The sequence below is a fragment of the Streptomyces sp. NPDC007264 genome (assembly GCF_042869095.1).
Lineage (GTDB): Bacteria > Actinomycetota > Actinomycetes > Streptomycetales > Streptomycetaceae > Streptomyces.
This window is the reverse complement of sequence record NZ_JBIAFD010000001.1, coordinates 113,170-170,840: the sequence shown is the minus strand read 5'-3', so window position 1 is coordinate 170,840 and position 57,671 is coordinate 113,170. Positions and strand designations below refer to the sequence as shown.

The 57,671-nt window shown below is 69.8% G+C and carries 51 protein-coding genes and 2 tRNA genes (2 of these 53 only partly in view); 22 read left to right on the top strand and 31 right to left on the bottom strand.

What is annotated here, in order from left to right:
• The 6 genes from ACFYMU_RS00795 to pknB form a co-directional block, all read left to right on the top strand.
• On the top strand, window positions 1-400 hold the final stretch of the coding sequence (locus ACFYMU_RS00795) for an FhaA domain-containing protein (RefSeq protein WP_388366288.1). It extends 446 nt beyond the left edge of the window; 400 of the gene's 846 nt are visible here — the last part of the coding sequence; the start codon falls outside the window, past its left edge; it ends in the stop codon at window positions 398-400.
• A gap of 10 nt (window positions 401-410) precedes the next feature.
• Window positions 411-926, top strand: coding sequence for an FHA domain-containing protein (locus ACFYMU_RS00790; RefSeq protein ID WP_388366287.1), 516 nt, complete (start codon window positions 411-413; stop codon window positions 924-926).
• Window positions 927-1,046: 120 nt separating this feature from the next.
• Window positions 1,047-2,582 (top strand): Stp1/IreP family PP2C-type Ser/Thr phosphatase, encoded by a 1,536-nt coding sequence (locus ACFYMU_RS00785; protein WP_388366285.1) that lies wholly within the window; start codon window positions 1,047-1,049, stop codon window positions 2,580-2,582.
• A 27-nt stretch (window positions 2,583-2,609) separates the two neighbouring features.
• The gene (locus ACFYMU_RS00780; RefSeq protein WP_388366283.1) at window positions 2,610-4,055 is read left to right on the top strand and encodes an FtsW/RodA/SpoVE family cell cycle protein; all 1,446 of its coding nucleotides are present in this window, start codon (window positions 2,610-2,612) and stop codon (window positions 4,053-4,055) included.
• Window positions 4,052-5,539, top strand: coding sequence for a peptidoglycan D,D-transpeptidase FtsI family protein (locus tag ACFYMU_RS00775; RefSeq protein WP_388366281.1), 1,488 nt, complete (start codon window positions 4,052-4,054; stop codon window positions 5,537-5,539). The genes ACFYMU_RS00780 and ACFYMU_RS00775 overlap by 4 nt, the downstream gene beginning before the upstream one ends.
• Before the next feature lie 170 nt (window positions 5,540-5,709).
• Window positions 5,710-7,707 carry a Stk1 family PASTA domain-containing Ser/Thr kinase gene (gene pknB, locus ACFYMU_RS00770; RefSeq protein ID WP_388366279.1) on the top strand — a complete coding sequence of 666 codons (1,998 nt, stop codon included), beginning with the start codon at window positions 5,710-5,712 and terminating at the stop codon, window positions 7,705-7,707.
• Between the two features lie 108 nt (window positions 7,708-7,815).
• Here pknB and ACFYMU_RS00765 read toward each other — a convergent pair whose 3' ends face one another.
• From ACFYMU_RS00765 to ACFYMU_RS00740, 6 genes are read right to left on the bottom strand one after another with little or no spacing between them, the layout of a single operon-like run.
• Window positions 7,816-8,577, bottom strand: a complete 762-nt coding sequence (locus ACFYMU_RS00765; protein WP_388366277.1) for a class E sortase — start codon at window positions 8,575-8,577, stop codon at window positions 7,816-7,818.
• A 45-nt stretch (window positions 8,578-8,622) separates the two neighbouring features.
• Complete coding sequence (locus tag ACFYMU_RS00760; RefSeq protein ID WP_388366275.1) at window positions 8,623-9,867, bottom strand: class E sortase; 1,245 nt, start codon at window positions 9,865-9,867, stop codon at window positions 8,623-8,625.
• Window positions 9,864-10,511 carry an aminodeoxychorismate/anthranilate synthase component II gene (locus ACFYMU_RS00755; protein ID WP_388366274.1) on the bottom strand — a complete coding sequence of 216 codons (648 nt, stop codon included), beginning with the start codon at window positions 10,509-10,511 and terminating at the stop codon, window positions 9,864-9,866. The genes ACFYMU_RS00760 and ACFYMU_RS00755 overlap by 4 nt, the downstream gene beginning before the upstream one ends.
• On the bottom strand, window positions 10,508-10,669 hold the full coding sequence (locus ACFYMU_RS00750) for a hypothetical protein (RefSeq protein WP_388366273.1): 162 nt from the start codon (window positions 10,667-10,669) through the stop codon (window positions 10,508-10,510). The genes ACFYMU_RS00755 and ACFYMU_RS00750 overlap by 4 nt, the downstream gene beginning before the upstream one ends.
• Before the next feature lie 52 nt (window positions 10,670-10,721).
• On the bottom strand, window positions 10,722-11,414 hold the full coding sequence (locus tag ACFYMU_RS00745) for a class E sortase (protein WP_388366271.1): 693 nt from the start codon (window positions 11,412-11,414) through the stop codon (window positions 10,722-10,724).
• Between the two features lie 31 nt (window positions 11,415-11,445).
• Window positions 11,446-12,249, bottom strand: a complete 804-nt coding sequence (locus ACFYMU_RS00740) for a DUF881 domain-containing protein (RefSeq protein WP_388366269.1) — start codon at window positions 12,247-12,249, stop codon at window positions 11,446-11,448.
• Between the two features lie 144 nt (window positions 12,250-12,393).
• Between ACFYMU_RS00740 and crgA the strand changes: the two genes are divergently transcribed.
• The gene (crgA, locus tag ACFYMU_RS00735) at window positions 12,394-12,648 is read left to right on the top strand and encodes a cell division protein CrgA (RefSeq protein WP_388366267.1); all 255 of its coding nucleotides are present in this window, start codon (window positions 12,394-12,396) and stop codon (window positions 12,646-12,648) included.
• Window positions 12,649-12,956: 308 nt separating this feature from the next.
• Here the strand turns inward: crgA and ACFYMU_RS00730 are convergent, their stop codons facing one another.
• On the bottom strand, window positions 12,957-13,871 hold the full coding sequence (locus ACFYMU_RS00730; RefSeq protein ID WP_388366265.1) for a rhomboid family intramembrane serine protease: 915 nt from the start codon (window positions 13,869-13,871) through the stop codon (window positions 12,957-12,959).
• 95 nt (window positions 13,872-13,966) lie between these two features.
• Entirely contained in the window at window positions 13,967-14,500 is a 534-nt protein-coding gene (locus ACFYMU_RS00725) for a peptidylprolyl isomerase (protein ID WP_388366264.1), read from the bottom strand.
• A gap of 285 nt (window positions 14,501-14,785) precedes the next feature.
• Here ACFYMU_RS00725 and ACFYMU_RS00720 point away from each other — a divergent pair, with 285 nt between their 5' ends.
• Complete coding sequence (locus ACFYMU_RS00720; RefSeq protein WP_388366262.1) at window positions 14,786-15,487, top strand: DUF5324 family protein; 702 nt, start codon at window positions 14,786-14,788, stop codon at window positions 15,485-15,487.
• A 431-nt stretch (window positions 15,488-15,918) separates the two neighbouring features.
• Here the strand turns inward: ACFYMU_RS00720 and ACFYMU_RS00715 are convergent.
• Window positions 15,919-15,991, bottom strand: a tRNA-Ala gene (locus tag ACFYMU_RS00715).
• Between the two features lie 180 nt (window positions 15,992-16,171).
• Between ACFYMU_RS00715 and ACFYMU_RS00710 the strand changes: the two genes are divergently transcribed.
• Both ACFYMU_RS00710 and ACFYMU_RS00705 read left to right on the top strand, forming a co-directional pair.
• On the top strand, window positions 16,172-16,720 hold the full coding sequence (locus ACFYMU_RS00710) for a helix-turn-helix domain-containing protein (protein WP_388366260.1): 549 nt from the start codon (window positions 16,172-16,174) through the stop codon (window positions 16,718-16,720).
• Between the two features lie 94 nt (window positions 16,721-16,814).
• Window positions 16,815-18,524 carry a protein kinase gene (locus ACFYMU_RS00705; RefSeq protein WP_388366258.1) on the top strand — a complete coding sequence of 570 codons (1,710 nt, stop codon included), beginning with the start codon at window positions 16,815-16,817 and terminating at the stop codon, window positions 18,522-18,524.
• An 85-nt stretch (window positions 18,525-18,609) separates the two neighbouring features.
• Here ACFYMU_RS00705 and ACFYMU_RS00700 read toward each other — a convergent pair whose 3' ends face one another.
• Window positions 18,610-20,052 carry a hypothetical protein gene (locus ACFYMU_RS00700; protein ID WP_388366256.1) on the bottom strand — a complete coding sequence of 481 codons (1,443 nt, stop codon included), beginning with the start codon at window positions 20,050-20,052 and terminating at the stop codon, window positions 18,610-18,612.
• 228 nt (window positions 20,053-20,280) lie between these two features.
• Window positions 20,281-20,409 (bottom strand): DLW-39 family protein, encoded by a 129-nt coding sequence (locus tag ACFYMU_RS00695; protein ID WP_003999697.1) that lies wholly within the window; start codon window positions 20,407-20,409, stop codon window positions 20,281-20,283.
• Between the two features lie 347 nt (window positions 20,410-20,756).
• On the opposite strand from ACFYMU_RS00695, the gene ACFYMU_RS00690 reads away from it, so the two are divergent.
• Window positions 20,757-21,119 carry a DUF6344 domain-containing protein gene (locus ACFYMU_RS00690; RefSeq protein ID WP_388366255.1) on the top strand — a complete coding sequence of 121 codons (363 nt, stop codon included), beginning with the start codon at window positions 20,757-20,759 and terminating at the stop codon, window positions 21,117-21,119.
• Window positions 21,120-21,258: 139 nt separating this feature from the next.
• Here the strand turns inward: ACFYMU_RS00690 and ACFYMU_RS00685 are convergent.
• The 9 genes from ACFYMU_RS00685 to dnaA all read right to left on the bottom strand — a co-directional run bounded on the left by ACFYMU_RS00685 (window position 21,259) and on the right by dnaA (window position 34,000).
• Window positions 21,259-21,332: transfer RNA gene (locus ACFYMU_RS00685), tRNA-Ile, on the bottom strand.
• A 127-nt stretch (window positions 21,333-21,459) separates the two neighbouring features.
• Window positions 21,460-22,188, bottom strand: coding sequence for a DUF3566 domain-containing protein (locus ACFYMU_RS00680; RefSeq protein ID WP_388366253.1), 729 nt, complete (start codon window positions 22,186-22,188; stop codon window positions 21,460-21,462).
• A gap of 18 nt (window positions 22,189-22,206) precedes the next feature.
• Window positions 22,207-24,801: a DNA gyrase subunit A gene (gyrA, locus tag ACFYMU_RS00675; protein ID WP_388366251.1), complete on the bottom strand. Its 2,595-nt coding sequence runs from the start codon at window positions 24,799-24,801 to the stop codon at window positions 22,207-22,209.
• Between the two features lie 42 nt (window positions 24,802-24,843).
• Window positions 24,844-26,928, bottom strand: a complete 2,085-nt coding sequence (gyrB, locus tag ACFYMU_RS00670; RefSeq protein ID WP_388366249.1) for a DNA topoisomerase (ATP-hydrolyzing) subunit B — start codon at window positions 26,926-26,928, stop codon at window positions 24,844-24,846.
• Between the two features lie 362 nt (window positions 26,929-27,290).
• Window positions 27,291-27,824 (bottom strand): DUF721 domain-containing protein, encoded by a 534-nt coding sequence (locus ACFYMU_RS00665; RefSeq protein ID WP_388366247.1) that lies wholly within the window; start codon window positions 27,822-27,824, stop codon window positions 27,291-27,293.
• Window positions 27,821-28,942, bottom strand: coding sequence for a DNA replication/repair protein RecF (gene recF / locus ACFYMU_RS00660; protein ID WP_388366245.1), 1,122 nt, complete (start codon window positions 28,940-28,942; stop codon window positions 27,821-27,823). The genes ACFYMU_RS00665 and recF overlap by 4 nt, the downstream gene beginning before the upstream one ends.
• Window positions 28,943-28,994: 52 nt before the next feature.
• The gene (gene gnd, locus ACFYMU_RS00655; protein ID WP_388366243.1) at window positions 28,995-29,870 is read right to left on the bottom strand and encodes a phosphogluconate dehydrogenase (NAD(+)-dependent, decarboxylating); all 876 of its coding nucleotides are present in this window, start codon (window positions 29,868-29,870) and stop codon (window positions 28,995-28,997) included.
• Window positions 29,871-30,060: 190 nt separating this feature from the next.
• Window positions 30,061-31,191 (bottom strand): DNA polymerase III subunit beta, encoded by a 1,131-nt coding sequence (gene dnaN / locus ACFYMU_RS00650; RefSeq protein ID WP_388366241.1) that lies wholly within the window; start codon window positions 31,189-31,191, stop codon window positions 30,061-30,063.
• An 892-nt stretch (window positions 31,192-32,083) separates the two neighbouring features.
• Window positions 32,084-34,000 (bottom strand): chromosomal replication initiator protein DnaA, encoded by a 1,917-nt coding sequence (gene dnaA, locus ACFYMU_RS00645; protein WP_388366239.1) that lies wholly within the window; start codon window positions 33,998-34,000, stop codon window positions 32,084-32,086.
• A gap of 423 nt (window positions 34,001-34,423) precedes the next feature.
• Between dnaA and rpmH the strand changes: the two genes are divergently transcribed.
• From rpmH to ACFYMU_RS00600, 9 genes are all read left to right on the top strand, one after another.
• The gene (gene rpmH, locus ACFYMU_RS00640) at window positions 34,424-34,561 is read left to right on the top strand and encodes a 50S ribosomal protein L34 (RefSeq protein WP_003956500.1); all 138 of its coding nucleotides are present in this window, start codon (window positions 34,424-34,426) and stop codon (window positions 34,559-34,561) included.
• Between the two features lie 18 nt (window positions 34,562-34,579).
• Window positions 34,580-34,954 carry a ribonuclease P protein component gene (gene rnpA / locus ACFYMU_RS00635; protein ID WP_388366237.1) on the top strand — a complete coding sequence of 125 codons (375 nt, stop codon included), beginning with the start codon at window positions 34,580-34,582 and terminating at the stop codon, window positions 34,952-34,954.
• Window positions 34,951-35,304, top strand: coding sequence for a membrane protein insertion efficiency factor YidD (gene yidD / locus ACFYMU_RS00630; protein WP_388366235.1), 354 nt, complete (start codon window positions 34,951-34,953; stop codon window positions 35,302-35,304). The genes rnpA and yidD overlap by 4 nt, the downstream gene beginning before the upstream one ends.
• Before the next feature lie 3 nt (window positions 35,305-35,307).
• The gene (yidC, locus tag ACFYMU_RS00625; protein WP_388366233.1) at window positions 35,308-36,627 is read left to right on the top strand and encodes a membrane protein insertase YidC; all 1,320 of its coding nucleotides are present in this window, start codon (window positions 35,308-35,310) and stop codon (window positions 36,625-36,627) included.
• Between the two features lie 15 nt (window positions 36,628-36,642).
• Complete coding sequence (locus tag ACFYMU_RS00620) at window positions 36,643-37,155, top strand: protein jag (RefSeq protein ID WP_388366231.1); 513 nt, start codon at window positions 36,643-36,645, stop codon at window positions 37,153-37,155.
• A gap of 161 nt (window positions 37,156-37,316) precedes the next feature.
• Window positions 37,317-38,033 carry a 16S rRNA (guanine(527)-N(7))-methyltransferase RsmG gene (gene rsmG, locus ACFYMU_RS00615; RefSeq protein ID WP_388366229.1) on the top strand — a complete coding sequence of 239 codons (717 nt, stop codon included), beginning with the start codon at window positions 37,317-37,319 and terminating at the stop codon, window positions 38,031-38,033.
• 337 nt (window positions 38,034-38,370) lie between these two features.
• Window positions 38,371-39,444 (top strand): ParA family protein, encoded by a 1,074-nt coding sequence (locus ACFYMU_RS00610; RefSeq protein ID WP_388366936.1) that lies wholly within the window; start codon window positions 38,371-38,373, stop codon window positions 39,442-39,444.
• Complete coding sequence (locus ACFYMU_RS00605; protein WP_388366227.1) at window positions 39,441-40,544, top strand: ParB/RepB/Spo0J family partition protein; 1,104 nt, start codon at window positions 39,441-39,443, stop codon at window positions 40,542-40,544. Before ACFYMU_RS00610 ends, ACFYMU_RS00605 begins: the two co-directional genes overlap by 4 nt.
• 327 nt (window positions 40,545-40,871) lie before the next feature.
• A complete protein-coding gene (locus tag ACFYMU_RS00600) occupies window positions 40,872-41,489 on the top strand; it encodes a GNAT family N-acetyltransferase (RefSeq protein WP_388366225.1) in 618 nt (205 codons plus the stop codon).
• Window positions 41,490-41,602: 113 nt separating this feature from the next.
• Here the strand turns inward: ACFYMU_RS00600 and trxA are convergent, their stop codons facing one another.
• The 7 genes from trxA to ACFYMU_RS00565 form a co-directional block, all read right to left on the bottom strand.
• The gene (trxA, locus tag ACFYMU_RS00595; RefSeq protein WP_030608088.1) at window positions 41,603-41,935 is read right to left on the bottom strand and encodes a thioredoxin; all 333 of its coding nucleotides are present in this window, start codon (window positions 41,933-41,935) and stop codon (window positions 41,603-41,605) included.
• 42 nt (window positions 41,936-41,977) lie between these two features.
• On the bottom strand, window positions 41,978-42,949 hold the full coding sequence (gene trxB / locus ACFYMU_RS00590; protein ID WP_388366223.1) for a thioredoxin-disulfide reductase: 972 nt from the start codon (window positions 42,947-42,949) through the stop codon (window positions 41,978-41,980).
• Window positions 42,950-43,132: 183 nt separating this feature from the next.
• Window positions 43,133-44,065 carry a hypothetical protein gene (locus ACFYMU_RS00585; protein WP_388366221.1) on the bottom strand — a complete coding sequence of 311 codons (933 nt, stop codon included), beginning with the start codon at window positions 44,063-44,065 and terminating at the stop codon, window positions 43,133-43,135.
• On the bottom strand, window positions 44,062-44,775 hold the full coding sequence (sigM, locus tag ACFYMU_RS00580; protein WP_388366220.1) for an RNA polymerase sigma factor SigM: 714 nt from the start codon (window positions 44,773-44,775) through the stop codon (window positions 44,062-44,064). Before sigM ends, ACFYMU_RS00585 begins: the two co-directional genes overlap by 4 nt.
• A 23-nt stretch (window positions 44,776-44,798) precedes the next feature.
• Complete coding sequence (locus tag ACFYMU_RS00575) at window positions 44,799-46,505, bottom strand: serine/threonine protein kinase (RefSeq protein ID WP_388366218.1); 1,707 nt, start codon at window positions 46,503-46,505, stop codon at window positions 44,799-44,801.
• A gap of 118 nt (window positions 46,506-46,623) precedes the next feature.
• On the bottom strand, window positions 46,624-48,933 hold the full coding sequence (gene murJ, locus ACFYMU_RS00570; protein ID WP_388366216.1) for a murein biosynthesis integral membrane protein MurJ: 2,310 nt from the start codon (window positions 48,931-48,933) through the stop codon (window positions 46,624-46,626).
• Between the two features lie 45 nt (window positions 48,934-48,978).
• Window positions 48,979-51,447, bottom strand: coding sequence for a DUF6049 family protein (locus ACFYMU_RS00565; RefSeq protein WP_388366214.1), 2,469 nt, complete (start codon window positions 51,445-51,447; stop codon window positions 48,979-48,981).
• A 243-nt stretch (window positions 51,448-51,690) separates the two neighbouring features.
• On the opposite strand from ACFYMU_RS00565, the gene ACFYMU_RS00560 reads away from it, so the two are divergent.
• Window positions 51,691-53,157: a CCA tRNA nucleotidyltransferase gene (locus ACFYMU_RS00560; protein ID WP_388366212.1), complete on the top strand. Its 1,467-nt coding sequence runs from the start codon at window positions 51,691-51,693 to the stop codon at window positions 53,155-53,157.
• A 103-nt stretch (window positions 53,158-53,260) separates the two neighbouring features.
• On the opposite strand, the gene ACFYMU_RS00555 is transcribed toward ACFYMU_RS00560, so the two are convergent.
• From ACFYMU_RS00555 to ACFYMU_RS00540, 4 genes are all read right to left on the bottom strand, one after another.
• Complete coding sequence (locus ACFYMU_RS00555; RefSeq protein WP_388366210.1) at window positions 53,261-53,758, bottom strand: hypothetical protein; 498 nt, start codon at window positions 53,756-53,758, stop codon at window positions 53,261-53,263.
• A 117-nt stretch (window positions 53,759-53,875) separates the two neighbouring features.
• Complete coding sequence (locus ACFYMU_RS00550) at window positions 53,876-55,138, bottom strand: MFS transporter (protein ID WP_388366209.1); 1,263 nt, start codon at window positions 55,136-55,138, stop codon at window positions 53,876-53,878.
• Window positions 55,139-55,270: 132 nt separating this feature from the next.
• Window positions 55,271-56,353 carry an inositol-3-phosphate synthase gene (locus ACFYMU_RS00545; RefSeq protein WP_388366207.1) on the bottom strand — a complete coding sequence of 361 codons (1,083 nt, stop codon included), beginning with the start codon at window positions 56,351-56,353 and terminating at the stop codon, window positions 55,271-55,273.
• Between the two features lie 44 nt (window positions 56,354-56,397).
• The gene (locus ACFYMU_RS00540; protein WP_388366205.1) at window positions 56,398-57,072 is read right to left on the bottom strand and encodes a PadR family transcriptional regulator; all 675 of its coding nucleotides are present in this window, start codon (window positions 57,070-57,072) and stop codon (window positions 56,398-56,400) included.
• Between the two features lie 374 nt (window positions 57,073-57,446).
• Between ACFYMU_RS00540 and ACFYMU_RS00535 the strand changes: the two genes are divergently transcribed.
• Window positions 57,447-57,671, top strand: the start of a protein-coding gene (locus ACFYMU_RS00535) for a transglycosylase domain-containing protein (RefSeq protein WP_388366203.1). The gene runs 2,481 nt beyond the window's last position; 225 of the gene's 2,706 nt are visible here — the first part of the coding sequence; its start codon is at window positions 57,447-57,449; the stop codon falls past the right edge of the window.

Below are 57,671 nucleotides of genomic sequence, written 5' to 3'. Positions count from 1 at the left end.
CGGACCCGGGGGGGCTCCTCCCATGCCGTCCGCGCCGCCGCCCGGCACGCGACCCGGCGGCTACGGCTACCCGCAGCCCGCCGCGCAGCGGCCCGGGGCCGCCCCGATGGGCGGCGGGCGCACACGCTACTGGATCGAGATCAACGGTACCCGCCATCAGATCTCCCGCCCGACGCTGGTGCTGGGCCGAAGCACCGACGCCGACGTGCGGATCGACGACCCCGGCGTCTCCCGCCGGCACTGTGAGATCCGGACCGGAACGCCCTCGACCATCCAGGATCTCGGGTCCACCAACGGCATCGTGGTGGACGGACAGCACACCACCCGCGCTACGCTCCGCGACGGCTCGCGGATCGTCGTGGGCAGCACCACCATCATTTACCGGCAAGCCGAAGGGTGAAGCGGGGGCAATGTCAGAGCTGACCCTCACGGTCATGCGGCTGGGTTTCCTGGCCGTACTGTGGCTGTTCGTGATCGTGGCCGTGCAGGTCATCCGCAGCGACCTGTTCGGCACGCGCGTCACACAGCGCGGCTCGCGCCGGGACGGCGGACGGCCGCAGCAGGCCGCCCGGCAGGCGACGCCCCCGCAGCAGCGCCAGCAGCCGGCGGCCGGCGGCCGCCAGCGCCGCGGCGCCCCCACCAAGCTGGTCGTCTCGGAAGGCTCCCTGACGGGCACCACGGTCGCACTGCAGGGCCAGACCATCACGCTCGGCCGCGCCCACGACAGCACGATCGTGCTGGACGACGACTACGCCTCCAGCCGGCACGCCAGGATCTACCCCGACCGGGACGGCCAGTGGATCGTCGAAGACCTCGGGTCCACCAACGGCACGTACCTCGACCGGACGCGGTTGACGACCCCCACGCCGATTCCGCTGGGCGCGCCGATCCGCATCGGCAAGACCGTCATCGAGCTGCGGAAGTAGTACGACAATGAGCGAGCGGAGCGAGCACGCAGCGGCGGCCCACACGAAGGGCCCCGGCGCGCTCCCGACCGGAGGGTGGGCACCGTGCGGATGTACCCGGAGCCGACGGGCGAGGTGCGCATGAGTCTGTCACTGCGCTTCGCCGCCGGATCGCACAAAGGCATGATCCGTGAGGGCAACGAGGACTCCGGTTACGCCGGGCCGCGTCTGCTCGCGATCGCCGACGGCATGGGCGGCCAGGCCGCCGGCGAGGTCGCCTCCTCCGAGGTGATCTCCACCATCGTCGCGCTCGACGACGACGTCCCCGGCTCCGACATCCTCACCTCGCTCGGTACCGCCGTGCAGCGCGCCAACGACCAGCTGCGCTCCATGGTCGAGGAGGACCCCCAGCTCGAGGGCATGGGGACCACCCTGACCGCCCTGCTGTGGACCGGTCAGCGGCTCGGCCTCGTGCACGTCGGCGACTCGCGCGCGTACCTGCTGCACGACGGCGTCCTGACGCAGATCACGCAGGACCACACCTGGGTGCAGCGGCTCGTCGACGAGGGCCGCATCACCGAGGAGGAGGCCACCACCCACCCGCAGCGCTCCCTCCTGATGCGCGCGCTCGGCAGCGGCGACCACGTCGAGCCCGACCTGTCCATCCGGGAGGTGCGCGCCGGCGACCGGTACCTGATCTGCTCCGACGGACTGTCCGGGGTCGTCTCCCACCAGACGATGGAGGAGACGCTCGCCAGCTACCAGGGCCCGCAGGAGACCGTGCAGGAGCTGATCCAGCTCGCGCTGCGCGGCGGCGGCCCGGACAACATCACGGTCATCGTGGCCGACGTCCTCGACCTGGACACCGGGGACACCCTCGCCGGGCAGCTGTCCGACACCCCGGTCGTGGTGGGCGCGGTCGCCGAGAACCAGCACCACCTGCACGACAACGGCATCATGCAGACGCCCGCGGGCCGCGCGGCCGGCCTCGGCCGCCAGGGCCACGGACAGGGCGGCGGGGGCGAGTTCGGCCCGCCCGGCAGCGGCGACACCACCGGCTACGCCCCGGAGGGCAGCTTCGGCTCCTACAGCGACGAGGACTTCGTCAAGCCGAAGAAGGGCCGCAGGTGGTTCAAGCGGTCCCTCTACACCGTCCTGGCGCTCGCCGTCGTCGGCGGGGGGTGCTACGGCGCCTACCGGTGGACGCAGACCCAGTACTACGTCGGCGCGAACGGCGAACACGTGGCGCTGTACCGCGGCATCAGCCAGGACCTGGCCTGGGTGTCGCTGTCGAAGGTGGAGAAGGACCACCCCGAGATCGAACTCAAGTACCTGCCGCCATACCAGCAGCAGCAGGTCAGGGCGACCATCACCGAGGGCGGTCTCCGGGCGGCCGAGTCGAAGGTCTCCGAGCTGGCCGTGCAGGCGTCCGCGTGCAAGAAGGACTCCCAGCGCCGCGCCGCCGAGAGCGAGAACAACAACGCCAAGACCGGCGAGGGGCAGGCCGGAGGCACCACGGGAACCACGTCGGCCTCCACCACGTCCAAGGCCACATCGACGCCGAAGCCGAGTTCGTCGGCGTCACCGAGCACGACACAGACCGCACCCACGCCCACGCCCGGCCCCACCCTCTCGGAGGAAGAGCAGAAGGTCGTCTCACTGTGCGGTAAGCAGTAAGCAAGCCGTGAGGGGCCCTGTCACACCATGAGCAGCAGTACGAACGCGACGACACATCACACCTCGACGATCGGCTCGATCGGCGCACCGAGCCGCCGCAACACCGAACTGGCGTTGCTGGTGTTCGCCGTCGTCATCCCGGTGTTCGCCTACGCCAACGTGGGTCTCGCCATCAACAAGACGGTGCCGCCCGGCCTGCTCGGCTACGGCGTCGGGCTCGGCCTGCTGGCCGGCGTGGGCCATCTCGTCGTACGGAAGTTCGCCCCGTACGCCGATCCCCTGCTGCTGCCGCTGGCCACCCTGCTGAACGGCCTGGGACTCGTCATCATCTGGCGGCTCGACCAGTCGAAGCTGCTGCAGTCCATCAACCAGGCCGGCGGAGCCGCACCCCGCCAGCTGATGTACACCGCGCTGGGCATCGCCCTGTTCGTCGTGGCGCTGATCTTCCTCAAGGACCACCGGACCCTGCAGCGTTACACGTACATCTCCATGGTCGGCGCGCTGCTCCTCCTGCTGCTGCCGCTGGTCCCCGGCCTGGGCGCCAACATCTACGGCGCGAAGATCTGGATCTCGGTCGCCGGATTCTCCATCCAGCCCGGCGAGTTCGCGAAGATCGTGCTGGCGATCTTCTTCGCCGGCTATCTGATGGTGAAGCGGGACGCGCTGGCGCTCGCCAGCCGCCGCTTCATGGGGCTGTACCTGCCGCGCGGCCGCGACCTCGGCCCGATCCTCGTCGTCTGGGCGATCTCGATCCTCATCCTGGTCTTCGAGACCGACCTCGGTACCTCCCTGCTGTTCTTCGGCATGTTCGTGATCATGCTGTACGTGGCCACCGAGCGCACCAGCTGGATCGTCTTCGGTCTGCTGATGTCCGCGGCGGGCGCCGTCGGCGTGGCCTCCTTCGAGCCGCACATCCAGACGCGCGTACAGGCATGGCTCGACCCGATGCGCGAATACCAGCTCAGCCGGGCCGGGACCAGCGACGGCATCGTCCACTCCGAGCAGGCGATGCAGGCGCTGTGGGCGTTCGGCTCCGGCGGCACTCTCGGCACCGGCCTGGGCCAGGGCCACTCCGACCTCATCCGGTTCGCCGCCAACTCCGACTTCATCCTCGCCACCTTCGGCGAGGAGCTGGGCCTGGCCGGCATCATGGCGATCCTGCTGATCTACGCCCTGGTCGTGGAGCGCGGCGTGCGCACCGCGCTCGCCGCCCGCGACCCGTTCGGCAAGCTGCTCGCCGTCGGCCTGTCCGGCGCCTTCGCGCTCCAGGTCTTCGTGGTGGCCGGCGGCGTCATGGGACTCATCCCGCTGACCGGTATGACGATGCCCTTCCTGGCATCCGGTGGCTCGTCGGTCATCGCCAACTGGGCCCTGATCGGCGTCCTGATCCGCGTCAGCGACACCGCGCGCCGCCCTGCCCCGTCACCCGCCCCGAACCCCGACGCCGAGATGACCCAGGTGGTCCGCCCGTGAACAAGCCCCTGCGCCGGATCGCGATCTTCTGCGGGCTCCTTGTCCTCGCGCTGCTCATCCGCGACAACTGGCTCCAGTACGTCAAGGCCGACAGCCTGCGCACCGACCCGAACAACCGCCGTGTGCTGATCGCGCGGTACTCCACGCCGCGCGGCAACATCATCGTCGGCGGCGACCCGATCACCGGGTCCAAGAAGACGGCCACCGACAGCCTCAACGACTTCGCGTACAAGCGGACCTACAAGGACGGCCCGATGTGGGCGCCGGTCACCGGCTTCGCCTCGCAGGCGTTCGGCGCGACCCAGCTGGAGTCCCTCGAGGACGGCATCCTCACCGGCACCGACGACCGGCTGTTCTTCCGCAACACCCTCGACATGCTGACCGGCAAGCCGAAGCAGGGCGGCAACGTCGTCACCACGCTCAACGCGGCCGCGCAGAAGGCCGCCTACGACGGTCTCAAGGGGGTCGGCGGCAAGGGCGCCGCGGTGGCGCTCGACCCGCAGACCGGGGCGATCCTGGCGCTGGCCTCCTACCCCTCGTACGACCCGTCGTCGTTCGCGGGCAACTCCACGTCGGTCGACTCCAAGGCGTGGACGAGCCTGCAGAAGAAGAACAACCCGAGCGACCCGATGCTGAACCGGGCGCTGCGCGAGACCTACCCGCCGGGCTCCACCTTCAAGGTGGTCACCGCGGCGGCGGCCCTGGAGAACGGGCTGTACACGAGCGCCGACCAGCCCACCAACTCGCCGGTGCCGTACATCCTCCCGGACAGCACGACCCCGTTGAAGAACGAGGGCAGCATCAACTGCAAGAACGTGAACATGCGTGAGGCGCTGCGGGTGTCCTGCAACTCCGTCTTCGGCAAGATGGGCGCCGACCTCGGCAAGGACAAGATGCTGGAGGAGGCGAAGAAGTTCGGCTTCAACTCCGAGCAGTTCACGCCCGTGCGCGCCGTCGCCTCCAACTTCCCCGAGGAGATGAACCGGCCGTCGACCGCGCTCAGCTCGATCGGGCAGTACGAGACCGCGGCGACGCCCCTGCAGATGGCCATGGTCGCCTCGGCGGTCGCCAACGACGGCAAGCTGATGAAGCCGTACATGGTGGACAAGCTGCAGGCGCCCAACCTGGACGTGGTCGCGCAGACCCAGCCGGAGGAGCTGAGCCGGCCGCTGTCGGAGCAGAACGCCCAGATCCTGCAGTCGATGATGGAGACGGTCGTCAAGCAGGGAACGGGTACCCGGGCGCAGATCGACGGTGCAACGGTGGGTGGCAAGACCGGTACCGCCCAGCACGGCCTGAACAACAGCGAGAAGCCGTACGCCTGGTTCATCTCGTACGCCAAGCTCGCCGACGGCAGCTCGCCGGTCGCCGTGGCCGTGGTGGTCGAGGACGAGAGCGCCAACCGCGACGACATCTCGGGTGGCGGTCTCGCCGCCCCCATCGCGAAGAACGTCATGGAGGCGGTCATCAAGAGCAAGAAGTGACCCCTGTCACGTCCCCTTCACATCAGTGCACGTTGTGATACCGGTCCTGTATCGGGTGGCGGATGTGGCCAGGTCACACAAGGCGAGCCGGGTACCGTATGCCCGGACAGCACACCGCCGGACCATACGCGGGTGTGGTCGGGACCGACGGAGAGGGCTGGTAGGAAGCTATGGAAGAGCCGCGTCGCCTCGGCGGCCGGTACGAGCTGGGCCAGGTGCTCGGCCGTGGTGGCATGGCCGAGGTCTATCTGGCACATGACACCCGGCTCGGCCGCACCGTGGCGGTGAAGACGCTGCGCGCGGACCTCGCACGCGACCCCACCTTCCAGGCCCGGTTCCGCCGGGAGGCCCAGTCGGCCGCCTCGCTGAACCACCCCACGATCGTCGCGGTGTACGACACCGGCGAGGACTACATCGACGGGGTCTCCATCCCGTACATCGTGATGGAGTACGTCGACGGCTCCACGCTCCGTGAGCTTCTTCACAGCGGTCGCAAGCTGCTGCCCGAACGGGCCATGGAGATGACCATCGGCATCCTCCAGGGCCTCGAGTACGCCCACCGCAACGGCATCGTCCACCGCGACATCAAGCCCGCGAACGTCATGCTGACGCGCAACGGCCAGGTCAAGGTGATGGACTTCGGCATCGCCCGCGCCATGGGCGACTCCGGCATGACCATGACGCAGACGGCGGCGGTCATCGGCACGGCCCAGTACCTCTCGCCGGAGCAGGCGAAGGGCGAGCAGGTCGACGCCCGGTCGGACCTGTATTCGACGGGTTGCCTGCTCTACGAGCTGCTGACGGTCCGGCCCCCGTTCGTCGGGGACTCCCCCGTGGCCGTCGCCTACCAGCACGTGCGTGAGGAGCCCCAGCCGCCGAGCGTCTTCGACCCCGAGATCACGCCCGAGATGGACGCGATCGTGCTGAGGGCGCTGGTCAAGGACCCGGACTACCGCTACCAGAGCGCCGACGAGATGCGCGCCGACATCGAGGCGTGCCTCGACGGCCAGCCCGTCGCGGCCACGGCGGCCATGGGCTCGGTCGGCTACGGCGCCTACCCCGACGACCAGCCGACGACGGCCCTGCGCTCGGGCGGCGGCCCCGCCGGCATGGGCGCCACCACCATGCTGCCGCCGATGAACCCCGACGACGGCGGCGGCTACGGCTACGACGAACGCCCCGACCGCCGCCGCCAGAAGAAGTCGAACACCTCGACGATCCTGCTGGTCGTCGCCGGTGCGCTGGTACTGGTCGGCGCGATCCTCATCGGCAAGTGGATGTTCAGCGGCGGTGGCGGGGTCGGCAACGACACGGTCGCCGTGCCCAACTTCGTCGGCCAGACGAAGAGCGACGCACAGCAGCTGGCGAGCAATGCCGAACTGGAGCTGTCCTTCTCCGGCAAGCCCTGCGACAACCAGAAGAAGGGCAACGTCTGCGCCCAGGACCCGGCGGCCAACAAGGAGGTCAAGAAGGGCAGCACGGTCAACCTGGTGGTGTCGACGGGCGCGCCGAAGGTCGCGGTGCCCAACGTGATCAACAAGGACATAGACACGGCCACGCAGCAGCTCGAGGACAAGGGCTTCAAGGTCGAGACCAAGCAGACGGAGTCGTCCCAGACCCCGGGCACGGTCCTCAGCCAGGACCCGGATCCCGGCACCGAGCTGGAAAAGGGATCGGCCGTGACGCTCGAGGTCGCCAAGGCGGCCGAGACGGCCACGGTCCCGGACGTCACGGGCCAGACCTGTGACGCCGCCAAGCAGCAGATGCAGGCGAACGGCCTGACCGGCACCTGCACCGAGGTGGACACCGGTGACCCGAACCAGTTCGGCAAGGTCGTGCAGACCTCGCCGTCGGCCAACAGCACGGTCAAGAAGGGCTCCACGGTCACCATCCAGATCGGCAAGCAGGCCCAGCCCACCCAGGTCCAGGTCCCGAACATCCAGGGCCAGCGGCTGAAGGACGCCAAGAAGCTGCTGCAGCAGCAGGGACTGCAGGTCGGCAACATCGCCGGCTCCCAGGACGACAACTCCTTCGTCATAGGGTCGGACCCGCCCCCGGGCACCACGGTCGACCAGGGCAGCGCGGTGAACCTGATCACCAGCGGAGGCGGTGGCGGCGGGAACGGCGGGACGAACTTCTTCGGCGGAGTGACCGGCACGAGGAACTGACCCGCCGGCGTCGACGGCGAACGGAAGAGGCCCACCCCGGGATCGGGGTGGGCCTCTTCCGTCGTCTCGGGGTGGGCTTCTTCCGTCGTCTCGGGTGGTTCCCCGTCCTCAGCGCAGTTCCTCCGGGGGAGTGCGCTCGCTGTCCACGCTGTCGACCCGTACGAGCTCGCCCCACACGACGTAGCGGTACTCCGAGGTGTAGACGGGGGTGCAGGTCGTCAGGGTGATGTAGTGGCCCGGCTTCTTCACACCGGCCTCCTTCGGGACCGCTGCGAGGACCTTCACGTTGTACTTCGACGTCTTCGGGAGGATCGCGAAGACCTTGTAGACGTACCAGTCGTCCTTCGTCTCGAAGACGACCGCGTCGCCCTTCTTCAGCTTGTCGATGTTGTGGAACTTCGCCCCGTGCCCGTCGCGGTGCGCGGCCAGCGCGAAGTTTCCGGCCTTGCCCGTCGTCGGCAGGGCCGCCTTGACGGGGTCCGTGTAGTAGCCGGCCACGCCGTCGTTGAGGACCTCCGTCGACGTGCCCTTCTCGACCAGGACCTCGCCGTTGTCCATCGCGGGCACGTGCAGGAAGCCGATGCCGTCCCTGGTGTCCAGCGCGCCCGGTCCGCTGTCCGAGCCGGCCGCCCAGTGGTCGCGCACCCGGTCGCCCTCCTGGTGCGCCTTGCGGTCCGCGAGGACGTTCGTCCACCACAGCGAGTAGACGACGAACAGGCCGAGCACCAGGCCAGCCGTGATGAGAAGTTCCCCGAAGACGCTGACGGCCAGCGCGATCCGGCCGCGCCCGCGGCGCCGCAGCCCGGACCGGGAGTCGGAGCCCGGCGACGGCGCGGCGGTCTGCTCGTCCTGGTCGGTCGTCACTCCCACTGCGTCTGCCCCGTCCGTTCCACGTGCCTCACGACTCCGCGTGCCCTATGAGATGAGCGCGTCCGGCTTTCCCTTGCTGCGCGGCCGTTCCTCGACCATCTTGCCCCAGACGATGAGCCGATACTTGCTGGTGAACTCCGGCGTGCAGGTGGTGAGGGTGATGTAGCGGCCCGGTGTGGTGAAGCCGGAGCCCTTCGGGACGGGGTCGAGGACACTCGTGTTCGACGGCGACGTCACCGGAAGGATGGACGCCATTCTGTAGACGTAGTACGCGTCCTGGGTCTCCACCACGATCGCGTCCCCCTTCTGGAGACGGTTGATGTAGCGGAACGGCTCCCCGTGCGTGTTCCGGTGCCCCGCGAGCCCGAAGTTGCCCGTCTTCGCGTCCGGCATCGCCGTCTTCAGGCCGCCCTCGCCGTAGTGCCCGACCATCCCCCTGTCGAGCACCTTCGTCTTGCTGGTGCCCTCGGCGATCGGGGCGACGACGTCGAGCCTCGGGATGTGGAGTATGGCGAAGCCCTGGCCGGGTGCGAACACCCCCGGTTCCCGTTTGCCGCTCGCCCAGTCCTGCTGGAGGTGCCGGGCGGCGCTGCCCGCCTCCTGGTGGGCCCGCACGTTCGACCACCACAGCTGGTACGTCACGAACAGCAGCATCAGCACACCGGTCGTGATGAACAGCTCGCCGACCAGACGGCTCGCGACGACCGCCGGACCGGGTTTCTGGGCCCGCGCGGCCCGCCGGGCCTCCACCCGGGACAGGGACGCCCCTCCGGCCGCCCTGGCGGGGCTCTCGGGCGTCCGCGGCCCCCCGCCGTGCCTCCCGTGCCCCCCGTGCCCCCCGTGCCGCTTGGCCGCCTTGCGCCGCGCGGCACGGCCGCCGGGCGCCGGCGTGGACTCCCGCGCGCGGTCCGCGGCCTGCCGGGCCTCCGCGATGTCCGCGGCACGCAGCGCGACGGTCTCACTGTCCGCGGGGGCCGCCGGGACCACCGGGGCGGGGCCGTCGGCGGGGGCCGCCACGCCGTACGGGACGGCGGCCGCGGGTCCGCCGTACGAGGGGGCGGTCGCGGCTTCCTGGTACGGGGGGAGCACCGTCGTGGCGTCGTACGCCGGCTGTGGCGCCTGTCGCCCGTACTCCCCGGGGGTGCCCGCCGCGTACGCGGGGTGGCCGGACCACCCCTGTCCCTGCCACGCGCCGGATCCCTCGTAGGGCTGCTGCCCGTACGCGGACCCGTGTTCCGCGGCGTCGCCGTAGGCGGCACCGCTCTCGCGCTCGGGACGCAGCGCGGTCACGCCGTGGCCCTGCCCACCACCGGGGCGAGCCCCGCCGACCTCGCCACGGCCTCCTGGTCACCGCACTCCGCCAGCCAGTTGGCCAGCATCCGGTGGCCGTGCTCCGTGAGCACCGACTCGGGGTGGAACTGCACGCCCTCGACCGGGAGCTCACGGTGCCTGAGCCCCATGACGATCCCGTCTCGCGTCCAGGCCGTGACCTCCAGCTCGGCGGGCACCGTGTCCGGCTCGGCGGCGAGCGAGTGGTAGCGGGTCGCGGTGAACGGGGAGGGCAGGTCCGCGAAGACGCCCCTGCCCTCGTGCTCGACCAGCGAGGTCTTGCCGTGCAGCAGCTCCGGCGCGCGGTCGACGACACCGCCGTAGGCCACCTGGATCGACTGCATGCCCAGGCAGACCCCGAAGACGGGCACGCCGGTCGCGGCGCAGTGGCGCACCATGTCGATGCAGACGCCGGCCTCCTCGGGGGTGCCGGGTCCGGGGGACAGCAGCACACCGTCGAAGCCGCCGGTGCCCCGGTGGGCGTGCTCCGGCGACACCTCGTCGTTGCGCAGCACCTCGCACTCGGCGCCCAGCTGGTACAGGTACTGGACCAGGTTGAAGACGAAGCTGTCGTAGTTGTCGACGACGAGAATGCGCGTGCTCACTGGTTGTCCACCGTCACATCGTTGAAGGGCAGCAGCGGTTCGGCCCACGGGAAGACGTACTGGAACAGGACATAGACCACGGCGAGCGCCAGCACGACGGAGATCAGCGCCTTCACCCATACGTTTCCCGGCAGATGCCGCCAGATCCAGCCGTACATGCCGTCCCTTCCGTCTCACCACGGCACCGGACCCACGCCGTGCGTCACCAGACTAACGGCGGAGGGCCACCGGTTTCCCTGCCTCCACAGGCTGTGTGGAATCGAGATGCGCCCAGACGATCAGCCGGTGACTGTGCCCCCACTCGGGATCGCACGTCGTCAGCGTCAGATAGCGGCCCGGGCGCGCATACCCGGACTTACGTGGCACAGGGTCGATCACCTCAACGTCCGCCGGAACGGTTTTGTAGGGCCCTTTGTCGATCCGATACGTGAACCAGGTGGTTCCGTCGGTGAGGACGACCGCGTCGCCGCGACGCAGCCTGGGGAAGTCCTTGAAGGGATCGCCGTACGTGCGCCGGTGCCCGGCGACCGCGAAGTTCCCCGCCTGGCCCAGTTGCGCGGTGCCCGAGTAGTGGCCCAGGCCCTTCTTGAGGGTGCCCACGGCGGTGTCCTCGAGCACGGGCTTGTTCCACGTGAAACCGAGCCGCGGGATGTACATCACGGCGAAGGGCCTGCCCGGCACGTACGGCGCCGGCCGCTTCGGCCTCGCCGAACTCCCGGGAGCGGCGGCCTGGCGCACCGTCCCCGCCGCCCACTGCCGCTGCAGCCGGTCGATCTGGTCGTTCATGGCGTTGTCCGCCTTCACGCCCGTCCAGAAGAGCACGTAGACGACGAACAGGACGATGAGGGCGCCCACGGTGATGCACAGTTCGCTGACGGTCCTGACGATCGCACGAACCGACACAGGTTCCCCCAGCGGCAGCCGTTCCCGGGCCCTACTCCACGGGCTTCGCGTAGTGCAGATCCACTGTGCCCGAGTAGCCGGGAAGAGTCACCGTCCCGTTCTCCGTGACTTTCCAGCCGAGGCCGTAGACGTTGACGTACACCATGTAGTTCTGGATCGCGGGCGAGTCGGCGAGCGCCTTCCGGAGCGCGTCCGGGTCACCTATCGCAGTGATCTTGTACGGGGGCGAGTAGACACGGCCCTGGAGGATCAGGGTGTTGCCGACGCAGCGCACGGCGCTGGTGGAGATCAGCCGCTGGTCCATCACCTTGATGCCCCGGGCGCCCCCCTGCCACAGGGCGTTCACCACGGCCTGCAGGTCCTGCTGGTGGATGACCAGGTAGTCGGGCTGCGGCTCCGGGTAGCCGGGGAGCTTGGCGGTGGCGTCGGGCGGGGCGTCGTTGAGGGTGACCGTGACGGCCTTGCCGGTGAGGGTCCGGGTACCGGCGTTGTTCTCCAGCGCCGTGAGCCGCGCCTGGTCGGCCTCGCTGCTGCCGCCTGCGGTGCGCTTGGCGAGAGCCTCCACATCGTCGCGCAGCGCGGCGTTGGACTCGTCGAGCCGGGCGTTCTTGTGGCTGCGGTCGTGGATGAGGTCCGAGAGCTTCAGCAGCGAGGAGTCCGTGCGGATGTTGGTGCCCTTGGCGGTGTTGAAGCTGGTGATGAAGAGGAGCCCGGCGAGCGCGAAGACGCCGACGGTGAGGATCCGCACGGGCCGCACACCGCGCGGGCGGGAGGTCGTGGACCCCGTCTCCGGGGGACGGGAGCCCTCCTGAGGGGAGCCGACCGTATTGCTCAACGTACCCTTATCTCCTTCGGCGCCGCGGAAGCACTACGCTAACGGACGCCCGGGGGAGCACTCAGTGTCCCCCTTGTACGCTCGCCCGGAGCCCGCCCCCAGATCCCTGCGCGGCCACGCAGCGCATCGACAGGAGAGACCCTCGTGCCGAAGTCACGTATCCGCAAGAAGGCCGACTACACGCCGCCGCCGTCCAAGCAGGCGACGAACCTCAAGCTGGAGAGCCGCGGCTGGGTGGCTCCGGTGATGCTGGCCATGTTCGTCATCGGTCTCGCCTGGATCGTCGTCTTCTACGTGACCGACGGCTCACTGCCGATCCACGCCCTGCGCAACTGGAACATCGTGGTGGGCTTCGGATTCATCGCGGCGGGGTTCGGCGTGTCCACTCAGTGGAAGTAGCGGCCGCGCCGCCCACCCGGCCCCACCCGGCCCCACCCGCGCCCCCGCACCTAGTTATCCACAGCTTTGTGCACAGGGCTGACGACCAGTGGAAAAAGAACGACGATCTGTGGATAACCCATCGAGCGTTGACGCCGGTATGACGGAATCATCTAGCTTCGCAAACCTGTTCGCCCCCTGCCTGACCTGGGGAAACTCCGGTCAGTGATAGGGGGCACACATGTTCCCCACGCCATGCACAAGATCCGGCACTGTCTGTGGACAACGCTGGGTACAACCTCGGGCTACGGCCTGTGCCCGCCCGCCGCTCAGGTGAGCTGGGCGGTTCTCAGCAGCGTCATCAACACCACCGCGGCCAGCACCAGGGCGCACGTCCCGTACTGCACGAGGGCCCGCCGCTTCCTCGGCGCGTGGACCATGGCGTACCCGACCACGACGCCGGCGACGAGACCGCCGATGTGGGCCTGCCAGGCGATGTTGAACGCCGGGTTGAAGGTGAAGATCAGGTTGATCGCCAGCAGCGCGACGACGGGGCGCATGTCGTAGTTGAGGCGCCGCAGGAGCACGGCGGTGGCGCCGAAGAGTCCGAAGATCGCGCCGGACGCGCCGAGCGAGGGCTGGTTGGGCGCGGCGATCAGATAGGTGAGCGCGCTGCCCGCCAGCCCGGAGGCGAAGTAGAGCGCGAGATAGCGGGCACGGCCGAGGGCGGCCTCCAGCGGGCCGCCGATCCACCACAGACTGAGCATGTTGAACAGGATGTGGATGTAGCTGCCGTGCAGGAACATCGCCGTCAGCATCCGGTACCACTGGCCCTGCGCGACGCCCTCGACCGAGCCGAGCAGCGGGACGTACGCCTGGCCGAGCAGGTCGAACCGGTCGGTGAACCGGTCGCCGACCGACATCTGGACCAGGAAGAGGGCCAGGTCGAGCCCGATCAGCACCTTGGTGATCAGGCGCGGGTCGTCGGTGACGGTGCCGCCCGCGAGCGTACGGGGACGGGAGGCACCCGGGGCGTGTCCGGTACCGGAACCTCCGCGGACGCACTCCGGGCACTGGAAGCCCACCGAGGCGCTGACCATGCACTCCGGGCAGATGGGGCGCTCGCAGCGGGTGCAGCGGATGCCGCTCTCCCGGTCCGGGTGCCGGTAGCACACCGGCAGCTCCCGGGCTGCGGGCGATTCTCGGTTCTGCGGGCCCTGCGGGCTGCCTGGCGCCTGGTCCATCGGGTCCCTCACCTTTCCGTACGACGGGGTGCCCCGCCCTTCCTTGGACGGACGGGCGGGGCGCTTTTGTTCCCTCGTGCGGTGTGCCCTCGGGCTCAGCCCTGACGGGTCTCGACGACGACCGACTCGATGACGACGTCGTTGACCGGGCGGTCCGTGCGCGGGTTGGCCTGGGTGGTCGCGATGGAGTCCACGACCTTCTGGCTGGCCGCGTCGGTGACCTCGCCGAAGATGGTGTGCTTGCGGTTCAGCCAGGCCGTGGGCGCGACCGTGATGAAGAACTGCGAGCCGTTGGTGCCCGGGCCGGCGTTGGCCATGGCCAGCAGGTACGGCTTGTCGAAGGCGAGGTCCGGGTGGAACTCGTCCTCGAACTGGTACCCCGGGCCACCGGTGCCGTTGCCCAGCGGGTCACCGCCCTGGATCATGAAACCGCTGATCACCCGGTGGAAGACCGTGCCGTCGTAGAGCTTCTTGGTGGACTTCTCACCGGTCGCCGGGTGCGTCCACTCGCGCTCGCCCTGGGCGAGCTCGACGAAGTTACGGACCGTCTTGGGCGCATGGTTCGGCAGCAGCCGGACCTGGATGTCGCCGTGGTTGGTCTTCAGGGTGGCGTAAAGCTGCTCAGCCACGATCTGCCTTCCGTTGTCCTCTGTGACTCCCCGATCCTCGCACGGTACGCCCTGCGGGTCGTCCGGCCGCCACCTCTGGCCCGACATGCACGCGCTGTTCCCTCGGTGGACCGGTGGCGCGGGCCGGCGGGCCGGGCGGCCGCCGTGGGCGTACGGGCCCGGAGTGCCCCTTTTCGACCGCATGACCCGGATGCCCTCCCTCGCATGCCCGGGAGGTGTCGGGGAGGCATGATCCGTAAAAGGCTGGAAAGTCGAATTACGTACGCCACCGAGGAGGAGGAACCCGTGACCCGCATCGACAGCGTGCGCGCCGCGACGGGCTCGGCGAAGGACAGCGTGCTGCACGCCGCGGAAGTGGTGGCGCCCTACGCCGACACGGCCAAGGACAAGGCAGCGCACTATGCGCACGAGGCACGCGTCCGTCTCGCGCCGAAGGTGACCCAGGCCGCCGGACAGGCCCGCGTCCAGTACGGCGTCCATCTCGCGCCGCGCCTGGAACAGGCCCGTGGTCATGTGCCGCCCAGGGTCGACCAGGCCGCCCACGAAGCCGCCGTCTACACCCGCAAGGCTGCCCGCCAGGCGGCCGACTACTCCCGTCCGAGGATCGAGCAGGCGGTCGCCGCGGCCGGACCGGTCCGCGAGGAGGCGGTGGCCCGCGGTGCCGCGGCGCTTGCCGCGCTGCGCGGCCAGGTCTCGCCGCAGCAGATCCGGAGGATCGTGCGCCGGCAGGAGCGCCGGGCCCGGTGTCGGCGCGGCGCCAAGGGGCTGGCCGTGATGGGCGCGCTCAGCGCCGGCGCCTTCGCCGCCTGGAAGTGGTGGGACAAGCAGGCCAACCCCGACTGGCTGGTGGAGCCGCCCGACGCCACGGAGATCCCGCAGGGCGACCGCCTCACGTCGGTGGACGGCAGCGGACCGAGCGATCTCGACCCCGAGGTGCAGGCGAAGCGGACCGAGGACGACTCCACCGAGCCCGACGACCGCCGCTGAACCCGACCGGACCCGCACCTGTTTCGCCGGGCCGCTCCCGGGGCGCCGTGGGGCGGGAGACCCGAAGGTCTCCCGCCCCACGGCGCTTGCCGTACGCGGAGCCGCCCGGGAGGCGCCGAAGCGTTCACGTCGCCCCTTCCCGATGACGTTTGCAACGCCCCACGTGTGCACGTTCCGTGGAGACTTTGGGCACGGAATGCGTCCGGTCGGCTACGCATCCACGGCCGCACGCGTGCACCCAAGCTCACTCACATCACCCCAGACCGCCCGGCCGCCCCACCGGCCGCCCGGCGACGACCCGCGGAGACCCGGCCCCCGACTGACGTTTGCGCAAAGGAATGCAATGCCTGCAAATCTTTTGTGTGACTCGGGTCACCGCACGACAAAGAACCGGTCAGCCGCCGCGAGGGGCACCTGACCGGTCCGGGATGTGGAGCCTAGGGGAGTCGAACCCCTGACATCTGCCATGCAAAGACAGCGCTCTACCAACTGAGCTAAGGCCCCGAGAGAGACGCGACCGGCCGGTGGAACACGGACCGGCGGGCGCTGCGCACAAGCGTAGCGGGTCACCCCCGGTATCTCGCAAAAAGTTGGGGGTCCCCGTGGACAACCACTCTCCGTAAGATGCTCGTCGTGGTTCGCTACAGCGAACCGCGGTACTTGGGGAAGCGATGGGGAGACGCAATGGACGCCGCACAGCAGGAAGCCACCGCAAGAGCGCGGGAGCTGCAGCGGAACTGGTACGGGGAGCCGTTGGGGGCGCTCTTCCGTAGGCTCATCGACGATCTGGGTCTCAACCAGGCTCGTCTGGCGGGGGTGCTGGGACTGTCGGCTCCCATGCTGTCGCAGCTGATGAGCGGTCAGCGTGCCAAGATCGGCAACCCCGCGGTGGTCCAGCGGGTGCAGCTGCTGCAGGATCTGGCGGGGCAGGTCGCCGACGGCAGCGTGAGCGCCGCGGAGGCCACCGACCGGATGGACGAGATCAGGAAGTCGCAGGGGGGCTCCGTGCTGAGCAACACCACGCAGTCGACGACCAGTTCGGGCGCGCCGACGGTCAGACGGGTGGTGCGCGAGATCCAGTCCCTGCTGCGTTCGGTGGCCGCGGCTGGCGACATCATCGAGGCGGCGGACACCCTCGCCCCGACCCACCCCGAGCTGGCAGAGTTCCTCCGGGTGTACGGCGCCGGCCGTACCTCCGACGCCGTCGCCCACTACCAGTCCCACCAGAGCTGAGCCGACGCCCCGGCCGTCGGGGACTCTCGCGCCGGGGGGTGCGCGGGGGTCCCCGGCGCTGTCCGGAGGCCGGAAGGGGGAGCGACGCACGACCATGGGTGAGGTCTTCGCCGGGCGGTACGAACTGGTCGATCCGATCGGGCGTGGGGGAGTCGGCGCGGTCTGGCGCGCCTGGGACCACCGGCGGCGGCGCTATGTGGCCGCCAAGGTCCTGCTGCAGAGCGACGCCCACTCGCTGCTGCGGTTCGTCCGCGAGCAGGCGCTGCGGATCGACCACCCTCATGTGCTCGCGCCCGCCAGCTGGGCCGCGGACGACGACAAGGTCCTGTTCACCATGGACCTGGTCGGCGGTGGCTCACTGGTGCATCTCGTCGGGGACTACGGTCCCCTGCCGCCGCCCTTCGTCTGCGTCCTGCTGGACCAGCTGCTGTCCGGGCTCGCCGCCGTGCACGCGGAGGGCGTCGTGCACCGCGACATCAAGCCCGCCAACGTGCTCCTCGAGGCCACCGGCACCGGCCGCCCCCGGCTGCGCCTGTCGGACTTCGGCGTCGCCATGCGCCTGGGCGAGCCGCGGCTGACCGAGACCGACTATGTGGTGGGGACGCCCGGTTATCTCGCCCCCGAGCAACTGATGGGCGCGGAACCGGACTTCACGGCGGACCTGTTCGCCGTGGGCCTGGTCGCGCTCTACCTCCTGCAGGGCGCCAAGCCGGACGCCAAGGCGCTCGTCGCCCACTTCACGGCGAGCGGGACGCCGGGACCGCCCCGCGGGCTTCCCGGGCCCCTGTGGGAGGTCGTGGCGACGCTGCTGCAGCCGGACCCGGCCGCGCGGTTCCGCACCGCCACGGGCGCGCGCAAGGCCCTCGCCGCGGCCGCGGAGCTGCTGCCCGAGACCGGCACCGACGACGAGCAGGTGGAGATCTTCGACCAACTCGGGCCGCTCCCGGCCGGATTCGGCCCCGAGGGACCGCTGCGTGCGGCATCGGGGGTGACGAACGGATCGGTTGCGGTCCCGCCCCGCGCGCCGGGCGGCGCATCCGGCCGGCAGCCGACGGCGTCCACCGGCGCGCGTTCCGCTCCGCGGCCGCCGCACACCGACGGCTCCGGGACGGGCGGCACACCGGCACCGCCCACGACCGGGCCGATACCGCCGCGGCCCACGACCGCCCCGGCCACCGGCGGCACCGGCGACAGCCCTGGCACCGGCACCGGCGGCACGCCTGCGGTACCGCCCGGCACCGGCGGCACATCCGCGGTACCGCCCGGCACCGGCGGCACGCCCGCGGTACCGCCCGGCACCGCGTCCGGCGCGGGGCGGCCGGACTCCACGCCTTCCGCCGTACCGCCCAGGCCCGCCGCCGATCCGGCACCGCCCCGGCAGCGGTCGACCATGTCGGACACGGGGAGCTTCCATCTGCCGCCGCCGCTGCCGCGTGAGGAGCTGGGTGGCGTGCCGGTCCCGCCCGGGCAGCCGCCCACCCCCTCCGCCGCAGTCCCGGCCCCCGTCCCCACGGCACAGGCGGCGCCCACGGTTCCCTCCCCCGCTCCGCGTCACGAACCGCCGCGGGCGGCCTGGTCCCCCTCCGGGCCACCCGCGGTCCTCGGCGCGGCGCTGCCGCAGCCCGTCCACGCCGCGTACGCCGTCCCGTCCCCGTACACCCCCACGCAGCCACAGCGGATCACACGGCACCGCAGGCGACCCGCCGCCCGGCGCCCGGGACCTCCGGCGAAGGTCGCCGTGCCGGTCCTGCTGGTCGCGCTTCTCTGCTTCGCGGTGGGATTCTGGGCCCTCACACGGCTCTGAGCGGCCCCTCGGCCCGCTCGCCCCTTCCGGCAACGGCCGCACTCCCGGCCCACGCCGCACTCCCGGCCCACGCCGCCCGCCCGGATCACCCGGGCCGACCGCCCCCCGCCCGCCGCCGGGCGGCCAGCGTCCACACCGCGAGTCCGAGGACCAGGAGGCTCCCGGTGCCGATGCCGCTCACGGCGACCAGCTTCATCGCGCGGCCGTCCCGGCCCCCGCCTTCGCTCCCGCCGCCACCGGTACCACCACCGCCGCCGTCGCCGTCGGCCCGCGGCACGTCACCTCCGGTGCCGGTGCCGGTGGGGCGGTCTCCCCCGCCGCCTTCCTCCTCCGTCCCGGCCGCCGCCTCCTGCCGGTCCGCCGCCGTCACCTCGAACACGTCCCGCGGTGCCGGCCGCCCCGCGTAGGCCGGAGCGGACGCCGGCGTCCCGCCCACCCGCACGCGCAGCGTCAGCCCGAACGGCCCCTGCCCGAACCGGTCCGCGACCGGTGCCCCGAGGTGCACCGCCAGGTAGTACCACCCCGCGAACCGCATCCCGCTCGCCCGGCTGCCCACGGCGTGGCGGTTGGCGTGGTCGACGGGCGGCAGCGGATCGAGCGCGGCCGACGCACGGGCGCCGCTGTAGCCGGCGTCGGCGTCGGCGACGTGCGCGCGGACGGGGTTGTACAGCGCCATCGCCAGGGCGGTGCCCACATAGCCGTCGCCGCCGGTGGAGCCACCCAGCTCGGCGGTGGCGGACAGCTGTTGGCCCCAGTCGACGGGCACCTTGTAGAACACGGTCTGCCCCGGTCGTATCGCGCCCTGCCAGACGCCCTGCCCGACGGCACCCGCCATGGCGAAGCCGGCCCCGCCCGCCCGCCGTTTCGCTTCACCCGCGAGGGGCTGCGGTGCCGCCGAGTTCCAGGCGCTCGGCGGGGCCGTCGAGCCCGGCCGGTTCAGTGCGGGCTCGGACACGTAGTCCAGTTCCAGGTCCCAGTCGCCGGACGCGGGGGTGGACAGGTCGCGTTGTTCGACGACCGCGTAGTACACCCCCGCCCGCCCGCACACATAGGTGCCGGGGCCGGTCTCCCGGGCCGCCGACGCGGCGATGGGGTGCGGGCTCTGGGTGGGGCCGACATGGGTGGTCCCGGAGGAGCACAGGGTGCCGTCGGCGTCCTGGACGGACACCTTGAGGCCGTCGGAGGAGGAGACCGCCGCGCCCTCCTGGGGGACGGCCGTCGCGGAGACGTAGGCGGTGGCGGTGGCGTCGAGGTCGAGGCGGTAGTAGCGCTTCCCTCCGGCGGGCAGGCTGCTCCTGTAGGTGCGTCCGGGGTCCAGGCGTACGGCGCCCGCGGTGCCGGTGGCGCCCTGGACCGTCCGGGCACCGGGATCGAACGCGTACGGGACCGGCGCGGCGGCCCCCGCGGCGGCCCGCGCGGGCAGCGCCACGCTCATGCCGAGCGCCGCCGTGCACAGGGCGACCGCCGCGCGCGCCGGCGTCCGACCGCACCCGAGCATCCCGCGAACCGCCTCCGTGCGCCGTCTCATCACCCGCCACCCCTGTCGTACGCGGCCCGGACCGTCGCCCATCCTGCACGGCACGCCACCACGGCACCCGCGCATTGCTCACGAGCGGCCGAAACGGTCTCCCCAGGACATCGGTGAGGAGCACACTCCCTTGCCGACGCTCCTTACACCCGCCCCGCCTCCGGGGCAACACAAGGCCCCGACCGCATCGACGGCCGGGGCCTGCTCTGAATCTGTCGTCCGTCGGGTTCAGGAACCCGTGGGCACGGAGTCGGTCGCCTCCGTCCACAGATCCTGCTCGGCGCGATCCGCCTGGATCTGGCGGTACACGAGGAGCCCGCCGATGGCGGCCAGTGCGACCAGGAGAAGCTTCTTCACCGCGCGACCTCGTCTTTCCTTGACGTAGGGGACCTCTGGCGCCCGACTATACACACCGACCGATATCGATCGGTGACCTGCGTCGGCCCTCCGCCGGTCCTCAACTGCCGCCCGTCACACCCCCGTACGGCGGGACGGCAGCACCCCGTTCCACGGGTGATCGGACCTCACGGAACGTGACGGTCACCGGCCTCCTCACCCCGCCCCGTACGGTGCGGCCCCTTGCGTCCGTCCGGGTGGTGTTCATCCGAAGATCGACGCGCCGAGGGCGTCGGTCCACCACTTCCCAGCCCCCTTACACATCATGAGGAAAGTACGCAAATCGACCAACCCGAAAGTGAGGGGTCATGGCCGGGAACAAGGTCATGAAACTCTGGACCGCCATCGTCACGGCCTTCCTGGCGCTGTGCGCCGCGCTCGGCTTCGCCACCACGACCGCCGAGGCGGCCGTGGCCCCGACGCAGCCGGAGGGCGGCAGCGCCCCGCAGATGACGCTTCCCGGGCCCGCTCCCGACAGCTGGGCACGCGACCGGTCCCTGCCCCCCACGATGAAGCAACGCATCCACGCCGAGGCCCACGGAGCCTCCCCGACCTGCCGCCACCGCGCGCGTACGACCGCGGTCGCGTCGACCCCGCTCGCCCGCCACGCCCTGAGGAGCCTGCACGAACCCGCCACCTCGATCGAGCCGACGGTGCGCCTGCGGCTGTGACCCCGGCGCCACGACACCACCTCGGGCGATCTTGCGTACGACGCCCTCCGCGGTTCCCGGCCGGAGGCCAGGTGCCTTCTCGCCGACACCCGGCGTCAAAAAGACCCTCGGTCCTGACGGACCGGGGGTCTTCTCGCTGTGGGGCTAACAGGATTTGAACCTGTGGCCTCATCCTTATCAGGGATGCGCTCTAACCAACTGAGCTATAGCCCCGCCGCGCTCTGCGGTATGTCGTCCCGCGCGCTGACCCCTGAAGATTAGCGCACGACGTGGGCAGTCCCAAAATCGATAACCAGGGGTCCGTCGGGGGCGCGTTGTTCGCGGACGGAGACCGCGGAGGCTACTCGTCCTCCGCCAGTGTCAGCTCGATGCCGCCGACGAAGCCCGCGGAGAGGTTGTAGATGAACGAGCCCAGCGTCGCCAGGGCGGTGGCCAGGACGACGTCGATCACCGCGATGATCGTCGAGAACATCAGCACGTGCGGCAGCGACAGGAAGGTCTGCAGGTCGAAGCCGTTCGACTCGTTGGAGCCGGTGGCCTCCGAGATCGTGCCGCCGACCGTCGAGAAGACGCCCATGGCGTCCATGACCATCCACAGCACCGCCGACGCCACGACCGTGCAGATGCCCAGCGCGATGGAGAGCAGGAAGCTGACCTTCATCACCGACCACGGGTCCGCCTTCGCCACCCTGAGGCGCGCCTTGCGGGTCCGGGGGGTGGTGCGCGCGCCGGTCCGGGGACGGCGCACACCGGCCGCCGGTGCCTGCGCCGGGTACGCCTGCGGCGGGTGGTAGGGCGTCGCGGGCTGCTGCGGATGCCGCTCCCCCGGCAGGGGAGACTCCGCCGGCACCGCGCCCGGGGCCGGCGGTACGCCAGGGGCGGCCTGCGCGGCGCCCGGAGCGGCCGGGCCCGCTCCAGCCGCGTACTGCTGGGTCTGCGGGCCTCGGGTGTCCGTCACAGTTCCCCCCTGGGATCCATGAGACTCATGGGAGCGGGTCTGGTCCGTGCCGGAGCCACGGCCGCCGTCCGTTTCCGTACCGGTCGAACCGGCGCCCGTGGCTCCGCTCACGCTGACTCACTCCTCGCGCTACTCGGCCGAGGGCGCTTCGCCCTCGTCCGTGCCGGTGGTCGCGACGCTCTCGGCGGTCTCGTCCACGGCCTCCACGCCGTCGACTTCCTCCGCCTCGCGTCCCGCCTCGGCGTTACGTGCGATACCGACGACGGCATCGCGCTTGCCCAGGTTGATCAGTTGGACGCCCATGGTGTCACGGCCCGTCTCCCTGACCTCGTTGACTCGCGTACGAATCACACCGCCGGACAGCGTGATGGCGAGGATCTCGTCGGTCTCCTCGACCACCAGCGCGCCGACGAGCGAGCCGCGGTCCTCGACGATCTTGGCGGCCTTGATGCCGAGGCCGCCGCGACCCTGGACGCGGTACTCGTCGACGGCGGTCCGCTTCGCGTACCCGCCGTCGGTGGCAGTGAACACGAACGTACCGGGTCGAACAACATTCATCGAGAGAAGCTCGTCGCCCTCGCGGAAACTCATCCCCTTGACGCCCGAGGTGGCACGGCCCATCGGGCGCAGGGACTCGTCGGTCGCGGTGAACCGGATCGACTGCGCCTTCCTGCTGATCAGGAGCAGATCGTCCGTGGGCGAAACAAGTTCGGCCCCGATCAGTTCATCGTCCGATCCGTCCTCCGTCTCGCGCAGGTTGATCGCGATGACGCCCCCGGAGCGCGGCGAATCGTAATCCTTCAGAGGCGTCTTCTTGACCAGACCGCCCTTGGTGGCGAGCACCAGGTACGGCGCGGCCTCGTAGTCGCGGATCGCCAGGATCTCGGCGATCGTCTCGTCCGGCTGGAAGGCGAGCAGGTTCGCGACGTGCTGGCCGCGCGCGTCCCGGCCGGCATCGGGCAGCTCGTAGGCCTTCGCTCGGTAGACGCGGCCCTTGTTGGTGAAGAACAGCAGCCAGTGGTGCGTCGTGGACACGAAGAAGTGGTCGACGATGTCGTCTTCCTTGAGCTTCGTGCCGCGCACGCCCTTGCCGCCGCGCTTCTGCGAACGGTAGTCGTCCGTCTTGGTGCGCTTGACGTAGCCGCCGCGCGTGATGGTGACGACGATGTCCTCTTCGGCGATCAGGTCCTCGATGGACATGTCACCGTCGAAGGGCACCAGCTTGGAGCGGCGGTCGTCGCCGAACTTCTCGACGATCGCGGTGAGTTCCTCGCTGATGATGCCGCGCTGGCGGACCGGCGAAGCGAGGATCTCGTTGTACTCGCGGATCTTCGCCTGGAGCTCGTCGTGCTCCTGGACGATCTTCTGCCGCTCCAGGGCGGCGAGGCGCCGCAGCTGCATCTCGAGGATGGCGTTGGCCTGGATCTCGTCGATCTCCAGCAGGCCCATCAGGCCCTCGCGGGCGATCTCGACCGTGTCGCTGCGCCGGATCAGCGCGATGACCTCGTCGATGGCGTCCAGGGCCTTCAGCAGACCGCGCAGGATGTGCGCGCGCTCCTCGGCCTTGCGCAGCCTGAAGCGCGTACGGCGGACGACGACCTCGATCTGGTGCGTCACCCAGTGGCGGATGAACGCGTCCAGCGACAGGGTGCGCGGCACCCCGTCCACGAGCGCCAGCATGTTGGCGCCGAAGTTCGTCTGCAGGTCGGTGTGCTTGTAGAGGTTGTTCAGGACGACCTTGGCGACCGCGTCCCGCTTGAGCACGATGACCAGCCGCTGGCCGGTGCGCGAGGACGTCTCGTCGCGGACGTCGGCGATGCCGCCGATCTTGCCGTCCTTGACCAGGTCCGCAATCTTCTGTGCCAGATTGTCCGGGTTGACCTGGTAGGGCAGCTCGGTGACCACCAGGCACTGGCGGTTCTGGATCTCCTCGACCTCGACGACCGCACGCATGGTGATCGAGCCGCGCCCGGTGCGGTAGGCCTCCTCGATGCCCTTGCGGCCCACCACCAGGGCGCCCGTCGGGAAGTCCGGGCCCTTGATCCGCTCGATGAGGGCGTCGAGCAGCTCCTCGTGCGAAGCGTCCGGGTTCTCCAGGTACCACTGGGCGCCGGCCGCCACCTCGCGCAGGTTGTGCGGCGGGATGTTGGTCGCCATGCCGACCGCGATACCGGCGGAGCCGTTGATCAGCAGGTTCGGGAAGCGGGAGGGCAGGACCGTCGGCTCCTGGGAGCGGCCGTCGTAGTTGTCCGTGAAGTCGACGGTGTCCTCGTCGATGTCGCGGACCATCTCCATGGACAGCGGCGCCATCTTGCACTCGGTGTAGCGCATGGCGGCGGCGGGGTCGTTGCCCGGGGAGCCGAAGTTGCCGTTGGAGTCCACCAGCGGCATCCGCATCGACCACGGCTGGGCCAGGCGGACCAGCGCGTCGTAGATCGAGGAGTCGCCGTGCGGGTGGTAGTTGCCCATGACGTCGCCGACGACGCGGGCGCACTTGTAGAAGCCGCGCTCGGGTCGGTAGCCGCCGTCGTACATCGCGTACAGGACGCGGCGGTGCACGGGCTTGAGCCCGTCCCGCACGTCGGGCAGCGCACGCGAGACGATGACGGACATCGCGTAGTCGAGGTACGAGCGCTGCATCTCCGTCTCGAGCCCGACGGGCTCGACACGCATCGCGAGTTCGCCGCCCTCTTCAGGGGTGACTGGGGTGTTCTCGTCGGCCATTGCTGGTGGGGATCCTTCCTGGTGCGGTCAGCTGAGACCGACTCAGATGTCGAGGAAGCGGACGTCCTTGGCGTTGCGCTGGATGAACTGGCGGCGGGCCTCGACGTCCTCGCCCATGAGGACCGAGAACAGGTCGTCGGCCTGGGCGGCGTCGTCCAGGGTGACCTGGCCGAGAACCCGGTGCTCCTGGTCCATCGTGGTCACGCGCAGCTCCTCGGCGTTCATCTCGCCGAGGCCCTTGAAGCGCTGGATCGAGTCCTCGCGGACCCGCTTGCCGCGCTGACGGCCCATCTCGATCAGCGCGTCGCGCTCGCGGTCCGAGTAGGCGTACTCGACGTCGTCCCGACCCCACTTGATCTTGTACAGCGGGGGGCGGGACAGGTACACGTGCCCGGACTCGACCAGCGGCCGCATGAAGCGGAAGAGGAAGGTCAGCAGCAGTGTGCTGATGTGCTGGCCGTCGACGTCGGCGTCCGCCATCAGGATGATCTTGTGGTAGCGGAGCTTCTCGATGTCGAAGTCCTCGTGCACACCCGTGCCGAAGGCGGAGATCAGCGCCTGGATCTCCTGGTTCTGCAGGATCTTGTCGATCCTGGCCTTCTCGACATTGAGGATCTTGCCGCGGATCGGGAGGATCGCCTGGTACTGCGGGTTGCGGCCGGACTTGGCCGAGCCGCCGGCGGAGTCACCCTCGACGATGAAGATCTCGCACTTGGTCGGGTCGTTCGACTGGCAGTCCGACAGCTTGCCCGGCAGGGACGCCGACTCCAGGAGGCCCTTGCGCCGGGTCAGGTCGCGCGCCTTGCGGGCCGCCACCCGTGCGGTGGCCGCCTGGATGCCCTTGCGGATGATGTCCGCGGCTTCCACCGGGTTGCGGTCCAGCCAGTCGTTGAGGTGCTCGTAGACCGCCCGCTGCACGAAGGTCTTCGCCTCCGTGTTGCCCAGCTTGGTCTTCGTCTGACCTTCGAACTGCGGCTCGCTCAGCTTGACCGAGATGATCGCCGTCAGCCCCTCACGGATGTCGTCACCGGTGAGGTTGTCGTCCTTCTCGCGCAGCAGCTTCTTGTCGCGCGCGTACTTGTTGATCAGGCTCGTGAGGGCCGCGCGGAAGCCCTCCTCGTGCGTACCGCCCTCGTGCGTGTGGATGATGTTGGCGAAGGAGTACACGCCCTCGCTGTAGCCGCTGTTCCACTGCATCGCGACCTCGAGGGACAGGCTCTTGTCCTTGTCCTCCGCCTCCAGGTCGATGACGGTGGCGTGGACCACGTCCCCCTTGCGGGAGTTGAGGTACTTCACGAAGTCGACGATGCCGCCCTCGTAGTGGTACGTGACGGTCTTGACCTCGTCCTTCGCGTCGGCGCCCGCCTCGTCCGCGCCGGTCACGGCCTTCGCCGACTCACGCTCGTCAGTGAGTTTGATCGTCAAACCCTTGTTGAGGAACGCCATCTCCTGGAAGCGCCGCGAGAGCGTCTCGAAGGAGTACTCGGTGGTCTCGAAGATGTCCGGATCGGCCCAGAAGGTGACGGAGGTGCCGGTCTCCTCCGTGGCCTCGTGCTGGTCCAGCGGGGCCGTCGGGACGCCCATCTTGTAGTCCTGAGTCCAGCGGTGGCCATCGGTCCTGACCTCGACCGAGACCCTGCTGGAGAGGGCGTTCACGACCGAGACGCCCACGCCGTGCAGACCGCCGGAGACCGCGTAGCCGCCGCCGCCGAACTTGCCGCCCGCGTGCAGGACCGTCAGCACGACCTCGATGGCCGGCTTGCCCTCGGAGGGGACGATGCCGACCGGGATGCCACGGCCGTTGTCGACGACCCGTACCCCGCCGTCGGCCAGGATCGTGACGTCGATGGTGTCCGCGTGCCCGGCCAGCGCCTCGTCGACGGAGTTGTCGACGACCTCGTACACGAGGTGGTGCAGGCCGCGCTCACCGGTCGAGCCGATGTACATACCGGGTCGCTTGCGGACCGCGTCCAGACCCTCGAGGACGGTGATCGCGCTGGCGTCGTACGAAGCGGTCACCTCGCCGGTCGACGAGGTGACCGCGGCGTGCACGCCGGCGTCGGTGGACGGGATGTTCTCGTTGGGGTTGCCGGAATCGGCCACGAAGCGCCCTTTCTGGCACAGCACAAGCCAGGCTCGTCGGCGGTTGCCGGAGCGGCTGCGGCATGTTGCGTTGGTAAGCCTTGATCAGCGTTGCTCAGCTTTACCCGGACGGTCCCCACGATCGGGGCGGGATTGTCTTCCAGTCTACCGGTAGCGCCGACAGTGATGGGGGTTTGCCGGTACCTGAGTCCGCATGTGCCGCCCTCAACCGGTCTCTCCCGACTCCCCATATGCGGAGCGGGGCTCCAAGAGGCTCTGAGCGGCACTCAGCGCTTCTGGCTGTCAACCCTTGGCTACTGCGGAGTCACATCGGTGTCCGCCCCCCGCGCCGGGCGTGACGGAAGGCCCGCCGGTGACCGTTCCGGGCGACACCGAGGTGAGGTACATCACCCGTAGGTGTCACCGGGTCCGGTGCTCCCCGGGGCGCGCAGGGGCCCGAAGCGCCGGGCGGGACCGCCGGGGCCGTGCACCTTGATCAGACGGACCGTCCCGTGCCCCAGGTCCTCGTTGAGGCGCGCCACCAGCTGCGGGGCGAGCAGCCGCAGCTGCGTCGCCCAGGCCGTGGAGTCGCACTGCACGGTCAGCACGCGTTCGTCCTCGTCGTACCGCTGCGGGACGCAGTGCCTGGCGAGGTCCTCGCCGACGATCTGCGGCCAGCGGCCCATCACGCCGCCCACCGCGGCCGGCGTCTCCCAGCCGCGCTCCGTGATCAGCCGGTTGATGGCCGCGCCGAGCGCCATGGGGTCGCGCCGGTCGGCGCGCGCGCCGGAACGCAGGCCGCCGCGCCGCGCCTGCTTCTTCTGCTGCGCCGCGTCCCCACGCGCGCGTGCCTGCTCCTTCGCGGCCCTCAGCGCCACACGTGCGAGGTCCACACCCGTGGGGCCGGGTGTCTTGCCGGGTGCGGGCTCGTCGGTGCTCATACGCGCTCCACGGTGCCGTCGGACACGGTGTACCGGGTCCCCGTCAGGGCGTCCGGTACGTCGTCGTCGACCGCGGCGGTCACCAGGACCTGCTCCCCGGGCGCGACCAGTTCCGCCAGGCGTTCACGACGGCGGGCGTCCAGTTCGGCGAAGACGTCGTCCAGGACGAGCACCGGTTCGTTGCCCTCCGCGCGGAGGAGGTCGTACGACGCCAGGCGCAGCGCCAGCGCGCAGGACCAGGACTCCCCGTGGGACGCGTATCCCTTGGCGGGCAGCTGGCCGAGCCTGAGCAGCAGATCGTCCCGATGGGGTCCCACCAGGGTGACACCGCGCTCGATCTCCTGCTTGCGGGCCTCGGCGAGCGCGGCCGTCAGCTGCTCGTGCAGCGCCTCGCGGGTGTGCGCCTCACCGGGCGCGGACGGCCGGTACTCCAGGACGACAGGACCACCGCCGGGCGCCAGCTGCTCGTACGCCTTGTCGGCGAGGGGCTGGATCGCGGCGATCAGGTCGAGGCGCTGGGCGAGCAGCTCGGCGCCCGCACGTGCGAGGTGCTGGTCCCACACGTCGAGGGTGGACAGATCCATGGACCGGCCGCCGTGGCGGCGGGCCAGCGCGGCCGACTTGAGGAGCGTGTTGCGCTGCTTGAGCACCCGGTCGTAGTCGGAGCGCACGCCGGCCATCCGCGGGGAGCGGGCGGTGATCAGTTCGTCGAGGAAGCGGCGCCGCTCGCCGGGGTCGCCCTTGACCAGCGCGAGGTCCTCGGGTGCGAAGAGCACCGACCGTACGATGCCGAGCACGTCGCGCGGTCTGACCTGCGAGGACCTGTTGATGCGGGCGCGGTTGGCCTTGCCGGGGTTCAGCTCCAGCTCGATCAGCTGTCGGCGCTCGCCCTGGCGGACCGCCGCCCGGATGATCGCGCGGTCGGCACCCACGCGGACGAGCGGGGCGTCGGAGGAGACACGGTGGCTGCCCAGCGTGGCCAGGTAGCCGACCGCCTCGACGAGGTTCGTCTTGCCCTGGCCGTTGGGGCCGACGAAGGTGGTGACACCCTGGTCGAGCGGGACCTCGACCCGGGCGTACGAGCGGAAGTCGGCCAGCGACAGGTGCGTGACGTGCATGGTCGTTCACCGACCTCCCCCAGGGTTGTGGACCGCCGGGCGGCCCTGTGGATCACTTCGTCTCGACGGCGTGGCCGCCGAACTGGTTGCGCAGCGCCGCGATCATCTTCATCTGCGGCGAGTCGTCCTGCCGTGACGCGAACCGCGCGAACAGCGACGCGGTGATCGCGGGCAGCGGCACCGCGTGGTCGATGGCGGCCTCCACCGTCCAGCGTCCCTCGCCGGAGTCCTCGGCGTAGCCGCGCAGCCCGTCCAGGTGCGCGTCCTCGTCGAGGGCGTCGACCGCGAGGTCGAGCAGCCAGGAGCGGATGACCGTGCCCTCCTGCCAGGAGCGGAAGACCTCGCGGACGTTGTCCACGGAGTCGACCCTCTCCAGCAGCTCCCAGCCCTCGGCGTACGCCTGCATCATCGCGTACTCGATGCCGTTGTGGACCATCTTCGAGAAGTGGCCCGCCCCCACCCTGCCCGCGTGCACCGAGCCGTAGGGGCCCTCGGGCTTGAGCGCGTCGAAGAACGGCTGCACCTTGGCGATGTGCTCGGCGTCCCCGCCGTACATCAGCGCATAGCCGTTCTGCAGGCCCCAGACGCCGCCGGAGACACCGCAGTCGACGAAGCCGATGCCCTTGGCCGCCAGCTGCCCCGCGTGCCGCTCGTCGTCCGTCCAACGGGAGTTCCCGCCGTCCACGACCACGTCACCGGGCTCCAGGAGCTCGGCCAGCTCGTCGATGGTGGCCTGGGTCGGGGCACCGGCCGGCACCATCACCCACACCACGCGCGGGCCCGCGAGCTTGTCCACCATCTCTTCGAGGCTGTGGACATCGGCGAGGTCCGGGTTGCGGTCGTATCCGACGACGGTGTGGCCCGCGCGGCGTATCCGCTCGCGCATGTTGCCGCCCATCTTGCCGAGGCCGACGAGACCGAGCTCCATCAGTGTTCCTTAGGTTGCGACGTGGCGTGGGGGCGTCTTCCTGCCCGCGTCCGAGCCTAAACCCGGACGCTCACGCACATCTGTGGGCATACACGCTCAAGCGTGTGGCCCCGACCTGTGGCTTCACCTGACGGGCCGGGTGATCGGCGGACCCGTGTCAACAGGCTCGGCAAGCGCTGTGGACAGCCGCTCAGCCGCTCAGCCGCACCGGCATGATCAGGTACTTGTAGGCCTCGTCCGCCTCGGCGTCCACCGCCGGCTTACCGCCCAGCAGCGCGGGCTTCGTGGACGTCGTGAAGGACAGCTGGGCCACCGGGGAGTCGATCGCGCTCAGGCCGTCCAGCAGGAAGGTCGGGTTGAAGGCGATCGAGATGTCGTCGCCCTCCAGCTGGGCGTCGACCCGTTCCACAGCCTGTGCATCGTCGCTGGAGCCGGCCTCCAGGATCAGCACACCCTGCTCGAAGCTGAGGCGCACCGGGGTGTTGCGCTCGGCGACCAGGGCGACGCGCTTGACGGCCTCGACGAAGGGGGCGGTCTCGATGGTGGCCACCGAGTTGAACTCCGTCGGGAAGAGCGTGCGGTACTTGGGGAGGTCGCCCTCCAGGAGGCGGGTCGTCGTCCGCCGCCCGGCGCCCTCGAAACCGATCAGGCCCTCGCCCGCACCGGATCCTGAGAGCGCGAGGATCACACTGTCGCCGCTGGTCAGCGCCTTGGCGGTGTCCAGGAGGGTCTTGGCGGGCACCAGGGCGACCGCGGACGCCTCCGGGTTCTCCGGCTTCCACAGGAACTCGCGGACCGCGAAGCGGTAGCGGTCGGTGGAGGCCAGCGTCACCGTGTCGCCCTCGATCTCGATGCGCACACCGGTGAGGACGGGCAGTGTGTCGTCGCGCCCGGCGGCGATGGCGACCTGGGCGGCGGCCGCGGCGAAGACCTCGCCGGGGACGGTGCCCGTCGCGTTCGGCATCGGGGGCAGCGAGGGGTACTCCTCCACGGGAAGGGTGTGGAGGGTGAACCGCGAGGAGCCGCAGACCACCGTCGCCCGTACACCGTCTGTGGAAATCTCCACCGGGCGGTTGGGGAGGGCACGGCAGATGTCGGCGAGGAGGCGGCCGGAGACGAGGACCGTGCCCTCCTCCTCGACCTCCGCCTCCACCGACACGCGCGCGGAGACCTCGTAGTCGAAGCTGGACAGGCTCAGCTGCCCGTCCTCGGCCTTCAGGAGCAGGCCGGCGAGCACAGGCGCCGGCGGACGGGCCGGGAGGCTGCGCGCCGCCCAGGCCACTGCCTCCGCGAGTACGTCGCGTTCCACCCGGATCTTCACGGTAAGCCGCCTCCTGCTGTTGCCGGCGTTCTCGCCCTGCTTCGCCTTCGTCGTCTGAGCGGTGTCCCGGGCCACTGGGGCGGGAAGGACACCGGGGACCAGTCTGACGCACGGCACCGACAGCAGGTGCCCGTCGAGGTCAAGTCGTGACGAGGGGCGGCCGGGCACCGGAGGGCGAGTTGTGCACAGGGCCCGCTTCGAAGCGAATTCCCCGGTCTCTCTAGTTGGGAGTAGTAGTAGGGGCTGTGGAAACCGTGGATAACCGCATAAGCCCAGGTCACGGCCGGGATTTTGTCCACGGGCCCTGTGGGCGGCGGCGGTGGACAACCCGGCGTCTCTGTGGAGAACGGAAAGTTCTGCACATCCCGTGCACAGCGTCGAGGCACTTCTCCCCAGTGCCGTCCCCAGCTTTACCCACCTTTCCCACAGGGCAATCCGGCACCTCGATGTGACGCCTTTCACTCGACACGGTGAGGAGGCACGTCACGTTGCCGAACAGTGGACAGGGATGTGGAGAAGCCGGGGATTGCTGGGGACAACCGGCTCCAACCTGTGGGTCGCCGGTGGACAACTCCGTGCACAGGGCTGTGGATCTTCTTCTCGTCCACAGTCTGTGGAGATCGTTCGTCCACGGATCCACAGGCGGCTGAGCTGCTGTGATCGATCTTCTGCCACGCGGTCTGTGGACGCGGTCTGGACAACTCCGCGGTCCCCAGGGTGTGGACGGAAGAAAGTCCCCGAATCTGTGGAGGGAGGCCGTAACCCGGCGGGCATTCGAACAGGGGACGGTCGTCGCGCGAGTCGGGGCGGGGGCGGTGGAACGGGTGAGGGCGCCCCGGGAGGTCGTCCCGGGGCGCCCTCGGCGCCCGGTGCGGCGTGGTCCGCGCGGACGTCAGCCGTTCTTGATGCGGTTCGTCAGCTCCGTCACCTGGTTGTAGATCGAGCGCCGCTCCGCCATCAGCGCGCGGATCTTGCGGTCGGCGTGCATCACGGTCGTGTGGTCGCGGCCGCCGAACTGCGCGCCGATCTTCGGCAGCGACAGGTCCGTCAGCTCACGGCACAGGTACATCGCGATCTGGCGGGCGGTCACCAGGGCACGCCCGCGTGAGGTCCCGCACAGGTCCTCGACGGTCAGCCCGAAGTAGTCGGCGGTGGCCGCCATGATGGCGGTCGCCGTGATCTCGGGTGCCGTGTCCTCACCGCCGGGGATCAGGTCCTTGAGGACGATCTCGGTCAGACCGAGGTCCACGGGCTGGCGGTTGAGCGACGCGAACGCCGTCACCCGGATCAGCGCGCCCTCCAGTTCCCGGATGTTGCGGGAGATCCGGGAGGCGATGAACTCGAGCACCTCAGGCGGCGCGTTCAGCTGCTCCTGGACGGCCTTCTTGCGCAGGATCGCGATGCGCGTCTCCAGCTCGGGCGGCTGGACGTCGGTGATCAGACCCCATTCGAAGCGGTTGCGCAGCCGGTCCTCCAGGGTGATCAGCTGCTTGGGCGGCCGGTCCGAGGACAGCACGATCTGCTTGTTGGCGTTGTGGAGCGTGTTGAAGGTGTGGAAGAACTCCTCCTGCGTCGACTCCTTCTGCGCCAGGAACTGGATGTCGTCGACGAGCAGGATGTCCATGTCGCGGTAGCGCTTGCGGAACGCGTCCGCCTTGCCGTCGCGGATGGAGTTGATGAACTCGTTGGTGAACTCCTCCGAGCTCACGTACCGCACGCGGGTGCCCGGGTAGAGGCTGCGCGCGTAGTGTCCGATCGCGTGCAGCAGGTGCGTCTTGCCGAGCCCCGACTCGCCGTAGATGAAGAGGGGGTTGTACGCCTTCGCCGGTGCCTCGGCGACGGCGACCGCCGCGGCGTGCGCGAAGCGGTTGGAGGCGCCGATGACGAACGTGTCGAAGAGGTACTTCGGATTGAGGCGCGCGGTGGGTTCACCCGGGCCCGTCGCCGGCGCGGGCTGTGCGGCCAGCGGCCCGGGAGCGCCGGTGGGCCGGCCGGTCCCGGCGCCTTCCGGCCGCCGGCCGCCGCCGGGTGGCTCGGGGAGGTCGCGGCGGTCGGGGTGCTGCTGGTCGAAGCCGGAGCGCCCGCTGTCGTACTCGGTGCGCTGGTCGTACGGCGGACGCGCCGGGGACTGCGTGCGGTAGTCCGGCGCCGGCGTCGCGTACGGGTCGCGTTCGGGGAAGCCGAGCCGCTGCTGCTGCCAGCCGTACTCGTCCTGGGAGGGGCGCGGCCAGGCGCCGGGCCCGGGGCGCTGGAACTCGCCCGGGTACGCGGGCCGGGCGGGCGGGAGTTGGTCGGCGCGGGCCGGCGGGACCTGCTCGGTGCGGGGGGCGGGGAGCTGGTCTCCGGGGGCCGTGGGGAGCGGGTCGGGGCGGCCCGCTCGGTGGTCGTCGCGGCGGTGGCGGCCGTATCCGTCGTAACCGCCGTGGCCGCCGCGGCCGTTGCGGCCGTCGTAGGTGTCGTGACCCTGCGGGGAGGGGAGCTCGGGCTCCTCGTAGCGCGACTGGGCGGGGGCGGCCGGGGCCGGGGACTCGCCGACGGAGTCGTCGACGGTGATCGCGATGCGGATGGGGCGACCGCACTCGCGGCTCAGCGTGTCGCTGACGACCGGCGCGAGCCTGCCCTCGAGGACGCCCTTCGCGAATTCGTTCGGTACAGCGAGCAGGGCGGTGTCGGCGACCAGGGCCAGCGGCTGGCAGCGCCTGATCCAGTGCTCGTCCTTCGCCTCGACGCCAGGTCCGCGCCCTTCACCGAGAAGCTGCTCGAGTACTCGTGGCCACACTGCGGCAAGATCGGCAGGTACGTCAGCCACAGGGCACGCTCTCTCACGGGTCCCACGAACGTGTGGTCGCGGGACGGGTCGGGGTGTCGGTCGGACGGGTCGGCCGGAACGAATCAGCCGGTGCGGGGACAAGGGAACGAATCGGAGTCCAGCCACGGTAGTCAGCGCGACGGGTACGGTTCAAGTTGTTGTCCCCAGCCTGTGGACAAGTGTCTCTCCCGGGTCGCTGGTTTGACCGGATGCCGCAGCCCCGCGTACCGTAACCAGGTCGAGTTGTCGATGGCTGCTGCCGCCTGCCTCCGATGGGCACAGATCACGCACCAGTGCCCCGACCAGGGCACATTTCGGTGATCGGGAAGCGGTGCACTCGGGCGTAATGCGAGCTACTCGTGGGCGCACGGTGACAGCCAGGCGACACCCCGCCACCCACCGAGTCATTACTGGAGCCCCCGAGTGAGCAAGCGCACCTTCCAGCCGAACAACCGTCGTCGCGCCAAGACCCACGGCTTCCGGCTGCGTATGCGCACCCGTGCCGGCCGCGCCATCCTGGCGTCCCGCCGCAGCAAGGGTCGCGCCCGTCTGTCCGCCTGATCGCATACAGGTCATGACGTGCTGCCTACCGAGCATCGGCTGAGGCGGCGCGAGGACTTCGCGACCGCGGTACGCCGAGGACGTCGGGCCGGACGCCCGCTTCTCGTCGTCCACCTTCGTAGCGGTGCCACGGACCCGCACGCGCCTGGGGAGAGCGCTCCCCCGACGCGTGCGGGTTTCGTCGTGAGCAAGGCGGTGGGCGGAGCGGTCATACGCAACAAGGTGAAGCGCCGGCTTCGCCATCTGATGCGTGACCGAGTGCCCGACCTGCCCCCCGGTAGCCTGGTAGTCGTACGAGCGCTGCCCGGTGCGGGTGACGCCGACCATGCACAGCTGGCCCGAGACCTGGATGCCGCCCTTCAACGGCTGCTGGGAGGAGGGGGCGCGCGATGAAGTACCCGCTGCTGGTTCTGATCAAGCTGTACCAGTGGACGATCAGTCCACTGCTCGGACCGGTCTGCAAGTACTACCCCTCGTGTTCTCACTACGGCTACACGGCCATAGACCGACACGGTGCGGTCAAGGGGACGGCACTCACCGCGTGGCGCATCCTGCGGTGCAATCCGTGGTCGCTCGGCGGTGTGGACCATGTCCCGCCGCGCAAGCGTCCGCGGTGGCACGAGATACTGCGCAACGCCTGGCGTGCACGCAAGGGCGGGCACTCCGCCGCCGAACCGGCCATCGAGGGGGACCTCCCGTCGAGCCGGGCCGCAGAGACCTCGTCCCATGCCCAAGGAGCATGATTAGTGGACACGATTGCCAGCCTCTTCAGCTTCATCACGACACCCGTCTCCTGGGTCATCGTCCAGTTTCACACGGTGTACGGCGGGATCTTCGGCGCCGACACGGGCTGGGCCTGGGGCCTGTCCATCGTGTCCCTGGTGATTTTGATCCGGATCTGCCTGATCCCGCTCTTCGTGAAGCAGATCAAGGCGACCCGGGCCATGCAGACGCTCCAGCCCGAGATGAAGAAGATCCAGGAGCGCTACAAGACCGACAAGCAGCGTCAGTCCGAAGAGATGATGAAGCTGTACAAGGAGACGGGCACCAACCCGCTCTCCTCGTGCCTTCCCATCCTGGCGCAGTCCCCGTTCTTCTTCGCCCTGTACCACGTGCTCAACGGCATCGCGTCGGGCAAGACCATCGGCGTCATCGACGACAAGCTGCTCGCCAGCGCCCAGAAGGCCCATATCTTCGGCGCCCCGCTGGCCTCGAAGTTCATGGACAGCGCGTCGAAGGTGGAGGCGCTGGGCGCCTCTCTCACGGACGTTCGCGTGGTCACCGCGCTCATGATCGTTCTGATGTCGCTGTCGCAGTTCTACACGCAGCGCCAGCTGATGACGAAGAACGTCGACACGACGGTGAAGACGCCGTTCATGCAGCAGCAGAAGATGCTGATGTACGTCTTCCCCATCATGTTCGCCGTCTTCGGCATCAACTTCCCGGTCGGTGTCCTCGTCTACTGGCTGACCACCAACGTGTGGACCATGGGCCAGCAGATGTACGTGATCCACAACAACCCGACCCCGGGTTCCAAGGCTCAGGCCGCCTACCTGGAGCGCCTGCACAAGCACGTCACGCACCACGGTGAGACCCGCAACCGGCGTGAGCGGGCCATCGTCAAGGCGATCGTCGTCAAGGGCCGCGACCGCAACGAGTTCGAGCGCAAGTTCATCAACGGTCTGAACAAGGAGGGCCTCGCGGCCCAGCCCGACGGCACCGTGGTGAAGAGCGAGGCCGCGGCCGTCGCCACTGTCGAGGACGGAGCGCCGATCACGGGCGCCCCCAGGCGGCAGCAGCCCAAGCGGCAGAGCAAGGCGCAGCGCCAGACCGGCAGTACCAAGCCGGCGGATGGTCCCGAAGCGAAGTCCTCTTCGTCTCCGTCGCTGAGCAAGTCCGACGAGCCGCAGGACACCGAACCCCAGGACGCCGAGGCACAGGACACCAAGCCCGCCGGTACCGCCAAGAAGTCGGGCGCCCAGCCTGGTGGCTCCGGTACCCGCAGCAGGGCCCAGTCCGGCCAGCGCAAGGGTCCGCAGCGGCCCAAGTCCCCGTCCAAGAAGTAAGAAGGAGTCCATCCCGTGACGGAAGGCACCACGTCCGCCGCTGCCGAGGGCGCAGACACCCTGACCCGCCTGGAGCAGGAGGGCGAGATCGCGGCGGACTACCTCGAAGGTCTGCTGGACATCGCCGACCTGGACGGCGACATCGACATGGATGTCGAGGCCGACCGCGCCTCCGTGTCGATCATCAGCGACACGGGCGGCCGCGACCTGCAGAAGCTGGTCGGCCGTGACGGCGAGGTGCTGGAGGCGCTCCAGGAGCTGACGCGTCTGGCCGTGCACCGGGAGACCGGCGACCGCAGCCGGCTGATGCTGGACATCGGGGGCTACCGCGCCAAGAAGCGTGCCGAGCTCTCGGAGCTGGGTGCCAAGGCGGCGGCCGAGGTCAAGAGCAGCGGCGAGCCCGTCAAGCTCAAGCCGATGACGCCGTTCGAGCGCAAGGTGGTGCACGACGCGGTCAAGGCCGCGGGACTGCGCAGCGAGTCGGAGGGCGAGGAGCCGCAGCGCTTCGTCGTCGTGCTGCCCGCCTGATTCGGTCCGCACGTTCTTCCGGCCCCGTCTGTTGCGCAGGCGGGGCCGAACTTTGTCAGCCTGGTAGTCCCTCACGGCTGCGGTTCCGGCAGCCGATGGTTCCCTGATAGTCCTGGCAAGGGTGCGCCGAGTGCTCCCTGCCGTACGGAAGGACGGTCCCCGTGACGGAGGCAGCAGAGCTTCCCCCCGCGCCCGAGCAGGCCCGCGATGTCTTCGGCGAGCGGTTCGCGGACGCGGTCCGCTACGCGGAACTGCTCGCTGAGGCGGGTGTGCAGCGCGGCCTGATCGGCCCGCGGGAAGTGCCCCGGCTGTGGGAGCGGCATCTGCTGAACTGTGCGGTGCTCTCGGAGGTCGTGCCCGAGGGAGTGACGGTGTGCGACGTCGGCTCCGGTGCCGGACTGCCCGGCATCCCGCTCGCCCTGGTCCGTGACGACCTGAAGATCACGCTGCTCGAGCCGCTGCTGCGGCGCACCAATTTCCTCACCGAGGTCGTCGAGCTGCTGGGTCTTGATCATGTCACCGTCGTCCGTGGCCGCGCCGAGGAGGTCATGGGCAGGATTCCACCGGTCCACGTCGTGACCGCACGCGCTGTGGCCCCGCTGGACCGTCTGGCGGCCTGGGGGATTCCACTGCTCCGCCCGTACGGGGAGATGTTGGCGCTCAAGGGGGACACCGCGGAGGAGGAGCTGAAGAGCGCGTCCAGTGCCCTCAGCAAGCTCGGTGCCGTGCAGACGTCCATTCTGCACGTCGGTGAGGGGATCGTGGATCCGCCGTCGACCGTGGTGCGCGTGGAGGTCGGGGAGAGCCCGGGCGGTGTACGTTTCGCGGCCAAGCGGGCGAAGGCGGCCCGGACGGGACGAGTGCGTCGACGTCGGTGAGAGCGCCCCGTCGACGCCACCGGTCCCATGGTCGACCGGTTCGTCCTGACGGCCAGTCGTACTCCACACAAGCTGCCAAACCTACGCATCTCGGAGTGTCGCGGAGGCTCGGCCGCGGCTGCTGTGCATCGTGTTTCACGTGAAACGTCGCTCACTGTTGCACGGCATCATCAGTCGCGGCCGAGCTGCGGCCGAACCCCGCGACCGCAAGCCCCTCGGATCCCTCGGAGACCCGTCTACGCGAAGCGCCCTGTCCCCCGTGGAGGGTACGGAGTTGTCCACAGAGGTGGATTTCTCCACAGAAGGCCAGACCTCACTGGTTCACGACCCCGAAGACATGGGAGGCTCTGTTCATTGCGAGCCTGAAGTCGAGGAGAGTGAATCCTTGCGGTCCGACGCCAACATCGCGGGACCGATGACCGATCCGGTCCCCGGTCCCCGTACCGAGTCGATGGGGGAGGATGTTTCACGTGAAACACCGCCCCCGATGGACGACACTCCCATCGGTCGTGCTGCCCAACTTGCGGTGGAGGCACTGGGGCGCGCCGGCGAGGGCCTGCCACGACCCGAGCAGACCCGGGTCATGGTGGTTGCCAACCAGAAGGGCGGGGTGGGTAAGACCACGACAACGGTCAATCTCGCAGCGTCCCTTGCCCTGCACGGTGCACGCGTCCTCGTGGTCGACCTCGACCCTCAGGGCAATGCCTCCACAGCGCTGGGGATCGACCACCACGCTGAAGTTCCCTCCATCTACGACGTATTGGTGGAGAGCAAGCCCCTCGCGGAGGTCGTCCAGCCGGTCCCGGACGTGGAGGGTCTCTTCTGCGCCCCGGCCACGATCGATCTCGCCGGTGCGGAGATCGAGCTGGTGTCTCTGGTGGCGCGCGAGAGCCGACTGCAGAGGGCGATCCAGGCCTATGAGCAGCCGCTGGACTACATCCTCATCGACTGCCCGCCCTCGCTCGGTCTGCTGACGGTCAATGCGCTGGTCGCCGGGCAGGAGGTCCTCATCCCGATCCAGTGCGAGTACTACGCACTGGAGGGCCTGGGTCAGCTGCTGCGCAATGTCGACCTGGTGCGGGGACATCTCAACCCCACCCTGCATGTGTCGACCATCCTGCTCACCATGTACGACGGCCGGACGCGCCTGGCGTCCCAGGTCGCGGAAGAGGTGCGCAACCACTTCGGCGACGAGGTGCTGAGGACCAGCATTCCCCGCTCGGTCCGCATCTCCGAGGCGCCGAGTTATGGACAGACCGTGCTGACGTACGATCCGGGGTCGAGCGGCGCTCTCTCCTATCTTGAGGCGGCACGAGAAATTGCGCTGAAGGGCGTGGACGTACGGTACGACGTGCAGCATGCCCATATCGGCGCCCAGACGGAACAGAGCATGGTGGAGGGGATCCAGTGAGCGAGCGACGGAGGGGGTTGGGCCGCGGTCTCGGGGCACTGATCCCTGCTGCTCCGACGGGGGAGAAAGCACCCGGCCCGACGGTGGTGGGTGGCGGTACGCCTGTGTCACCGGCGACGGTGCCCGTACTGACGGCGGACCGGGGAGTGGCGGCCGCGAAGGTGGCCACGCTTCCACCCGTTTCACGTGAAACGGAGGAGCCGGCAGCGAGCGACCCCACGGAGACCTCGGCTTCCCCGTTCGGTGCCCACTTCGCCGAGTTGCCCCTCGACTCCATCACTCCCAATCCACGGCAGCCCCGTGAGGTGTTCGATGAGGACGCCCTCGCGGAGTTGATCACCTCCATCAAGGAGGTGGGGCTCCTCCAGCCCATCGTGGTACGGCAGGTGGGCCCGGCGCGCTACGAGCTGATCATGGGTGAGCGGCGTTGGCGGGCCTGCCGTGAGGCCGGCCTGGAAGCCATCCCTGCGATCGTGCGGGCCACGGACGACGAGAAGCTGCTCCTGGACGCCCTCCTGGAGAACCTGCACCGGGCCCAGCTGAACCCGCTGGAAGAGGCCGCCGCCTACGACCAGCTCCTCAAGGACTTCAACTGCACCCACGACCAGCTGGCCGACCGCATCGGCCGGTCCCGCCCACAGGTCTCCAACACGCTGCGTTTGCTGAAACTGTCGCCTGCGGTGCAGCGTCGGGTGGCCGCCGGAGTGCTCTCCGCGGGCCACGCCCGAGCTCTGCTGTCCGTCGAGGACTCGGAGGAGCAGGACCGGCTGGCTCACCGCATCGTGGCCGAGGGGCTGTCCGTGCGAGCCGTCGAGGAGATCGTGACTCTGATGGGGTCACGGCCGCAGAGTGCTCCGCGGTCCAAGGGGCCTCGCGCCGGTACGCGGGTGTCGCCCGCGCTCAGTGAACTGGCGACCCGGCTTTCGGACCGCTTCGAGACCCGGGTGAAGGTCGACCTCGGGCAGAAGAAGGGAAAGATCACCGTCGAGTTCGCCTCGATGGAAGATCTTGAACGGATCCTCGGCACGCTCGCCCCCGGCGAGGGACCGGTCCTCCAGACCAGCCTCCTGGACCCCGACCACGAGGAGTCGGAGGACTGATTCGACCCATGGGCCGACGTCCGCGATCGTCCGGCCCCAGGAGCGGGCTGTGTCCGGTGTGTACCGGAACACGGCCTGCTCTTTGCTTTCAGGCGGTATCGATGGAATCGCATCATGGATACGATGCGAACGGGTATGGCGCATCCACCTGGCGGCACCTTCAGCGGGGAGGCGGTGGGCCTTGCGGACCATGAGCCGCACCGGACTGATGACCGCGGGCCTGGGTCTGGGGGCGGTCGGCGGGTTCGTCGGCAGCCTGCTCAGGGAGCGGAGCGCTCTGACAGCCGCCCGCGGCGCCGCGGGCGAAGGAAGCGAGGAACTCCTTTCATGGGGCGTCGGCTCGTACCGCTCACGCTGGACAACCTTCCCGACCTTCCGAAACGCTGCCGCGGGTGTGTCTTCTGGGAACTGGACCCCGTCAGCGGTGAGGCCGCGGTAAAGGCCGGCACGGCCGTGCTGGAGAAGGAGGCATGGATCTCCGCCGTCCTGCTGGACTGGGGATCCTGCGGCCGAGTGGTCTACGTCGACGAGGTGCCGGTGGGCTTCGTGCTCTACGCCCCACCCGCCTATGTGCCGCGCTCCTCGGCTTTTCCCACGAGCCCGCTGTCACCGGATGCCGTGCAGCTGATCACGGCCTTCATCATGCCGGGCTATCAGGGTCAGGGGCTCGGCCGTGTGATGGTCCAGACGGTCGCCAAGGATCTTCTTCGCCGCAGCTTCAAGGCGATCGAGGCTTTCGGTGATGCCCGCTGGCAGGAGCCGGCCTGCCTCCTGCCCGCGGAGCATCTGCTGGCCGTCGGCTTCAAGACCGTACGACCGCACCCCACCTACCCCCGGCTGAGGCTGGAGTTGCGTTCGACACTCTCCTGGAAGGAAGACGTCGAACTGGCTCTGGACCGCCTTCTGGGAGCCGTGCAGAAGGAACCGGCGCTTCGGCCGCTGTGAGCCTGGCCGCTTCGTTCTCATCGGCTCCGGTCACGCGAATGGGCCGACCCTGACGGGTCGGCCCATTCGGGTTTCACGTGAAACATCGCCGCGTCGGTTCAGCGGCGCCCGCACTACTCGGTGATGAAGTCCTCGAGGTCGCGGACGATCGCGGCCTTCGGCTTGGCACCGACGATCGTCTTCGCGACTTCGCCGCCCTGGTAGACGTTCAGGGTCGGGATCGACATGACGCCGTACTTGGCGGCCGTGCCGGGGTTCTCGTCGATGTTGAGCTTGACGACCTCGATCTTGTCGCCGTACTCGGCGGCGATGGCCTCGAGCGACGGGGCGATCTGGCGGCAGGGACCGCACCAGGCGGCCCAGAAGTCCACCAGGACAGGCTTGTCGCTCTTGAGGACGTCCTGCTCGAAGGAGTCGTCGGTCACGTTCTTCAGGGTGCCGGCCACGGCGGGCTCCTTAACTCGGTGATGCGGCTGTGCGTACGGGGGTCAGACGGTGGTCTTCTCGGGCTCGGCCTGCTGCTCGCTGTCCGCGAGGGCGGCCAGGAAGCGTTCGGCGTCGAGAGCGGCGGAGCAGCCGGTGCCGGCCGCGGTGATCGCCTGGCGGTAGGTGTGGTCGACGACGTCGCCGGCACCGAAGACACCGGCGAGGTTGGTCCGGGTGGAGGGCGCGTCGACCTTCAGGTAGCCCTCCTCGTCGAGGTCGAGCTGGCCCTTGAAGAGCTCGGTGCGCGGGTCGTGTCCGATCGCGATGAACAGACCCGTCACCGGGAGCTCGCTGAGCTCGCCGGTCTTCAGGTTGCGCAGCGTCAGACCCTCCAGCTTGGGATCGCCCTTGATCTCGGCGACCTCGCTGTCCCAGACGAACCGGATCTTCGGGTCGGCGAAGGCACGATCCTGCATGGCCTTGGACGCGCGCAGGGTGTCACGGCGGTGGACCACGGTGACGGACTTGGCGAAGCGCGAGAGGAAGGTGGCCTCCTCCATCGCGGTGTCGCCGCCACCGACCACGGCGATGTCCTGGTCCTTGAAGAAGAAGCCGTCACAGGTCGCGCACCACGAGACTCCGCGTCCGGACAGGGCGTCCTCGTTCGGCAGAGCCAGCTTGCGGTGCTGGGATCCGGTGGTGACGATGACGGCCTTCGCCTTGTGGACCGTGCCGGCGGTGTCCGTGACGGTCTTGATCTCACCCGTGAGGTCGACGGCGACGACGTCGTCCGGAACCAGCTCCGCGCCGAACCGCTCGGCCTGCGCGCGCATGTTGTCCATGAGCTCGGGGCCCATGATGCCGTCCTGGAAGCCCGGGAAGTTCTCCACCTCGGTGGTGTTCATCAGCGCACCGCCCGCAGTGACGGCGCCCTCGAAAACGAGCGGCTTCAGCGACGCGCGCGCGGTGTAGAGCGCCGCCGTGTAGCCGGCGGGCCCGGAGCCGATGATGATCACGTTACGGACGTCGCTCACGGCTTCATTCCTCGTCTCTGGAGACTGCTGCTGCTACTGCCGGTGGGAGCCTCTCCCATTACTCTCACCCACCCAACGGATCCTAAGGGGCCCGCATTCCCAGTGTGTCCGGGCACACGGAGACACGGCACCGCACACAGATGCCAAGGGCCACGCGGGCGGGAACCGTCCGCTGCGGGTGCCTCAGGAACGAGCGTAGGAGCGGGTCAGCAGGACCTTGCCGGGGGAGGCGGAGACACTCTTCGCGCACGCCGCGTCGACGATATGGGCCGTGACCTTCGTGGGGTCCGAGGCATCGGGCGTCACCACGAGATAGACGGCGGTCCCCCGGTAGAGGCCCTCGTCCGCGGCCAGCACGGTCGCGTTGCTGATCGCCTGCTCTATACAGCTGGGCACACTGACGGTGGTGCCCTCCAGCGTCTTGTTCGCTTCCATGCCCGCGGAGCCCGTGGAGCCCGTCGTGCCGGTCTCGGACGTGACGCCCCAGGGTTTGGCGTTGCGGGCGTGCCCCCGGCCCGTCTCCGCAGCCAGCAGGCTGGCCACCTGGCTCTGGAGGGTGCCCTCGGAGTAGGTGGGCGCCGCGTCGGTCTTCTGCTGTGCCGCCGACTGCGAGGTCGGGCTTCCGTTGTCGCCCAGCGTCTGTACCAGGAGGGTGCCCAGGCCCAGGGCGGCGGCCGTGAAGACGATCCCCAGGGCCACGTTCCGCCGGACACCACGGCGCTTACGCTTTGCTCGACCCGGCCCGGTGCCGCCACGGGCCTGCCCCGAAGGGCGGCCGGTCGGCGACGGGAGCGATGTTTCACGTGAAACATGCGTGACGGCGGACTCAGGGGAGGGATGGCCCCCGGGATCGGGAGCCGTCGCGTCCAGCAGGGCCTCCGCGGCGAGTGCTGCATCGATCCGGCTTGCCACGTTGCCCGGCATCCGTGAGGGCCCCGGCAGGGCGCCCAGAAGCCCGCGGATCTCCTCCAGGGACTCGTACACGTCGGCGCAGAGGACGCAGTCGTCCAGATGTCGCCGTACGTCCACGGTGCGGGAGTGAGGAAGAACGCCTTCGCTGAGGTCGGAGAGCTCCTCGACGTCCGGGTGCCCGGCCGTGTCGGTCGTGGATGTCACGCTCGCCCACCTCCGCCCTTCACAGCAGCTGAATCGTCAGGTTCTGCATCATGTGGTGCCGCTGCGGGTGGGACGGATGCTCCCTGCGCCTGGTTCCGCCCGCGGCCCGACGTCGTGCCGTCCTTGCCACCGCCTTCCGTCCTCAGATGGGTGAGCAGCGGCAGCAGTCTGGCTCTGCCGCGGGCGCAGCGGCTCTTCACCGTCCCGGTCGGCACATCGAGGATCCGAGCGGCCTCCGCCACCGGGTAGCCCTGCATGTCCACCAGGACCAGGGCGGCCCGCTGATCGGCAGGCAGCGTGCCCAGGGCTTCCAGCAACTCGCGGTGCAGATCGTTGCGCTCGGCCGGCGCGGCCGCCGATTCGTGTGGCTCCAGGAGCTGCTCCAGCCGTTCCGTGTCGTCGACGGGTGAGGTCTTCCGGTACGCCGCCTTGCGGGCACGGTCCAAGCAGGCGTTCACCGTGATCCGGTGCAGCCAGGTGGTGACGGCGGACCGGCCGCGAAAGGTGTGGGCGGCCCGGTAGGCGGAGACGAAGGCGTCCTGGACGGCGTCGGCAGCCTCCTCCCGGTCTCCCAACGTCCGCAGGGCCACGGCCCAGAGGCGGTCGCGGTGTCGTCGCACGAGCTCCCCGAAGGCGTCGGCGTCGCCCTCCACATGGCGGGTGAGGAGGTCCTGATCGCTTGCTTCGCCGTACCCGGCTCCATCGGCCATCGGGCCCCTCCCCCAGCCCGTGCTCAGCCCGTGAACTTCACGTCGGTGATGGCCTGCTTGTAGCCGGAGCCGCTGTAGCTGTCGCCATCAGCGTGCGGCAGGGCGGTCAGCCACACGAGGACGTACCGGGTCTTCACCGGCTTGGTGAGCTTCACCGTGGCACTCGTTCCGCTCGTGGTCCCGTCGCCGATCTTCCGCATCGAGTCCAGTGACGACGGTGACAGGGAGTCCGCCGCGTACAGCTCGACCGTCGTGTGATCGCCGCTGTAGTAGAGCCCTATGGTCGCCGTGGAGAGCTGCCGGGCCGAGCCGAGGTCGTACACGATGCCCACCCCCGGCTTGTAGGGCGCGAGCGCGGGACCGTCGAGGAAACTGGCGGTGCGCCAGTACGTGGAGCTGTTGTGGTCGTACGTCTTGTCGACGTCGTTCGGGTGTTGGGGACTGCCCTCGGCGACGAACTCCCTGGCGTTCTGGACCGGGATCGGCTGCGCGGGCTTCGTCACGCCGTTCTTGCCGTTGCCGTCAGTCGTCTGCGTCCGGTTCGTGTTGTCGGACTTGTTGTCCATGAGCGCTTCCGCGAGCTGCCAGCTCCCGAGGCCCAAAGCGGCGATGAGCAGGGCCGAGACGGCCCACTTCAGGGCCTTGCCCGTGCGGCTCTGCAGCGGGGGCGGCGGGGCCGACACGGGCTGGGTGATGCCCGGGTGGGGCGCGGGGCGGCCGTACGTACCCTGCTGGTACGTCGTCCGCTGGTATTCCGGCGGCGCCGTGAAGGAGGGCTCCGGCGGTCGGATGCGGGGCATCTCGCCGATCGCCTTCACCAGCTCCTCGGGCGTGGTGCAGGGCGCCTCGTGCCGGGACGCGGTGGCACCGTCGTTGGCCAGCGCGCGCATCGCCAGCTCGGACAGACCGCGGTGGACGCCGGCGCGCACCTGGTCGGGGGCGATCAGCCCGACGCCCTTGGGCAGCCCGGACAGGCCGTAGGCGTCGTCCTCGTACGGCCAGCGCTGGGTGAGCGCCGCGTACAGGAGCGCGCCGATGGCCTCCGTGTCCGCTCGTTGCGGGGTGTCGGAGCCGATGCCGCGCAGTGCGGCGTTCACGGCGAGGCCGCGGAGGCGCCACTGGCCGGAGGAGGTGCGCAGCACCGTGCTCGGGTTCAGGCGCAGATGGGAGAGGCCCTCACGGTGGGCGGCCGCCATCGCCTGGGAGACCTGAGTGACCATCTGGTAGGCGTCATGGGCCTCCAACGGCCCGGCGGCGAGCAGCGCGGTCAGCTCGGTGGCATCGGGCAGCCACTCGTGCACGACATAGACGAGGTCGTTCTCCTCGACGGCGTCCAGGACCTGCACGAAGCGGGGGTCGCCGAGCAGCGCGGCGGAGCGAGCCGCGGCCAGCACGGAACGGGCGCGGACGTGGTCCGCGGGCAGGATGTGGACGCCGACGGCGCGGCGGAGTTTCTCGTCCACAGCACGCCAACTGCTGAAGCCGTCCAAACGGGTGACGCACTCCTCGAGGCGGTAGCGTCTGGCGAGCTTGTGGCCGCTGTGCAGTTCGGGCGGTGCGGCGCTCCCGGGACGCTCCGTCCCGCCCGCCCCCCGTGCCTCGTCGCCGTCCGTGTTCCGCTCCCGGTCCTTGGCCACCCCGTCGGACGTGGACTGGTCCGCCTTGGCGGTCAGCGGCTCATCGCCGCTGTTGTCTGCCACGTCGACGGCAGCCGTGCTCCGTTCCGCCACCGTCGTTCCTGCCTCCCCATCCGTTGCGCGCTGTCCGACGCAGAAACCAATTGTGCCCACAGTCCGTCGCTATGCACGACACACAGCGGCGGACGATGGTTGTGCGCGTACCCCCGCCTCAGCGCCCCAGGCGCCCGCGGACCATGCCGACCATTGAGTTGAGTTCCTCGATGCGCATCTTCCGTGCGGCGACGTAGAAGACACCGAAGAGCAGGGCGCCGCCGCCGAGCAGGGCGAGCAGTGAGCTGCCGACACCCTGGCCCAGCGTGCGGCCGATTTCGTAGCAGACCGCTCCGCTCAGCAGAACGGCCGGAACCGAGGCGATCCCCAGCCGTGCGTAGGTGCGCAGCACCCGTGCGCCGTCCACATCGCCGCCCAGCCGCTTGCGCAGCCGTCCCCAGGCGACCCCGACGCCGATCGCGTACGCGAGGCCGTAGGACCCCGCCATACCGATCACGGCCCAGCGCGCCGGGAGCAGGAAGTAGCAGGCGGTGGAGGCGCCCGCGTTCACGACGGCCACGATGACCGTGTTGTAGAAGGGAGTGCGGGTGTCCTCGTACGCGTAGAAGGCGCGGAGCACGACGTACTGCACGGAGTACGGGATGAGCCCGAGGCCGAAGGCCATCAGCATGTAGCCCATGTTGGTGGCGGCGCCGGTGCCGGAGGAGCCGAAGATCAGGGTGCACATCGGGATGCCGAGCGCGATGAACCCGAAGGCGATCGGCACGATCGCCACGGCCGTCGTACGCAGCCCCTGGGAGATGTCGTCGCGGACGGCACCGGAGTCGCCCTCGGCGGCCGAGCGTGAGATACGGGGCAGCAGGGCGGCCATCAGGGACACCGTGATGATCGCCTGCGGCAGGCCCCAGATCAGCTGTGCGTTGGCGTAGGCGGCCAAGCCGGTGCCGTTGACGCGGGAGTGCTTGCCCGCCGCGGTGGACAACTGGGAGACGACGAGTGCGCCCGCCTGGTTGGCGAGGACGAACAGGACGGTCCACTTGGCGAGCGTGGCGGCCTTCCCCAGGCCGTGGCCCCTCCAGTCGAACCGCAGCCGCAGCCGGAACCCGGTCTCCCGCAGGTACGGGATCATGGCGAGGGCCTGGACGACGAGGCCGAGCAGAACGCCCACGCCGAGCAGCCGCTGGCCCTCGGGCGGGATGTTCGTGACCTTCATACCGGAGTTCGCCGCGCTGCCGTACACCCAGATGAATGCGCCGAGCGTCACGATGATCACGATGTTGTTCAGGACGGGAGTCCACATCATCGCGCCGAATTTCCCCCGGGCGTTGAGGACCTGCCCCATCACCACGTGGATGCCCATGAAGAAGATCGAGGGCAGGAAGTAGCGGACGAAGGTGACGCCGACCTCGTTGGCCGCCGGGTCGCCGGCGACCGAGTCGGACAGCATGCGGATCAGCAGCGGCGCCGCGACGACGGCGAGCACCGTCAACGCGCCGAGGGCCACCATGACCAGGGTCAGCAGCCGGTTCGCGTACGCCTCGCCGCCGTCCTCGTCCTCCTTCATGGCCCGTACGAGCTGTGGCACGAAGACGGAGTTCAGGCCGCCGCCGACGGTGAGGATGTAGATCATGGTCGGCAGCTGGTAGGCGACCTGGAAGGTGTCGCCGAGCAGGCCGACGCCCAGCGCCGAGACGATCAGCGCGGAGCGGACGAAGCCGGTGAGGCGGGAGACCATCGTGCCGGCCGCCATCACCGCGCTGGACTTCAGCAGGCCGGAGGCCCGCCCACCCTTCTTCGCGGCGGACGCGGGCAGGGGGGCGGCGGCCGGTGCCGGGGCGGCCCCGGCACCCAGCGGGGGAACCGGAGCGTACGCTCCGGCCGGCCCGGGCGCGGGAGGGCGGGCAGGGCCGGGGCCGGGATACTGCCCGGCCGGGCCCTGAGCAGGGGACGGCGCGGGCGCCGGGCCGGGCACGGAGGGGCGTTCCATGTACGACGGTCCGCCGCCCTGCTGCTGGTCCTGGAAGAGATGGGCGAAGGCGTCCGGCTGGCGCTGCTCGCCGGCCTGGCTGACCAGGTCGTCGACCCCGAGGAACTGCGTCGTCCGGGGGTCGTCGCCGTACGGCAGGTGCTGAGTCGGCCCCTCCGGCTCGGGCGCCGGCGGCCGGGCCCATACGCGGGGGTCCGGGGTGTACTGCGGTGTCGGAGGCTGCGCGTACAGCGGCTGCTGCGGCTGGTAGCTGCCCGGGGGCGGCGGGGGGTGCGCGGCACGGTCGTAGAGCGCCTCCGTCACCGGGTCCTGGGCGGACAGGTCCTGCGCCCGGTAGGGATCCTGGTCATAGGCGTCCTGGAGGTACGCGTCCGCCGGGGGCTGCGGCGGCACCGGGCCGGGCTCCTGCGGCGGGCCCTCGGGGTAGCCCGAGCTGCCCGCGGCGCCCTGGCCGCGGTCACCGTCGTACGGCGCGTTCATGGTTACCCCACCTCATCGTCCCCGGCCCACCGGCCACGACATCGCTCAACGCTCCACTTTCTCACCCGTGCCGGACGGGTCTGCGCTTTCCGGTGCGGTGTCCGGTGCCGGGTCACTCGGCTGCTCCGGGTCGCCTGCCCCGGACTCCGCGTCCGACTCCTGTTCGGATGCCGTCGCCGAGCTTTCGGTTGCACGGACGGAGTTTTCGGTGCCCCCAGTGTCTACGGTCCCGCCCGCGGCCGTGTTCAGCGCCCCCTCCCGCGCGGCGTCCGGGCCCTCCGGGTCGGGGCCCTCCGGGTCGGTCGGCTCCTCCGCGGCCTGCCGTGCGGCCAGGCGCTTGCGCTGGGTGTACATGCGGAACCCGGCGAGCACCAGCAGCAGCACACCGCCGGCGATGACCAGCATCACCGTGGGCGTGATCTCGGTGACGTTCACGTCGAAGGTGACGGCGGGCCCGTACGCCTGGCCGTCCTCCGTGAACAGCTGGGCGATCACGGAGGCCCGGCCATTGGCGTTGGCCGTGGTGGTGAACTTCACCGACTGGCTGTGCCCGCCCGAGACGGTGATGCCCTGCTCCCCGTAGGGGCCGTTGCCGATCTTCAGTCGGGTCGGCTGCTGGGAGGTGAGCCGCAGGACCAGGTGGTCGACCCCTTGCATGAGGTTGTTCTGCACGGTGACGGGGATCGTGGCGCTGCGGCCCGAGAGCTTGGTCTCGGACTTCTCGATCAGCCGTACCTGGCCGGTCAGCCCGTCGAGGTACGACTCCACGTCCTGGCCGAAGACCGACGCCTGGGTGGTGTGACCGCGCCAGGAGGCGGACATGGTGCGGTCTATGGCCCGCCCGAAGGGGGTGACGACCCGTGCGGGTCCGGTGAGGATCACCTTGAAGCTGTCGAGCTTGTCCTGTGTGTTCTTGATCTGCTGGAAGACCGACCGCGGCAGTTCCGCCCGGCGCAGCGAGGACGGGTAGCGGGAGGAGGACGGCACCTCCGTCCTGGCGCTCGGATCCGGCTTGGCCTTGGCGGCCTCGGACAGCTCGGCGGACTCCGACCAGGTACCGCTCTGGAGGGCCGCCAGCGCCTGCGCCATGGCATGGGCCTGGCTCGCGGACGGCATCCGCTGGGGCGCGACCACGATGCTCCGTTCCCTCTGCGGTTCCTCCATATTGATCATCAGGCTCTGGGCCAGGAACTCCTGCACGGCGAGCGTGGAGCCGGCGGCCGCCGTCATGTCGCCCTCGAACGCGGTCGACAGCCCGTCGTCCGCGACCACCGCCGTGGTGCCGCCGCCGATGGGGCGTGCCGCGGTGGGCGTGTAGGGCAGGGCCCGGCTCTCCCTCAGGCTGTCGCTGCGGGCGATCACCTTGTCCGCTCCGGCGGAGGTCGCGACCTTGACGATCGAGGGGTCGACCGCGCCCTGAACGGGCCAGGCGAAGTCCGTCTCGGGCTTCACGTGCAGGATGGTCTGCACGGTGCTCGCGGCCACGTCCGTGGCGTCCTTGAGATGGCTCAGGGAGCCGGTGACGCTCTTGCCGTTGTGGGCCAGCGAGGCCAGGTCGGGGTCGGCGAAGGGGAGGGCGACGACCTCCCTGTTCTGGACCGCCTTCTCGAGGTCGGCGAGCCACTGCTTGGCGACCGCCTGGTTCTTGCCCGCCGTGACGCTGTCGCCGGGGCCCTTGATGCTGTAGCTCCCGGTCATGGCGTCCACGGAGGCGAGCAGGTCCGGGTCGACCACCCACGTGACGTCGAGGTTCCTGCCCAGCGACAGCAGCTGGGAGAGACGTCCGCCCGGCGAGATCTCCTTGGCCAGGTCGTCGTTGCGGAAGACGGGCGTCTGCTCCTGGTCGGGAAGGGTCTCCGCGGTCATGTGGTCCGTCGAGATCAACGGCCACAGACAGGTCGTCCGGGTCCTGGTGTCGGTACCGTCAGGCTGCCAGGGCAGGAACGTCCGCTGGATGCCGAGCACCTGCTCGTAGGGCTCCGCGGCGGTCTGGCCGGAGAGCGAGACGCCGAGCTGGTAGATCCCGTCGGCGCCGAGGTCGAGCTTCTTGACCGGCACGGAGATGCTGAAGTCCTGGGAGATGCCCGGGGCGAGCTCGGCGAACTTGGCGACGTACTTCCCGCCGATCTCCGAGCCGTCGACACCCGGCAGGTAGCCGCTGCGCCGGGCGGCGCTGTCGATGGCCGAGCGGCTGCTCAGGGACGGGCCGACGCGGACGCCCACGTGGGCGTCCGTGACGGCCTGCTTGCCGCGGTTGGTGACCGTGCCGGAGACCGTGAGGGTGTCGTCGTCGGCCGGTGCGCTGGGGCTGAGCGCGTCGAGGGACACGGTGACCGTGTGGGAGCCGCTTGCCTCCGCCGCGGCCCGCTGCGTGGCGGCCTGAGCCGAGGGGACGGTGGGCAGCTGCAGCAGACCGGCCAGCAGGGGCGCGCCGGCAAGCAGTGCCCCGGTGCGCCGGAGCCACCGGCGGGCAGGTGAGGAACTCATCCCCTGGAATTCTGCCGCCTCGGCCACGCGCTCGCCCGTCCCTCGTCGTCGTCAGTGGTCGTCGGAATGTGCGTCCACGCATGGTAACGATGTGCGCGGAGGGGAAGTGCCGCAGTGGCACCACAAGATCGAAACGGAGCTCCGGCGCGTCCCTTATGTACGCATACCGGAGAGGGCGTGTGCACGGAGTGCCTGTGCGTGTTCACGGAGTGCTCGTGCAGGTTTAATGAAGGCGCTCGCCGTGGCAGGGGGCACGTACTCTTTTCTGTTGTGCCGAACGCCAACGAAGACAACCCCCGTGCCCTGAGCCAGGTGCAGCGCCGCGCGGTGAGTGAACTGCTGCGGTTGTCCCCTGTCGTCGACGACCTTGCCCGCCGTTTCCAGCAGGCGGGGTTCTCGCTCGCCCTGGTCGGTGGCTCGGTGCGGGACGCCCTGCTCGGCCGGCTCGGCAACGACCTCGACTTCACCACCGACGCCCGCCCCGAGGACGTGCTGAAGATCGTGCGGCCGTGGGCGGATGCGACATGGGAGGTCGGGATCGCCTTCGGGACCGTCGGTGCCCAGAAGCAAGCCCGCGTCGGGGACGTTGTTCAACGCTTTCAGATCGAGATCACGACCTACCGGTCCGAGGCGTACGACCGCACCTCGCGCAAGCCCGAGGTGTCGTACGGGGACTCCATCGAGGAGGACCTGGTCCGGCGTGACTTCACGGTCAACGCGATGGCCGTCGCGCTGCCCGAGAAGGAGTTCGTCGATCCCCATGGCGGGCTCGTCGACCTCGCCGCCCGCACGCTGCGTACCCCGGGTACCCCCGAGGACTCCTTCTCCGACGACCCGCTGCGGATGATGCGGGCCGCACGCTTCGCGGCCCAGCTGGACTTCGAGGTCGCGCCCGAGGTCGTGGCGGCCATGAAGGAGATGGCCGGCCGCATCGAGATCGTGTCGGCCGAGCGTGTACGGGACGAGCTGAACAAGCTGGTTCTGTCTGCGCACCCGCGCGACGGGCTGACGCTGCTGGTCGAGACCGGACTCGCCGACCACGTCCTGCCGGAGCTTCCCGCGCTGCGGCTGGAGCGCGATGAGCACCACCGGCACAAGGATGTCTACGACCACACGCTGATCGTCCTGGAGCAGGCGATGGCGCTGGAGGAGCACGGACCCGATCTGACCCTGCGGCTCGCCGCGCTGCTGCACGACATCGGCAAGCCGAGGACGCGCCGCTTCGAGCAGGACGGCCGGGTCTCCTTCCACCATCACGAGATGGTCGGCGCCAAGATGACCAAGAAGCGGATGACGGCCCTGAAGTACCCCAACGACCTGGTGAAGGACGTCTCGCGCCTGGTCGAACTCCATCTGCGTTTCCACGGCTACGGCACCGGTGAATGGACGGACTCGGCGGTACGGCGGTATGTGCGTGACGCGGGCCCGCTGCTGGACCGTCTCCACAAGCTGACCCGTTCCGACTGCACCACCCGCAACAAGCGCAAGGCGACGGCGCTCTCACGTGCGTACGACGGCCTGGAGCGACGCATCGCCCAACTCCAGGAGCAGGAGGAGCTGGACGCGATCCGGCCCGACCTGGACGGCAATCAGATCATGGAGACCCTGGGTGTCGGCCCGGGTCCGGTCATCGGCCGGGCGTACAAGTTCCTGCTGGAGCTTCGTCTGGAGAACGGGCCGATGGAGCACGATGCCGCGGTGGCGGCACTCAAGGAATGGTGGACCGAGCAGAGCTGAGGTGACGGACCCGGTCATGTTTCACGTGAAACATGACCGGGGACGACGCGCGCAGGGGCGGTGTTTCACGTGAAACACCGCCCCTGCGCGTATGCCGAACGTGTTACTTGTTCTCCTTCAGGCACAGCACGACATCGTGGCCGCCGCCGTACTGGACGTAGGAGGCCGTCGCCTCCTTGACCGCCTCGCACTTGCTGTCGTCGCTGGTGTCGGAGAACTTCTCGACGACCTTGAACTGGGCGCTGCTGGACGAGCAGTCGACCTCGCTCAGGTCAGCGTTGGAGTCCGTACCGTCGTTGTGCATGCAGGCGCCCACCGACGTCGTCTCCGCGTCGGTCTCGCTCGCCCACCAGCCGATACCGAACTTGATGACACCGATGATGACGGCGACGACGATGATGCCGACGACGCGCACCACCTTTTTGCCCGCGCGTCCCCCCCGACCGCCCTGCGGCGGTATAGGTGTGGGAGCGCCCTGGTTCGGGAACGGCGCGTAAGGGGCCCCTTGCGGCGGAACTCCCGGCTGGCCGGGCTGCTGCCCCATGGGCGGAGCGGGCTGCTGGGCGTACGGATTCTGGCCCTGGGGCGGCGGAGTAGTCACTTTGGGGGTCCCCCCTCGAACGTGGATGCGCATGGCGCAAGATAAGACGCCCGTAAGCTACCGGTCCCCACTGACAACACTGAAGTCGAGTGAGGCTCCGTAGCACTGATGTGACACTTACTGGCGTTCAAAGCGGGACATAGATGCAGCTACCGCTGCGTAGATAACGGCGACCGTGACAACCAGGACGGCTGAGCGGCCGTCAGGGGGCAGCATCAGGGCGGACATCCCGGCGGCACCGACGAAAGCGACGTTGAAGAGCACGTCGTAGACGGAGAACACCCGCCCGCGGAAGCCGTCGTCGACCCTGGACTGGACGATCGTGTCCGTGGAGATCTTCGCACCCTGGGTGACGAGCCCCAGAACGAACGCGGCGACGAGCATGGGTGCGGTTGCGAACGGGAGGCCCAACGCCGGCTCCAGAAGCGCGGCGGCCGCGGCGCACACGGCGATCCAGCGGCCCGGACCGAGCCGTCCCGCCGCCCACGGCGTCACCACGGCAGCGGCGAAGAACCCGGCGCCCGACACTCCCAACGCCAGCCCCAGCAGGGCGAGCCCGCTCTCCGCGTCCGAGGACAGGGCGTACCTGCAGAGCATCAGCACCAGTACCAGCAGCGCCCCGTAGCAGAACCGCATCCAGGTCATCGCGGTCAGCGCCCAGGCGGCCTCCCGGCGCGGCGGCGTCAGGAGATGCCGCAGCCCCGCCACCAGTTCACGCGCGGTCGCGACGAGGGCGGTGCCCAGCCGGGGCGGCACCGACTCCGGGTCGGGGCCCAGCAGTTGGGGTGCCAGGGTCAGCGAGACGAGGGCCGAGCAGAGATACAGGGCGGCGGCCAGCAGCACCACCGGGGCGTCCGAGTCCGAGGCCGCCAGGCGGACGGCGAAGGCGAGTCCGCCGCCCGCGGTCGCCGCGAGCGTGCCGGCGGTCGGGGAGAGGGAGTTGGCCATCACCAGACGTTCGGCGTCGACGACCCTGGGCAACGCCGCGGACAGGCCTGCGAGGACGAAGCGGTTGACGCCGGTGACGCACAGCGCGGAGACGTAGAAGAGCCAGTCCGGGACACGGCTCAGCATCAGGACGGCCGTCAGGCAGGCCAGGAGGGCGCGCAGGAGGTTGCCGTGGAGGAATACCTGGCGGCGGCGCCAGCGGTCCAGCAGGACGCCCGCGAACGGGCCGACGAGAGAGTACGGAAGGAGCAGCACGGCCATCGCGGAGGCGATTGCGACGGGTGAGGTCTGCTTCTCCGGGGAGAAGACGACGTACGTGGCGAGCGCGACCTGGTACACGCCGTCCGCCCCCTGCGACAGCAGCCGTATGGCCAGCAGGCGTCTGAAGTCCCGGAAACGCAGCAGGACGCGCAGGTCGCGCACGACGGACATGGGCCACAGCCTCACATAGGCACAGGGATCCGGGGGTGGACGGCCCGCACACGCGCAGGGTTCCCGGGCGGTACGCCCGGGAACCCTGCGAAGCCCGGTGGAGCGGCCTCGGCGCGTGTGCGCCCGGCCCTGTTAGCGCTCGACCTCGCCCCTGATGAACTTCTCGACGTTCTCGCGGGCCTCGTCGTCGAAGTACTGGACCGGCGGGGACTTCATGAAGTACGACGACGCGGACAGCACGGGGCCGCCGATGCCGCGGTCCTTGGCGATCTTCGCGGCACGCAGGGCGTCGATGATGACACCCGCGGAGTTCGGGGAGTCCCAGACCTCCAGCTTGTACTCCAGGTTCAGCGGGACGTCGCCGAAGGCGCGGCCCTCGAGGCGGACATAAGCCCACTTGCGGTCGTCGAGCCAGGCCACGTAGTCGGACGGGCCGATGTGGACGTTCTTCTCGCCGAGGTCCCGGTCGGGGATCTGGGAGGTGACGGCCTGCGTCTTGGAGATCTTCTTGGACTCCAGGCGCTCGCGCTCGAGCATGTTCTTGAAGTCCATGTTGCCGCCGACGTTCAGCTGCATCGTGCGGTCCAGGACGACACCCCGGTCCTCGAACAGCTTGGCCATGACTCGGTGCGTGATGGTGGCGCCCACCTGCGACTTGATGTCGTCGCCGACGATCGGCACGCCCGCCTCGGTGAACTTGTCGGCCCACTCCTTGGTGCCGGCGATGAAGACCGGAAGGGCGTTGACGAAGGCGACCTTGGCGTCGATGGCGCACTGGGCGTAGTACTTCGCCGCCGCCTCGGAGCCGACGGGCAGATAGCAGACGAGGACGTCGACCTGCTTGTCCTTGAGTACCTGGACGACGTCGACCGGGGCCTCGGCGGACTCCTCGATGGTGGCGCGGTAGTACTTGCCGAGACCGTCGAGGGTGTGGCCGCGCTGCACCGTCACGCCGGTGGACGGGACGTCGCAGATCTTGATGGTGTTGTTCTCGGAGGCGCCGATGGCGTCCGCCAGGTCGAGCCCGACCTTCTTGGCGTCCACGTCGAACGCGGCGACGAACTCGACGTCACGGACGTGGTAGTCGCCGAACTGGACGTGCATCAGACCCGGGACCTTGGCCGCCGGGTCGGCATCCTTGTAGTACTCGACTCCCTGCACCAGCGATGCCGCGCAGTTGCCCACGCCGACGATGGCTACGCGAACCGAACCCATTCCGGTTGCTCCCTGTGTGTACGAGGTGAAGCCCCGACTGGGCCTCACGTGGTGGTGTCGTCGGACGGATCCGGCCGGGTGCTGTCCCGGTGCCGGGGCAGGCCGCCCGTCTCTCCCGATGTGCTGTTGCGAGCCGAGCCGTCGGGGCCTCTGAGGTCCCGTCCGGCCCGCTCGCTCTCGATGAGCTCGTTCAGCCAGCGCACTTCGCGCTCCACGGACTCCATCCCGTGGCGCTGGAGCTCGAGGGTGTAGTCGTCGAGGCGCTCCCGGGTACGGGCCAGGGAGGCACTCATCTTCTCCAGACGCTCCTCCAGCCGGCTCCGGCGGCCCTCGAGGACGCGCATGCGTACGTCGCGGGACGTCTGCCCGAAGAAGGCGAAACGCGCGGCGAAGTGCTCGTCCTCGTACGCGTCGGGACCGGTCTGGGAGAGCAGTTCCTCGAAGTGTTCCTTACCGTCCGCCGTCAACCGGTAGACGATCTTGGCGCGGCGCCCCGCGAGTGCAGCGGCGAGGACGTCGTCGGCGGCGCTGCCCGACTCTTCGGTCAACCAGCCGTTGGCGACCAGCGTCTTCAGGCACGGGTAGAGCGTCCCGTAGCTGAACGCGCGGAATACACCCAGTGACGTATTGAGTCGTTTGCGCAGCTCGTAGCCGTGCATCGGGGACTCGCGGAGCAGGCCGAGGACGGCGAACTCGAGGATCCCGGAACGCCGGCTCATGAGCGCCTCCCTTCCTGCCGCTGTGCCGTCCGCATGGTCTTTATGTCGTGCTGATGTATCGACTCGATACATCAGCACGATAGAACGCTGCTTCTGGTGGGACAAGAGGGGGCACGGTGAACGGGGTCACATCACCGATTCGTGGCAGCGAGTTGCCTGGTTTGGGGGGAACTTCGGGACTCGGCGGGTTTTGACGGTGCGTAGTCTGTGCGCCATGCACATCACCGGGAACCGAGTGACGACTGGGGACGTCCTCGTCCTCGGTGCAGTACGGGTGAATGCGTCGACGACCGCATCCGTACTTCGGGGGGACCGGAAACCAGCCGCCGTTTCCAGGCGCGCAAGGGTGCGCCTGCCCGAGGAGTAATCGTTCGATGAGCGAGCACCGTCGCAAACCGCCGCAGCCGCAGGGAGGCGGACGCGCCGCGGCCCGACGCGGCCAGTCGGCGCCCTCCGGCCGCCGAGCGGCACCGCGAGGCGCCACCGGGTCTTCCTCCGACTCTTATGGGGCCGGAGGTGAGGAGCGCCCGTACGGGAGCCGTGCCGAGGCCCGGCGGGCCGCACAGAAGAGCACGGGCGGCCGACGCAGAGCGGCCGAC

What these genes read in the sequence shown, in the direction of transcription:
- ACFYMU_RS00790 (WP_388366287.1), top strand. Translation starts at nt 411, where the DNA reads ATGTCAGAGCTGACCCTCACGGTCATGCGGCTGGGTTTCCTGGCCGTA.
- ACFYMU_RS00785 (WP_388366285.1), top strand. Translation starts at nt 1,047, where the DNA reads ATGAGTCTGTCACTGCGCTTCGCCGCCGGATCGCACAAAGGCATGATC.
- ACFYMU_RS00780 (WP_388366283.1), top strand. Translation starts at nt 2,610, where the DNA reads ATGAGCAGCAGTACGAACGCGACGACACATCACACCTCGACGATCGGC.
- pknB (WP_388366279.1), top strand. Translation starts at nt 5,710, where the DNA reads ATGGAAGAGCCGCGTCGCCTCGGCGGCCGGTACGAGCTGGGCCAGGTG.
- ACFYMU_RS00750 (WP_388366273.1), bottom strand. Translation starts at nt 10,669, where the DNA reads ATGTACGGCTGGATCTGGCGGCATCTGCCGGGAAACGTATGGGTGAAG.
- ACFYMU_RS00730 (WP_388366265.1), bottom strand. Translation starts at nt 13,871, where the DNA reads ATGGACCAGGCGCCAGGCAGCCCGCAGGGCCCGCAGAACCGAGAATCG.
- ACFYMU_RS00710 (WP_388366260.1), top strand. Translation starts at nt 16,172, where the DNA reads ATGGACGCCGCACAGCAGGAAGCCACCGCAAGAGCGCGGGAGCTGCAG.
- ACFYMU_RS00705 (WP_388366258.1), top strand. Translation starts at nt 16,815, where the DNA reads ATGGGTGAGGTCTTCGCCGGGCGGTACGAACTGGTCGATCCGATCGGG.
- ACFYMU_RS00700 (WP_388366256.1), bottom strand. Translation starts at nt 20,052, where the DNA reads ATGAGACGGCGCACGGAGGCGGTTCGCGGGATGCTCGGGTGCGGTCGG.
- ACFYMU_RS00690 (WP_388366255.1), top strand. Translation starts at nt 20,757, where the DNA reads ATGGCCGGGAACAAGGTCATGAAACTCTGGACCGCCATCGTCACGGCC.
- gyrA (WP_388366251.1), bottom strand. Translation starts at nt 24,801, where the DNA reads ATGGCCGACGAGAACACCCCAGTCACCCCTGAAGAGGGCGGCGAACTC.
- ACFYMU_RS00665 (WP_388366247.1), bottom strand. Translation starts at nt 27,824, where the DNA reads ATGAGCACCGACGAGCCCGCACCCGGCAAGACACCCGGCCCCACGGGT.
- recF (WP_388366245.1), bottom strand. Translation starts at nt 28,942, where the DNA reads ATGCACGTCACGCACCTGTCGCTGGCCGACTTCCGCTCGTACGCCCGG.
- gnd (WP_388366243.1), bottom strand. Translation starts at nt 29,870, where the DNA reads ATGGAGCTCGGTCTCGTCGGCCTCGGCAAGATGGGCGGCAACATGCGC.
- yidD (WP_388366235.1), top strand. Translation starts at nt 34,951, where the DNA reads ATGAAGTACCCGCTGCTGGTTCTGATCAAGCTGTACCAGTGGACGATC.
- ACFYMU_RS00610 (WP_388366936.1), top strand. Translation starts at nt 38,371, where the DNA reads ATGGGAGGCTCTGTTCATTGCGAGCCTGAAGTCGAGGAGAGTGAATCC.
- ACFYMU_RS00600 (WP_388366225.1), top strand. Translation starts at nt 40,872, where the DNA reads ATGGGGCGTCGGCTCGTACCGCTCACGCTGGACAACCTTCCCGACCTT.
- sigM (WP_388366220.1), bottom strand. Translation starts at nt 44,775, where the DNA reads ATGGCCGATGGAGCCGGGTACGGCGAAGCAAGCGATCAGGACCTCCTC.
- murJ (WP_388366216.1), bottom strand. Translation starts at nt 48,933, where the DNA reads ATGAACGCGCCGTACGACGGTGACCGCGGCCAGGGCGCCGCGGGCAGC.
- ACFYMU_RS00550 (WP_388366209.1), bottom strand. Translation starts at nt 55,138, where the DNA reads ATGTCCGTCGTGCGCGACCTGCGCGTCCTGCTGCGTTTCCGGGACTTC.
- ACFYMU_RS00545 (WP_388366207.1), bottom strand. Translation starts at nt 56,353, where the DNA reads ATGGGTTCGGTTCGCGTAGCCATCGTCGGCGTGGGCAACTGCGCGGCA.
- ACFYMU_RS00540 (WP_388366205.1), bottom strand. Translation starts at nt 57,072, where the DNA reads ATGAGCCGGCGTTCCGGGATCCTCGAGTTCGCCGTCCTCGGCCTGCTC.